We start from the raw sequence: 51,048 nt of genomic DNA, 5'->3' as shown, positions 1-51,048 counted from the left end.
AAGTATAAAAAAATTGGAAGTCATGTTGGGTAGGTGAGATTCCATCTCACTCCACCCCAACATTTGACATAGAACCGCTTTTTTCATGCATACATTAACACGTTCGGATTCAAATTTTTCGTTTCCTAACTTACAGACTTATCATTTCATTTTAGCAAATGTTAAATTCATTCCAGTTTATATGATATAACACATGTTTGTGTAAAGAGCTATCCTGCTTAATCTTTGGGTGGTTGAAGTCTCGCAAATAAATCATTCCAATTTTTTGCATGACGTTTTGTGAGGGGGTATTCACTTCGGCTGTAAAGCTATAAATATCAGAGAAGCCTAATTTTGTAAATCCATATTGCAAACAAGCTGCTGCTCCTTCTGTTGCAAATCCTTTACCCCAAGACTCTTTTTTTAATCGCCAGCCAATTTCGATACATGGCGTGAAATCTGCCTCAAATGTCGCTTTATGAAATCCTATAAACCCAATAAACTCTTTGGTTTCCTTTTCTTCCACCGCAAAGAGTCCATATCCATTCGCTTTGATCTTATCTATGATTAATGTGTAAAAAGCTTTTGTTTCTTCGGTTGATAATGTTTTAGGAAAATACCGCATCACATTTTCATCTGCATTTAGTGCAGAAAATGGAACTATATCTGTTTCACCCCAGTCACGCAATCTTAATCTGGACGTCTCTACATAAATCATCTTACACCACCTCATCTCTTTGAAAAATTTCTTTGACCTCATACAATTTTAATCCCCCCATGAATTGATACAAAAAACCAGTGGAAAAGTAAATCACTCTTCCACTGATCCTTCCTTTTTACAGCAAAACTTGCCATACCAAATTAATCATCCGTCATCGTCTTTTTAAAGCAAATATACATGAACAACGCTGCTGCCAAAACCCAACCAGCAATAATTCCTAGTGGCACCCAAGAGCTCTTCTCGTGCAATTCAATAGCTTGCATAATTGGAAACGTATCGGTAATTGTCATGATGATGCCATCCTCGTCTAACTGGAGAGAACCAAGGATAGGTGTAAACCCAAACAAAAGCATGACAGGCATAGTATAAGCAGACGTTGCAGAAATAGATTTAGAAAATAAGCCAATGCCAATACCTAAAAACAGAAAGAACAAAAACAATAAAATCAACGCAAGAATAGCTTTCCCATTCAATAATGGGTCACTTCCTATAATGGCTAAAGACACGGTTAAAGAGACAAAAGTTATGAGTCCGACTACGAGACTTTTACCGACAAGAATGTCTACCATGGAGGCAGGTGACTGAATCAGTCCGCGTAATGTTTTCTTTTCATTTTCTTCCGCCATCATGGTCATCATACAGGTTGACGTAACGGAAGAATACGCTATTCCTACATTTAGATACAAGAAATAGATTGGGAACTCTTCCCCATTACTCATCTGCTTATATAATAAGGCTAATACTATCGGGATAAGCGGCATCATCAATAGCATCATATTTTTCATAAAATCTTTTATATCTTTTTCAAAAATAGCGCTTATGCGTTGAATATTCATCATACCAGCTCCTCCCCTGTTACTTTCAAAAAGACTTGCCCTAATGTTGGCTTATCTGTCTGCATGGATTTTACCCGATTATATACAATCAATTCCTTAATTCGATCTGCATTGTCAGGTGTATTTTTAATCACGAGCCTCTCTCCTTCATATGTTTCGATATGAAAGTCGTGCGTGGAATGCTTATAGCGAAGTTCATCTGGATCATCCAATTCCACTATTTCCCCCTCGTGAAGAAAAGCAACACGATCGCATAAGGAATTCGCTTCTTCCATATTATGTGTCGTTAGAAAAATCGTCGTTCCTGCTTCATTCAATTTAAGTAATCCTCGATGAATATGCGCCATATTTCCAGGATCTAAAGCAGATGTTGGTTCATCTAAAAACACCAGTTTTGGTTTATGAATAAGTGCTTTGGCTAATAGCACCCGCTGTTTCATCCCCTTGGACAACTTAGAGACTGTTTTCATTCGTTCCTCATGCAAATTGACCTCACGTAATAGCACATCTATTTGCTGCAAAGGGGCACGATACAATTTACAAAATAGTTTCAAATTGTCGTAGATAGTTAGCCGTTCATATAGTGAACTGTTATCGGATAGTATCCCGACCTTCGACTTAAAATCAGCTGTTCCAATTTGGGATGAATCCATGCCAAGAACTGTTACTTTTCCTGCCGTTTTGCTCAGCTCTCCCGTTAAAATTTTTATGGTCGTTGTTTTTCCTGATCCACTTGGACCAAGCAACCCAAAAACTTCACCTTTTTTCACCTCGAAACTAACATCTTTAATCGCTATGTTTTTTCCAAATGATTTCTTTAATCCTGCTACTTCCATTATATTTTCCAATTGAAAGCCTCCCCTAACTAACTACTCCCATCATAGCGATCCTTACAGACGAGTGCAGTTAGTAGATGACGGAATGTACCTTCAAGAGGTCGAAATGTACTAATTTCCAGTTAAACGATATACGTATAGAAGCTATTTGTATCAGTTATTTGGTTGAACTGTACAATTTTTTATTAAAATCATATGAAAGCCAATTTTTTGAGTAATATCAAAAGAACGGAGACTATTTCAAGCTAAATTTTTCTTGAATGTCTTGTATTTTGGTTCGTGATAATGGAATTGTTGACTGAGCGTTGTTATCTATTCGAAGAGAATAGGCATTTTTAGACCAGGTTATAATTTCACGCACTTTTTGTAAATTAACAATATACGAACGGTGACAACGATAAAAGCCGTACACTTCCAATTTTTTCTCCATTTCACCCAGTGTTGAATCCAACATATAGGATGAATCGTTAACCATGATCATGGCTTTTCCATCTTGACTTTCAATGTAATCAATTTCTAGGGGGTCAAATAATATCACCTTATCATCTACTTTTGCTGGAATCTTGAAAAAATGAGTAGTAGTAACTGCACGGGGTGTTGTAGATTCTTCCACACTACTGTCTTCCTCGTCGACTACTAATGACTGGATGCCATTGCCCCCTAACTTGTATGCTATATCTCCAAGCAACAAGGCATGTTCCATATTTGACACCAAAATTAGCACGGGTATTTGGCTGTTTTTTAATTTTTGCAGCATATGTAGGAAGGTGTTTATTGTTCTAATATCAGCACCATGAACTGGTTCATGAAAAATCAACGGGCGCACACCGCTCATAAAGTATTTAGCGTAGTAGATGCGACGAACTTCAGATTCCGTACACTTATGTAAAGGCTTTTTAGCACAGTTTTGTAATTCAAACAATACAAGAATTTCAGGCAATGGCGTTTCACAGTGGAACCATTTATGGAAAAAAGCAATATTCGCTGCCACGGATATCCGTTGGTACAACCCTTCCTGTTGATCAAAAACGGTGAATCTGCCGTTGTTGCGGAGGACTTTCACGAGCTCATCCTGCATCTCCGTATCACTGTAAACTGCCGTAGTGTCACCATCCTCTATAAGTAGTGTAAAGGGAGGTAACGAATCGTTGCTATTCATGATCTCTTCATTAATCGTAAAATGTGTCATAAAGCAAACTCCTGTTCAAACTTATGATTAAACTATTACCATGATTTAGTATACCATGAAGCACCTAGTAAATTGTAAATGTTCCTTGCAAAAAAGGATATCGACGACAATACTATTGAATATTACTTTATATATTGAATTACCATTCACATTTGAAAGAACAACTTCTGTTTTAATATGGTAACATGGAATAGTGACATCACTTTTGCTACCTATATTACTAATTATCTTCAAACCTGCGCAACCTAAGTTTTTGTGGTTGATCGTAAAAACTTTTGGTTTAGCATTACATCTCATAAGCCCCCAAATGAATTTGGACACTAAGAGTATAGTTTAATATAATACAAAGAGTCAGGGAGGCTATCCACATGTAGTGGGATGGTGTCAAACTTGAGCTTGAATGTCCAGTACTTGAACTGATTGTTCCTTGACTGACATCCTCAAAATACAGTTCCAGAATCTTACGATAATTAATCACACAAAAACCTCCTGTATAATAGAGTCATGCTCGTTGGCATGCAGGCTCAATTATACAGGAGGTTTTTTCCATTGCTAGCTCTCTAGTCCGCTTCAAGTGGCTCTTTCTTCCGCAATCAATGGCTCAAAACTCCGCACTCGTGGCTCAATTCATCTGCAATAATCATTTTTTTCATGGAAATCTTTCATAAAGCAATCAGCTTCCAGATAGTTTAATAGATTTTTTTACTTAGCATGGACAGCTCTATGAAAATTTATACTAAACACTAAATAACGAGGAAGCAAATAAGATATTCGCAGAAACCTTTAACGCATCGATACATATGGGTAGGAAATCCCAAGGCAGGTTTAAATCACCACTTGAAACAGGATAAAGCTTGATCAAAAATACAAAATATATAGCAATCGCGACCACCACTAAAGCTCCAATGATCATTTCAATGCCGACACCAAGGACCCGCTCGCGCCATCAGTTGTTGTACAAACGTCCCCCAACCAACTGGTGAATTATCGCAATGCCAAAACACTATAAAGGTTACAACAGCTTTTCAAAGTTGTTCCGTTTTTCGTGTTCGTCACCCGCGGATATCTATACCTAATTTTTTTTGCTTCCTCGCTATTTAGTATGGGAGCAGAACGTAGTTTAGGAGGGTTTACGTGGAGTGGCGGGCATGATAGCGTTTTTGGCGTGAGCCAATATTCCTTTCATGTTGGGGTCTTGGCTCGTCAATCATGCCCGCCGAGGCTCCATGTCAAACCGACTACAATTCTATCTTTTGGCTATAATACCAATATTAAGTAGCGAGGAGCAATTTTTTATCGTTTCGTTATCATTGCGTTTGAGAAAGAGGGAGATCCTTTCACCTAGTATGAATTTCACCCCACTCATTTCATTCTAAGCCCCAGCTATCATATCATGAACTTTAGCAACTTCTTCATTAGGGACTTGATAGTAATAAACCCCCTCAATCTTCGTGCCACTTCCTTGCATCATATAGCTATTGACATTTTTCCGTACATCCGCGTATCCAAACAGCAAGTCTTGCATATCATCAAAGTCCATATTTGTTGCCATATTATTTCCGAGCACATCAATCACGCCATTAATTTTATTGACAGAGCCAACTCTAACTCCTTTATCAATAATCCCTTCAATGACTTTACGTTGACGTTCGGTACGGCCAAAATCTCCAGCAGGATCTTGCTTACGCATACGGACAAAGTGCATCATTTTATCACCGTCTAATTCTACTGATCCTTTCGTAAATTGATATTTACCATCATCCCATTCTACTTCATTATCAACTTGAATGGTACCCAGCTGGTTGACAAGTTCCTCTAAACCATCCGTATTCATACTGACATAATAATCTAAATCAATATCGAGGAAGTTCTCTACCGTAGCAACGGACATCTCAGTACCTCCATAAGCATAGGCATGATTAATTTTATCCTCTATCCCTTTTCCAACGATCGTCGTCCGTGTATCACGAGGAATGCTGATTAGTTGCATGGTATCTTCGTTAGGTTTTAAAGATAGCAATACTAATGCATCAGAACGCCCCCGATCCCCCTCCCTTTCGTCGATACCAAGAAGTAAAATATTTAATGGCTCTGTCGCCTTTACTTTCTGCTTAGCTACTTTTGTATCAATTGTATCTATAGGCTTATTTATTTTGTCATTTGCTGTGGACTTTGCGTTATTATATATGGAAAATGCGTAACCACCAGCGCCAAGTATAAGTACTAAAATGATGGCAAGTGGAATTTTCAGCCAAAGCTTACGTGATTTTTTCCTTTTACTGCGTTTCATCAGATTCACCAGTCCATTTCTTTTCTTTATTTTCAGTTATTTGACAATTTCCCGTAGAAGATATTTCTACTTTAAAAAGTATATCATAATTTGTCAAAAACAAATGCCCTAATGGCAACTTGAAAGCTACATTAGGGCATCTCATCAACCATACACGGGTTGATGATTAATCTCTGCTAAACAAATCTCTGGTATATACTTTATCAGCAATATCACGAATATTGTCATCAAGGCGATTAGCAACAATGACATCCGCTTCTGCTTTAAATGATTTAAGATCATTGACAACACGTGAATTATAGAAGGTTTCTTCTTGTAATACTGGTTCATAGACGATTACTTCAATGCCTTTCGCCTTAATCCGTTTCATAACCCCTTGAATCGCAGAATGACGAAAATTGTCTGAATCTGTCTTCATGGTTAAACGGTAAATCCCAACCACTTTCGGTTTACGATCCAAAACCATCTTGGCAACATGATCTTTTCTTGTCCGATTCGCTTCCACAATAGCCTGAATAATATTGTTTGGCACATTTTCATAGTTTGCCAATAATTGTTTCGTATCTTTCGGCAAGCAGTAACCACCATAACCGAATGATGGGTTATTATAATGCCCGCCTATGCGGGGGTCTAGCGATACCCCTTCAATAATTTGTTTGGGGTCCAAACCTCGGACCTCTGCATAGGAATCTAGCTCATTAAAAAACGATACGCGCATAGCTAAATATGTATTGGCAAATAATTTAATTGCTTCTGCCTCTGTTGAACTTGTGAATAAAACAGGGATATCCTCTTTCTCTGCTCCCTGAACTAATAAATCAGCAAATACTTTTGCCCGCTCGGACTGTTCGCCGACAATAATTCGAGATGGATTCAAGTTGTCATATAATGCTTTACCTTCCCGTAAAAACTCTGGTGAAAAAATAATATTACTTGTCGCAAATTTAATGCTAATCTCTTTTGTATAACCAACTGGCACAGTAGACTTAATAATGATTATGGCATTAGGGTTTGTATCTAATACATTACGAATAACAGCTTCTACGGTGGATGTATCAAAATAGTTCTTATCGGGATCATAATTCGTTGGCGTGGAAATAACTACATACTCTGCATCTTTATACGCTTCTTCTATATCAGTCGTAGCACGTAATTTCAATTCCTTATTTTTAAGGAAACGATCAATTTCTGCATCGACAATAGGAGATTGTCTACTATTGATCATATCTACTTTCTCTTGCAGAATATCAAGTGCTACCACTTCATTATATTGTGCTAATAATACAGCATTTGCTAACCCAACGTATCCTGTTCCTGCAACTGCGATTTTCATGAGAAGTTCCTCCAGTTTTGATTAGGTTATTTGAGTTTACTATATAATAACTTATAAACTCCAATAACTGTAGCCTTGTTTTTCACACTCTTTTTGTTTGAAAATACTCTTAATATCAATAAGCACTTTTTTGTCTGTCTTAAACATTTTATCAAGCACGTCTAATGTATAATTTTCTTTAAACGTTTCATGTGGTACAGCTAAAACTATACAGTCTAGGTTATTTAGATCTTCTTTCTCAGCCAGTGTAATGCCAAATTCGTCGTAAACGTCAGTTGCTTCAGCTACTGGATCATGAACGAGGACGTCAATACCATACTCTTTCAATTCGTTAATAATATCAATGGCTTTGGTATTACGCACGTCAGCGACATTTTCTTTAAATGAGATACCCAAGATTGCAATTTTTGCATGATTGACTTCTTGTTTTGCTCTAATCATCTTTTTAATGATATTGTTAGCAATAAATTTGCCCATGTCGTCATTAATTTTTCGACCAGATAGTATGATTTGTGAATGGTAGCCTAGCTGTTCAGCTTTGTATGTAAAGTAGTAAGGGTCTACCCCAATACAATGTCCGCCAACTAACCCAGGTGTAAACTTCAAGAAGTTCCATTTTGTTCCTGCTGCTTTTAATACAGCATTGGTGTTTATATCCATCTTATCAAATACCATAGCAAGTTCGTTCATAAAAGCAATATTAATATCTCGTTGTGAGTTTTCAATTACTTTTGCAGCTTCAGCAACTTTAATGGACTCTGCCTCATGAATGCCTGCCTCAATAATAGAACCGTATACAGCTGCAATTTCCTTTAAGGAATCGTCATCACAACCAGATACAATTTTTGTGATTTTTGTTAATGTGTTCACTTTGTCACCAGGATTAATACGTTCTGGAGAATATCCAACTTTAAAATCTATTCCAAACTTTAATCCCGATTCTTCTTCAAGAATTGGAATGCAAATTTCTTCTGTTGTCCCAGGGTATACAGTAGATTCATAAACGACGATAGAACCTTTCGTTAATTGCTTACCTACAGTTCTACTAGCTCCAATAACTGGATTAAGATCTGGGGTCTTATCTGTATTAATTGGTGTAGGAACTGCTACCACATGAAATTTGCATGATGCAATATCCCCTTCCTTACTTGTAAATGACATGGTTGTACGTTTCACCATGTTATCACCTACTTCATTTGTAACATCTACACCAGAGAGATATTTATCTAGCTTTTTTTCATTTAAATCAAAACCGACAACATCAAATTTCTTTGCAAATTCAATAGCTAACGGTAGGCCGACATAACCTAAACCAATGACAGAAATCTTTTCTTCTTTGTTTAAAATTTTTTCATATAAACTCATTGTTCCATACCTTCTTTCTATAATTGACTTATCACTAGATAAAATATTCTATAAATTTACTAGTTTTACATTAACCTATAATAATCTACATACCAGTCAGCAAATTTTTGTAATCCTTCTTCAATAGATGTCTTAGGCTGGAATCCAACTGCTTGTTGCAACTGTTCTGTTGAAGCGTATGTAGCAGGTACATCGCCTGGTTTAATTGGTTCAAATATTTTTTCAAAAGCTATTTCTTTATTGAGTGCGTTACTTAAACATTTTTCCAAAGTTTCAATAAAGACCATCAATTTTTCTGGGTTATTATTTCCAATGTTAAATACTTTATGTTCCACTTCTCCTTTAGGAGGATTGCTTAATAAACGTTCAATACCTTCAACAATATCATCAATATATGTAAAATCACGATAAAGATCGTTTTCAAAATCGGCATTATTAAAAATCTTGATTGGCTCTCCATTAAAGTACTTGTTGGCAAAACCAAAGTAAGCCATATCTGGTCTTCCCATCGGTCCATAAACTGTGAAGAAACGTAATCCTGTAGCAGGTATTTTATATAAATGACTATAGGTATGAGCTATCAACTCATTTGATTTTTTCGTTGCAGCATATAACGACACAGGATTATCTACGAAATCTGTTTCTTCAAACGGAACTTTTTTATTAGCACCGTAAACGGAACTAGATGAAGCATAGACTAAATGATCTACTGGATGATGTCTACAGGCTTCTAAGATATTATAAAACCCAATAATATTACTTTCTATGTAGACATCTGGATTTTCAATAGAGTATCTAACTCCAGCTTGTGCAGCTAGATTTACTACAATATTTGGCTTGTATTCAGCAAAAGTGCTCATCATTAGTTCTTTATCTGAAATATCACCTTGAATGAAAGTGAAATTCTCATAAGGCTTTAGCTGCTCTAAGCGGGCTTCTTTCAGTTTCACATCATAATAATCATTCATATTGTCTAGACCAATAACAGTGCAACCTTGGTCTAGTAGTTTTTTAGATAAATAGAAACCGATGAAACCAGCTGCTCCTGTTATTAGATAACTCTCATCAATATGTATATTGTACATTCCTACAATTTCTCCTTTGTTTCAAAATATCAAATCTAATTGATGCTTTAATTTTTTTCACTATTATTAGTATAGGCGTAATACATTATTACAATAAAATACAAAAAATATATAATTGAAAATGATATGGAAATAATCAACAGAAATTGATTTACATTTAAATAACTAATCTTAGTAAAGATATAACCACCCGTAGAAGCAAATATAAATAGAAATTGTAGAATTAATTCTAAATGTTGTTTTTTCACTATCTGCAAGCCATATGCGACTGTATTAACAATAAATCTTACTCCAAACATTGGCGCGAGTATTTGTACATAAACACCAGCTTCCTTCCACTTTTCACCGAACACTAATTCAAAAACTTTGGGAGAAAAAAAGAACAAAACTACTACCATTGGAATGGATATAAACAATAGAAAAACAGATATTTTATTAAAACTTCTATAAAACCTTCCAGTTAGGTTAAACTCACTTGATGCTTCTTGAAAAAAAACCTTTGCTACATTATTACTAATTACAGTTAAAGGTAGCCCTAAAGCTTTATAAGATATAGAATAAAAACCTAAAACTGCCAAACCAAATAAAGATTCAATAAAAACTAAAATAGATGTATAAGAAAATTTGTTAGCAAAGTTTGCAGGGGCTGAATATAGCGGCTGCCTGAAATGATCTCTTAGCACCTCTTTCATCTCATTATTTTTTACACTTCTAATTTTATTAATATGAAGGGAAATTGTTTTAGCTTGTTTCTTTAAGCCCCCCAATAATCCTATGGTATGTGAGAACAGCAGTCCTAATACACTAAGTTTTAGAAGTCCAAGAGCGACTGATCCTACGTTTTGAATTAGTGTTTTAATTATGTAAACTGTAGTTATAACTTTATACTCTTTTTTTCGATTATTATAAGCCTCTAGTATTCTATTTAACCCATTAAATAAAAGCATAAAAAATATAAATACTATGGCATACCAATAGCTGCTGTACTCCTCATTAAAAATAAAATAGTAAGATCCGTAACTAATTGATATAATCAAGCTTAGAAAAAATGTAATAAGGGAACTAGATTTAATTAAAGCAAAAACTTTATTTTCATCTTGCTCATAAACAATTGAAACATCATACCTTCCGCAAATAATACCTGCGAAAAGACCCTCTGCAGTTAAAACTAGGGTGTATACTCCTAATTCTTGAGGTGAAAAAATTCTAGTTAGCAACGGCGATGCAAGTATAGTTAAGGTTTGTGCAAAAAAAGACCCTGATGTCAGGGATATAACGGCTTTAATAAATGACTTGTCTTCAAATATTTTTTTTATTTTTCTCATGTCCCCTCCCCTTTATAAAATAGAATATATATTTTCAAGGTAGTTTTGGGATGCTCGGTTATCTGTTAGAAGTTCCACAGTTTTTTTAGCATTTTTGCGCACTTCATTTAGTTCATAGTTATTTAATGCTAATATTTTTTTAACAGCATTATAAATTGAATCAATATTTTCTGCTTCAGCAAGAAAACCATTTACTCCATTGATAATAATCCCATCAATCCCCTGCCCTTTAGACCCTATTACAATATTACCAGCTGCCATAGCTTCTAAGTACACTAGCCCTAAAGTCTCTTTTTTGCTAACCATTATAAAAATATCTGCTTTTTTCATTTCTTCAAAAGTACCGTCTCTTGTCATTTTTCCAGTAAAATTAATATTACTTATATTACCACATTTTTCTGCTTCTTTTACCAATTTCTCTTTTTCAGAACCTTCTCCAACAACTGTAAAAGTATAATTATCTTTTGAGAGTTTACTAAGTGCTTTAATACTATTAATAACATTCTTATTAGCGTCTAAACGCCCAGCATATAAAAAGCGTAATTCCTGTTTATTCCAATCTTTTTCTTTTAAATGTAAATTTGCATACTTTTCAGGGATACCAGATAGGCACATAAATGTAGGAACAGAAAGTGTAAGTATTTTTTCAAAATCCCGCTTTATTACATATGAACGAAACCCAATAGCATTAAATTCATCAAAAAAATCTCTCCAATACTCAAAACTATACCTATTTTTTATGTTTTTTATATCAAATGAATGTATTATAGCAATTTTCTTAGTGATCATTCTATCTCTTTTTAAAAAATCCATATAGTATGTAGGAAAATGAACTATTCCTATCTGAGGATCGTAGTTTTGCATGTAACAAAAATTACTGAATACCATCGAATATCTTGAACTAAAATACTTTAACGTCCTAATTTTTTTTGGTAACAAAAGGAGGTATTGAAAAAACAATAAGCTATTACCGTAATTATCTTTATACAAATACTTTTTATAATCACTTTTAATAGGAAGTATATCAAATAAATATCTCCAAGCTTTTTTAAACCCATGCATGTACATATGCAAAATTAAAATATTATTATACTTTGAAAGTTCACTTATTAAGTAATAAACTGCTTTTGTGTCCTCGTAAATATCATTTCTATGGTTTATAGGGTAAAATGGTGTAATAATTACTATATTATTTTCTTTTGCTCTCATTTTTTAGCATCTAGCCTTTTTATAATTTTTGCAGGATTTCCTGCAATCACATAATTACCTTCTTTAAAACTTTTAGTTACAATAGATCCAGCCCCTACTATTGTATTATCACCTAAAGTGACTCCTGGCAATATAATAGAATTCATCCCTACCCAACATTTTGTGCCTAAAATAATATCTTTTGGCTTTTCATGTGTGTCTAAATCATTTATTTTATGATTTTGAGTAATTAAACCAACATTTGGAGCAATGTATGTACCTTTACCAATAAATATTTTACCTTCAAAGTTTTGAAAATAACACCCGAAATTTTGAAAATTGTTCATATCATCCAAGTCAAAAATTAAATTTTCAACTTTATTTATATTATTTCGATGAGATACTGGAAATGGAATTTTTCTATTATAGCCTATAATTTTTTGCATGAATATACATTTCCAACACCACCTCCATCCCTTAGCAGAATTGCTAAACCATCTTCCTTGTAAATAATCTTTTTTGTAAAAAAAAGGCATAACTATCCTTGATAACAATATGAATAATTTTATAAAGTACTTTCTCACCAGTCTTAACCTCCTTTACATAAATAGAAATACCAAGTTAGAATTTATATAAGTTTTCGTTCAATCTATAATTCTTATAAATATATATAAGAATTATCAGAAGTAATACTACGTCCAATCTGTTACGAATTATAGCAGATAAATCTGAATTATTTACAATATTAATAACAGAAAAAGAAATTCTATAAAGGACTATCTTTATAGCAAAATAATCATTAAAAAAAAGAAAGATATTGTCAATATATTTTAACAATCTACCGCTAATAAAAGATACTAATATTAAAGATAAATAGCCAAATTGATAGTAATGTACAGTTAGAAAATCTACAGGGACTCCTCCTGAAGGGTTAACTCCTAAAAGATAACCATATGCAGCTGTATTTACACTTGTTAAAGATACAATTAGTTCTTTATTAAAACCAAAAATACTTAATATACCACTAGGTATCATTGTAAACGGCCATATAATATAATCATAAAAATTGCGAAAACCGTTAGTTTCTATTAAATAATTTCGTATTGAAAAGTTCGTAAAAGGATAACTAAACTCACTTAAAAAATCTGTAATGAGATTGCTTTCTTTGTGGTAAAATTCACCATAAGAGATATAATTAAAAAGCCCATCCAAATAGCTTAGTAGGATTAATCCTGTTACAAAGAGTACGATTAAGCCAGTGAAATTCTGCTTTTTCTTTCCATTATTTCTCAACAAAAAAAGAAACGGCAAAAAGAAAATTACAAGTGGCGCTCTACCTTGGTTATATAATAAAAACAAAATGGCAAAAAACATCGCAAAAATAAACTTTATAAAAGCTATTCTTTTCTTTTTAAGTCTGTAAATGTATAAATATAAATAAGGAGGAATAAGTATTACTGTTGAAAGTGTTACAAACTGCAACGAACTAGAACTTATATAATCCGTTGTTGACTTATTTATTCCTCTTGTCACACTACCTAAAGATAAATATGCACTTAGTGAACCAACGTCCAGAATTACAATCATAATACTACTTACACCAATAATAAAAATGATATCAGTTAAACTATGTATTTTTTTGTATAGCTTATTAGGTACTTCTAAACTATTAGGTGTTTTTTTCTTTTCATTATTTTTTCCTTTAAAATTTAAATGATAAGATACTACAATTAAAGCTAGGCAGGCAAAGCTTATTAGCAAATTTAAAAAAAGCTCTTCATCTCCTAATTGATTTAACACTCTAGTAAAAATTGAAGTCTCATCTCTATACAATTTAAAGAAAGTTTGAATAAAGGGTACTAAAAAGTAAAACAGAGTATAGGTAAGAACGAACATACTAATAATGTTAAACCCTTTTTCTGAAATCATTTTCTTTACATATACATATATTATTAAAAATATAATTAAATAAACAATTAGTGAAAGAAAAGAAAAAATATTATTAATTTCCATACTATACTCCCTAAACTTAAGCTATTTTATCCAAGTTGAAGCCACAACTTTTTTTAAATATTTTCCTATAAAATAAGTGGTTAAAATAACTAAATGCATTTTGAATATCTACTTTCTTTGTTTTTATCATTTTATAAGAACCAATTATGTCTCTTTGCGAAATTAACTTGTAACGAAAAAGCTGTAAATTTATCATCTTGTAAAAAACTTTTTTTTCTTGCTCACTTAACTCTTCTATATGTGCTTTAAAAGTACTAACATAATGTTTGGTTATTTTGTCCATATCGAATTGCCGTTTATAAGAGTGGTGCCTATAATATACTAATCCCATTACATCTACATATGCTATTTTATATTTTTTTAGTAACCTAACTGTAAACTCGATATCTTGATTTCGTTCAAAAGTTTCATTGAACCCTTTCAGCTCTTTAAAGACATTCCTTCTAATCATTAAATTTGATCCAGCTTGAATAAATAGATTTCTACAAAGTTCTTCATAAAACAAACTGCCTTCCCTAGTCTCTGCACTAACAGTGTCTAGTTTACCATTTCTTAAGCGTTTATATTTAGTGTAGCAGGCTCCCCAAGCTTCATCTTTGCTCTCCAAACAATTATATTGAGCCTCTGCTTTACAAGGGAGAAATTCATCATCATCATCCAAAAGCATTATATATTTCCCCACAGAATTTTTAAAGCCGGTATTTCTTGCAGCGGAACCGTTCATATTATATTTATGCTTTATATACTTTACTTGAACATTATCGTAATATTCATTCATCACTTTTTCAGTTTCTTTTCTTGCTTGAGTGTTTGGATTATTATCATCAACTACAATAACTTCTATATCTTTAAAGGTTTGATTTAAAACGGAATTAATTGCTCTTTTTAGTTTATGTGGTCTATTATAAGTTGGAATAATGACACTTATTTTAATGTGCATATAAATCTCCTCCCCCAAACATTAATATATTTCTTCTAAGTATTTATGGACTACAATTTGTCTGTCAAATTTTTTTTCCACTATTCTCCGGCTTTGTAACCCCATTTGTAGCTTAGTCTTATTATCTAGTTGGATAAATTTTTCTATTTTCCTAAGTAAATCTGAAGTATTACATGGGTCTATAATCAATCCATTTCGACCATGATCAACAATTTCTTTACATCCACTGCGATTAGTTGTAATTATTGGTCTGCCACAGGCAGAAGCTTCTAATAAAACATTCGACATTCCTTCTGGATAAAAAGTTGGGTGAATTATACAATGGGCTTTTTTATAAAAGGGTTTAACATCTTTTTGCATTCCATGATAATTAATAATACCTTTTTTATGCATATCTTCAAGTCTATCTTTATAGGCTTCCTCACAATATCCAAGTATATGAAACTCTGTGAAATCATACTTGGATTTTATATGCTTAGCAGCATTTAAATACTCTTCAATACCTTTTTCCTTCATTATGCGTGCAACAAATAAAAAATGGACTTTTTCATTTGTTGGATATTCCATATAAGGATAATCATCTAAATTCACACCAGATCCAGGTATAATTTTAAACCGATTACTAACTACATTTTTTTTAACAAACAGATCCTTATTCTCATTATTTTGAAAGAATACGCATTTTGCCTTTTTTAAAGAGATTCTGTATAAAAATAAAGTTATTTTTTGCAACCACCCATTATTTTCTACCGCTGAACCTAAACCTGTTATATTAGCTACATATGAAACTCCATTAATCCTGCTAGCTATTCCACCATAAATATTCGGCTTTATAGTGTAGGTTAAAATTATATCAGGCTTACATTTCTTTACTAATTTTATGTATGTAATTAATAGCTTTAAATCAGTTAATGGATTCGTTCCTCTTCTATTAATCGTGGTGTCTATATACTTACACCCCATTTTTTTCAGTTCAGGAACTAAGTCTCCATATGGGAGCGATATATATACATCATTATTTATTACTAGTTCTTTAATTAATTCTTTCCTAAATTTGTATAAGCCTACATCATTATTAGCTAATATTAGAATTTTAGCCATTTTTTAATCTCCTAACTGGAACACCTACATATGTGCCTGACTTCTTTATATCTTTTACTACTGTTCCACCAGCACCAATTAGTGTATTAGCAATAATACTAATATTATTATTCACTATACTTCCTATACCTAACCATGACTCTGATCCAATTTGAACGTTTCCTGCTAAATGTGCCCCAGGAGAAACATGAACATAATCATTAATGATGTTATCATGATCTACAGTAGCGGCAGTGTTTATTATACAGCCGTTTCCAATTTTAGTACCGCTGTTAATGACTGCATTCGCCATTATTACCGTTCCTATGCCTATTACTACTTCTTCCCCAATACAAGCACTAGGATGTATTAATGTAGCAATTTCCCCATTTTCACAATTAATTTCCTCTTGAATATGCTTTCTTATTTCATTATTTCCGATACCTACAATAAAACTATATCTATGTACATGTTCAAATGCTTCATTGATAGTTCCAATTACTTCCAAGTCCAAAACTTCTTTTTTACTTGTATCATCATCTAAAAAAGCTATACTTTTCCATTGATTCATTTTCTTAGCAATATCAGCTAATACTTTACCGTGCCCACTAGCACCAATAATAAGTAGTTTATTTTTCATAAACTTGTTCTTCCCTCTCATTTCCATTAAAAGGTTCCATTGTAGCTGCAGTCTCTGAATTAATTCCTTCACGTACTATGGCTTTCTTTATAGTTATAAATATAATTTTCCAATCCCCTATAAAACTTACGTTATCAACATATTCTACATCATAATTAAATCTATCTTCCCAGCTAATAGCGTTTCTACCATTTACCTGAGCTAGTCCTGATAATCCTGGTCTTACTTCATGACGTCTTTTTTGATGTTCATTATACAGGGAGAGATACTGCATCAATAATGGTCTCGGACCAACAATGGACATATCACCTTTTAAAATATTAAAAAGCTCTGGTAATTCATCCAATGATGTAGATCTTAAAAGCTTACCAAATTTGGTCAGTCTTACGTCATCTGGCAAAAGCTCTCCATTTCTATCTTTTTCATCGGTCATTGTTCTAAACTTATACATAGTGAATATCTTTTCATTCATACCTGGTCTTTTTTGTTTAAAAAGAACTGGACTTCCAAGTTTAATTCTTACAAGAATTGTAATAAGAATAAAAACAGGGCTAAGTATTATAATAGCAATTAAAGACAGTATGAAATCCATAGGTCTTTTTAAAAACCTTTTATAAATACCACCCTTTTGTTTTTTCATTTTTATAACCACAACCCTCTAATTATCTTCACTACTCTTTCCAAGTCCGCATCTGTCATTTTTGTATCAGATGGTAAACATACACCATTAGCAAATAATTTTTCTGCAACATCATTACCAATAAAATCATATACTTTAAAAAATGGTTGCATATGCATTGGCTTCCAAATTGGTCTAGACTCGATATTTTCTTTTTCCAAAGCTCCCATAATATCGATTGGTCTTACTTTACCATTCAGAGTAATACAACTTAACCAACGATTTGGTGCATCAAAAGAATTTGTTGGCATAAATTCAATGCCTTCTAGATTTTCTAGCTCTTTCTTATAGTAATTAAAGATATAATTCTTCTTAGCGACACGACCATCTAACACTTTTAACTGTCCACGGCCAATGCCTGCCACTACATTACTCATGCGATAATTAAAGCCTAGTTCACTATGTTGATAGTGACGTGCTTTATCTCTAGCTTGGGTAGCCCAAAAACGTGCTTTTGCAATTTTTTCTTCATTATTAGAAATAAGCATTCCGCCACCTGAAGTAGTAATAATTTTATTACCATTAAAGGAGAAAATTCCGTAGTCTCCAAATGTACCGGTTTGCTTGCCCTTATAGTATGTACCTAATGATTCTGCTGCGTCTTCTATTAAAGCAACATCATGCTTATTGCATATATCTATTATTCTATCCATATCTGCAGAAAGACCATATAAATGAACGACAATAACCGCTTTTGAATTAGGATATTTTTTAAATGCTTCTTCTAGTGCTTCTGGATCCATATTCCACGTCTTTTCATCGCTATCTATAAAAACAGGTGTGGCAGATTGATAGATGATCGGATTAGCTGATGCAGAAAACGTAAGTGACGGGCAAAATACGACATCTCCTTCACCAACACCTGCTGCTTTTAAAGCCAAGTGAATAGCAGCAGTCCCAGAAGATAGTGCTGCTGCTGATTTTATTCCAACCTTATCTGCCAATTCGTTTTCAAATTGGTTCACATTCTCACCTAGTGGAGCTATCCAATTCGTGTCAAACGCTTCATGGACATATTGTAATTCATAACCTTCTTCACTCATATGAGGTGATGCTAAAAATATCCGCTCATCCATGTTAAAGACTACCCTTCTATTTAAACTGATGCTTTTTCTTCCTGCACTTTCTCCACTAAATACTTCAATAAGTCGTCACGAATTTCTTCGTTTTCTAATGCTAAATCAATTGTTGTTTTCACAAAGCCGAGCTTTTCCCCAACATCATAGCGTTTCCCTTCAAAGTCATAGGCGTAGACGTTTTGCACTTCATTTAGCTTTTGAATCGCATCGGTTAATTGAATTTCTCCGCCAGCGCCAATCTCTTGCTTATCAAGGAAGGTAAAGATTTCCGGTGTTAACACGTAACGGCCCATGATCGCCAAGTTGGATGGTGCGGTACCTTGTTTTGGTTTTTCGACAAAGTGATCCACCTGATAACGACGACCTTCAATCGTATTCGGGTCGACTATTCCATAGCGATGCGTTTCACTATCTGGTACTTGCTGTACACCAACAACGGGAGACTGTGTTTCTTCAAATTGGTCAATCAACTGGCGAAGTCCAGGTGTAGCAGCTTGAACGATATCGTCCCCAAGTAAAACGGCGAATGGTTCATTGCCAATAAATTTGCGAGCACACCAAACGGCGTGACCTAATCCTTTAGGTTCTTTTTGGCGAATATAATGAATATCGACCTTGGAAGGATGCTTTACCTTTTCAAGTAAATCAAACTTCTCCTTTTTAATCAAGTTGTCTTCCAGTTCAAAATTGTTATCAAAATGATCCTCGATGGCGCGTTTTCCTTTTCCTGTTACAATAATAATATCTTCAATTCCTGATTCCACTGCCTCTTCAACAATATATTGAATCGTTGGCTTATCTACAATCGGTAGCATTTCTTTCGGCATCGCTTTTGTTGCAGGCAGGAATCTCGTCCCTAATCCCGCCGCTGGAATAATGGCTTTTTTAATCGTACGCATAAATGAATCCCCCTTCATCGTTTACGAACCTTTCACTGTGACGTAACTATGTTCCATATAAACTATCTGCATAAGTGCGTCTTTCAAGTCTTTGCGTGTATAATTTTCAAAGCTATGAATAATTTCGTTTATTACGTCCTGATCGACTGCAGACGTTTTGCCAACATAAATCTTTTCGTATACTGCTTCCGAATGTACTTCATCTTCTCCAAGCAGCTCCTCGTACATCTTTTCACCCGGCCGGATGCCTGTAAATTCAATAGGTATTTCTTCTTCTGTATAGCCAGATAGCTTAATCAAATTTTTCGCAAGGTCAACGATTTTTACCGGTTCTCCCATATCAAGAACAAAAATTTCGCCGCCTCTCGCCAAAGTTCCAGCTTGAATAACAAGGCGGGAAGCTTCTGGAATGGTCATGAAGTAACGCGTCATTTCTGGATCGGTTACCGTAACTGGACCACCTGCCGCGATCTGTTTCTTAAATAGTGGGATGACGCTCCCTCTACTACCTAATACGTTACCAAAACGGACTGCAGTAAATTTCGTTTTACTACGCACTGCTAAGTCTTGGATCACCATTTCCGCAATGCGTTTTGTCGCTCCCATCACATTTGTCGGGTTGACGGCCTTATCCGTTGAAACTAATACGAATGTATGTATACCGAATGTAGCCGCAGCCTCCGCGGCATTTTTCGTACCAATAATATTATTTTTTACCGCTTCGTGCGGATTTTGCTCCATTAATGGGACGTGCTTGTGCGCTGCTGCATGATACACAATGCGCGGTTTGTACGTTTCCATAATTTCAAACATCCGATCACGGTCTTGTACATCACCGATAACAGGTACGATTTCAATGCCTGTGTCGCGATATTTCTCCCGTAATTCCATATCAATCGTATAAATGCTGAATTCGCCATGACCTACTAAAATGATTTTCCTCGGAGAAAATTTCATCACTTGCCGGCATATTTCGGAACCAATTGACCCACCTGCTCCAGTTATCATAACCGTTTTTTGCGTGACATATCTGGAAATCGCATGAATATCAAGTTCCACAGGTTCACGTCCCAATAAGTCCTCGACTTCGACATTTTTCAAGCTACTGGCAGTAATCTTTCCCGTCATTAAATCTTCAATTTTCGGGATCATTTGAACCTTTGCTTTCGTCTGACTACAAAATTCTACAATTTTTTTCAATTGACCATTACGAAGCGACGGGATCGCGATAACAATATGTTCAATCTCCATATCATCAACGATTTTTGGAATATCCCGCACCCTTCCTTTTACAGGGATATTATATAATTGCATTTTCTGTTTCGTTAAATCATCATCGACAAACGCAACTGGACACAACTCTGCTTCTTGGCTCTGATCACGTAATTGGCGCGCAATCATCGCACCAGCTGCTCCAGCGCCGACAATAAGCGTTCTTTTATGTACACGGTTATCTTTGATATATCTGTCACGTACTACACGCCAAAAAAATCTAGAACCACCAATAAATATAATATGTAACATCCATGTTACAAGCAGGGCTCGCTTGTAAATACTAAAGTTATTTGCAAGAAATTGTACAACTGTTGCGCCAAGTACAGAAAACGTTACGGCCTGAACGATGGCAATTAACTCACCAACACTGGCGTAGGCCCATACTTTGTTATACAGCTTAAAAATGTACGCAAATATATGATGAAAAATTAAAAGTGCAACTGCGCTAATAACGATTGCGTCGATGCTGACAACAGAGGTATAAGGGTATACGACCCACGAGGCAATAAAAATAGCAGTCGTAACAATTACCGAGTCTAGCAAAATTAACAGACCTAGCCTAGATTTGTACCCCATATGAATGCTCCTTCCTGTCTGATTACATTGTTGTGATTAAGACTTTGGAGATGAGTTTTTCAGGCGTTTTTTGTAGATTATTGTATAGCTATATTGTTAACTCTCATCCCTTAACAACTTTAGCTGTTTGTCTAGCAATGTTTTTATATCGACATTTTTAAAATATTGTTAAACTCTAAACATGCCAAGTTAAATAAAAGATACGAGTCATGTATATCCTACGTATACAAACTAAACATTATCTAAAAACAGCAAGCATAGCAAAACGTGTTTGAAAACAGCACGGTTCCATGCTGTTTGGATTGGATTCACGTTTCTTCGATGTACATGCGTATAATAACGAACAATTTATATGTAATAAACTCTACTGTTTTCTATATTTCTATGTTTATTCGATAGCAAGAGTGTGCGCTAACGCACATTTTCATCATACTATATACCTAGTCATAATTTTAGTTACTTCTAGAAATAAAAGTCATAACAGAAGTAATGGTAATAGATGTAAAGATTTTCAAATCAATAGGAAGTCTCGAAAACACTTCATCGATTATGTGACTGGCTTTTTTTCTAGCAACTCTTTAAAATAGGTCATTAATTGCTTGCGATTATTCATTTGAAACGTTTGATAAATACTGCTAATATAATTCTTTACCGTCCCTTCACTTAAGTAAAGGCGCTGTGCAATATCTTTATTGGAAAGGCCTTCCGCCAACAAGTACGCAATATCAAGTTCTCGTTTAGAAAGATGGATTCCCAAATGCTTAAACGCTTCATCAAGCACTTCTCGTTTATCAAGCTTGCGCTCTAAAATGCGTTTAGCCAAAATTCGCGCAACTTCACCAGCAAAGACTACTTCACCACGCATAACCGAGTGCATGCAAGCAATCAGATGGTCCCCGTGTAAGTTTTTCAGTACAAATCCATCTGCCCCCGCATAAATAGCAGCTACAATCAAATCTTCATCTGTAAAGGAGGTGAGTACGAGAATTTTCACGTCTGGTTGCGACTCTTTCATGTGCAATATGAGTTTGATTGCGTCTGTATGAGGCATATGGATATCTATTAAAACCAAATTCGGTCGACACTCTTTGAAGTAAAGAATACTTGTCTTTCCATTCGTTGCCGTTGACACGACTTGCATATCTTGCTCCTGCATGAGCAATGCTTCCATTCCGTCTATAAACAACTGTTGGTCATCCACGATCATGACGCGTATCAATGCGCTCCCCCCTACCTTATTAAATGAACCATCTTGATCTTGGCACAACTGACAAGTACCTTAGTTCATATCGCTAGCGCAAACGTATTCCCAAGAAATGATTACAAATGCCATTGCTTAGTGCCTGCAGCTATGGCATTTGTAATCTGGATGAAGCTTCTAAACAAACCTTTAAAGGTGCGTCAATTCATAACAACAAAACAACACTATTTTTATCATTACGGGACGGGACTATAACCTATTAATCCATAAAAGATTCGAAACGTAGGTTCATTATCTCAGCGCTGAGACTGTATCTCCGCTAAATGAAGGCCCTATATCCATATACGAAAGATGAAACACTAAAAAGTTAATTTAATGTTCATATCTATGTCTTATATACTAATAACACAGGTTAACAATTTATCCCAGCTCAAAGCATCACATTTAAGAATAAGAAATGGTAATTGCCTAACTATATAGCATCTTTACAAGCTGTTTCAGACCACATTTGCATTCTAATTTAGGTCGCTTGATTTAATGTATCGTATAAGAACACACGCTTAAAATAACCCAAGAAATTTCTTCTTCTTTTTAATCCGTAATGGCTCTAAACGGTTGACGTAGTCATTGTCAACTAGTAGATTGCTATTTTCTAAAAACATGTAGAAATAGTCACCGCCAAAACTTTTCTTTATATCTTCATAGGCTTCCTGCAAATAAAAGGCTCTTGAAGTAGTATTATGTGCATCGGAAGCAATAAAATGTGTCAAGTTTGCTCCAATGATTTGTATCGTGAATTTTTGAATATCTTTTCCAAATTTCCCACCCACACTGCCTGCTGTTACTTGTGTAAGAGCTCCCTTAGACACCAATTCATATAATAGATTCGGATGCTCCAAGAGTGCCCTGTTCCTTTCTGGATGCACAATAATCGGCGTATAACCTTCCACTTGAATATCGAATAACAGCTGTGTAGTATACCGTGGAACAGAATCAGAAGGGAATTCCACAAATACATACTTGCTATAATTCAGTGGGAGAAGTTCATTTTGCCTTATACCTTCTACCATTTCGCCATAAATACGTGTTTCCTGACCAGGCAAAACCGTAAGCGGAACACCTTCTCGTTTAAGGAAATCGTTTAAAATCTCCACACTATTTTCAATTTCCCAACGAAAATTATTAAACGCACCATTTTGATGATGCGGTGTCGCAATGATTGTATGTATTCCTTGTTCTATAGCTGCTTTCGCCATTTTTAGACTTTGTTCTTCATTTTTCGCACCGTCATCAATACCAGGTAATATATGACTATGAATATCTATCATTGCATTCACATCCTATTTTTCTTACCCATTCTCTCTTATAAACTTAGGTAAATTATAACAAACAATCATTTGACGTGCACTTTGTATGATGAAATCCTTAAAATTTTTTTAACATATTCGGGTGACTTTTAGCCGAAAAAATAAACCTACACCTCGTATTTAGGAAACTCCTTATCCCAAAGAATAAGGAGTGTCGCTTATTTCGCTCCGTAATAGTAATAATAATTGGACTGTTTCTTTTCCCGATCGTTTAACACTGTCCCTAGTAATTTTGCTCTAGCTGGCTTCAATGATTCGACAGCTTTTTGCGCCCCTTCGACCTCTGTTTGCTTGCTCCTGACTACAAGTATCGAACCGTCTACAATATTGGCCAAAATCTGCGCATCGGTCACAGCTAGCACTGGCGGCGTATCAAAAATAATGATATCGTAAGTAGCTTTTAATGTCTCCAGCAGTTGTTTCATTTTTTGGGAAGCTAGTAATTCCGATGGGTTAGGTGGAATTGGACCGCAAGACATAACTTCTAAATAATCGACGTCACTGTGTTGCACAACCTGTTCCAATGAACTTTCGCCAACCAAAAGGTTACTAAGCCCCCGTAAATTATCAAGGCGAAACGTATAGTGTACTGTCGGTTTACGTAAATCAGCATCTATAAGTAACACTTTTTTTCCTTGTTGCGCATACACAACTGCTAAGTTAGCAGCCGTCATAGATTTACCTTCACCTGGCCCAGAAGAAGTAACGAGTAGCGTGTGAATTTCTTCATCCACAGATGCAAAATCAATGTTCGTACGAATGGTACGATACTGTTCAGAAATAGGGGATTTGGGATTCAATTTCGCAATTAAATGACGCATTTTCGTTCCTGGTCTAGACGGATTTTTTCTGCGTAACATGGTGACGCCCCCTTTCCTGATTGCTTGGCTGTGGTCGGAATTGCTGGTCGCTAATATCCTTTTCCTCGATGGAAGAGATCGCGCCAAGCACTGGCGTGCCAAGTTGTTTTTCTACATCTTCTTCACTCGTAATCGTATTATCCAAGTATTCCAGTAGAAATGCGATACCAACACCGATCATCGCACCAAGCACGATAGCAATGGCTATATTTAACATGGAATTTGGCGAAACTGGGGACGGGTTTGGTCCAAGTTCAGCTTCGGATAAAATGTTTACATTATCGACATTCATTAATTCAGGAATTTCGTTTTGAAACGTAGTAACAGTTGTGTTCGCCATCTCAACAGCAAGTTTAGGGCTTGAATCGGTGGCTGTCACCGTTACAACCTGTGATTGCTCCTCACTGGAAACCTGAATTTTTTGTGCCAGCTCATCACTCGTCATATCTAAGTTAAGTTCATCTACAACCTGATTTAGGATGCGCGCACTTTTAATAATGACATTATATGTATTAATGAGTTCCACATTCGTTCGTATTTCTTCGACATTGTACTGCATTTGAGAATCTTGCTGACTTTGGTTAACGATAAAGGAAGAATTGGCTTCATATGTTGGCGTTAACACAAAATAGCTAACGATCGCAGCAATCACCGCAGCACCAAATATACATGCCAAAATAAGCATTATACGCTTTTTTAAGACAGCAAATATCTCCTTTAAGGAAATCGTCTCTTCCATAAAGTTACCTCCATTTTCTATTTAACTAGCATTGTTAGCTGATAACCTAGTATTGAATTATAACATAAAACGACAACGATTTGATGGTAAATTTATGAAATTAATGAGTGGAAATAGGTAAAAAGTGCACCCACTAAACGTAAACATTATTATATTACATTCTAATTACAAATAACTTGTCAATTATTTGCAAATTAACACAGAATATCAAATTAATTATTAGCAAATAATTTCCAGTATAACCCTCTATTTGTTAGAAAAGATGAAGAAATAGCGAATTTTCATATGAAAATTTAGGTGAATGTTAGGTAACCAATTTTAAAAAACAGCTAAAAATAATTTTCAGGCGCTAATCTTAACAATAATCTCTATTTTGAAGACATTTTGAAGAATATTGGCTTTGTTTAGTATATGTTGACTGTCAGTTTGTAATATATGTATATTCTTAATAATCATGTAGTATCTAATTAATTTCAGCCATTTGAAAAAATCAATCTATTAAAGTAAAAATTCCATTAGGGTCACTTCCATGCTTGACCCTAATGGCAAGCACGGGAGCGCAGGTTTTTAAAAGAAGACTATTCATGAGGCTACTACCGTATTTCTTGGTTGTCCTGACGCAATTCTTTATAACTGTCAACCTTCTATATTCATCTGAATGAATATGGACTTCTTTATTTGCTTTCCATCACTGGATTTAGCGTTTTGAATGTGGGATAAAAACTATTTAGTTAAAAAGAACGCCTTGAAAAATCTAATGGTGATGTAATTTTAAGCTCAATTAAAACACGGTAAGACTTATTGTTTTTATAGTTATTTTACTCTCCCACGGCTAAACAGACTAAAGACCTGATAATTTTTCGCTGTTTTTTTGAATTAAAACTTCAAATTTCGGGATAAAGGCCCGATATTAGATTAAATCGGAACTTTACGACTAGTTCTTTAGTTTGCCCAAGATGAGTTAGTCTGGATGAGAAAAACAATAGAGAACAATACAAAACTACCACTTCCGTCATAGTGCCTACATGCCATAAACTATAAAAATCACCAGGTCAAAGAGGTTAAGTCGGCAGCTTTACTTAGTTTGAAACAAAAACATATTCACTCAGCCAGTCGTTTTTAAAGCTAGTTTGTAGTCTTTTAACACTAGTGCCATTGAACTGTTTTTATAGGTTAGCACCCAAAAAAACTATTTCTTTAACTAATACTATATGCGTTACTACACGGGATGCTAAATAGTAGTTTACTTACTTTTTTTAAGGGAATTTTGTATATCATAATTACCCTCTCCACCACGTGGGCAAAAAAGAGTAAAAAGGATCGAGGTGACCCAATACCTCACCGCGTCCTTGAAAAAGAAAAACACTTTTTCTGTGTACGATGTATTGCTATCTTAGTTTTTCTTGCCCTATTACTACGCCGACTCTAGCATGTCCTGTTTCTCCTAAGTGCAAGTCAGCGAAGATTCGTAGCGCTCTTGTACAGGATGTACTGACTCTTACGTCTGCCATAAGACTTTTAGGCAGTTTTGCAGGAGACTCATGCAATACAGATACATGAGCATTAGTATAGGTATTATTATAGTTCATGCGCACGGAGGAAAATAAGTATCTTTTTCAGGGAATGAAGGACAAGGCAACTAGGAACAATCGATACTTCAATTTTTAGGTTATTTTAACAACCCCTTAAAGCTTAATCTATCGTTCTCTATTCTAAGACTAGTTGAACAGGCCAACAAAGAACTCAAAGTCATTGTGAGCCAAATTTTGACAAGCATCTAAAGATCAGTCGAAAAATATTTCAAAATAAACAAGGAGGATTATTTAATGACTAACAAAAAAGTCTTAATGTCCGTAACAGCAGGAGCAGCAATTGCGTCAGCACTTTTCGCCGCTGAAGAGGCAGAAGCCGCATCGTATAAAGTAAAAAGTGGTGACTCATTGTGGACAATTGCCCAGAAATATAACACAAGTGTATCGAAACTGAAGTCCATTAATAATTTGTCCAGCGACTTAATCTTCCCGAGCCAAATCATTCAAACAACCAAAAATGGAAATTCATCTGGATCTAACAACTCCAATTCTAATTCCGGCAGTTCCAATAGCGGAGCCAACAGCAATGCTAATACATACACTGTAAAACGAGGAGATACATTAAGCGGAATCGCCTTTAAACACAATATTTCCATTCGTGATCTGATGAAATGGAATAACCTTAATTCCACTTTAATCTATCCTGGAAATGTTTTTGTTGTAAATAAAAATGGATCCACTGGCAATTCTGGTTCAAGTAATTCTGGTTCTGGTAGTAGCTCAAGTAGTTCAAATGGATCGGGTAGCTCATCAAAGACATATGTCGTAAAATCTGGTGATACACTCTCTGAAATTGCAGCAAAATACAAAGTTTCGGTTTCTAATTTAAAGCGATGGAACAACCTACGTTCCGATTTAATTGTGGTTGGACAAAAACTTAGCATCGGAAAGAACGCAAGCAGTGGCGGCTCCAATAGTTCAGGCGGTGGAAGCAGTTCGACCGGTAATAGCGGAGGCGGTTCTACTGGAAATGCTAACGTTGACTTTAACGTGAACAAAGTGGTTAGTACTGCAAAAGGCTTCCAAGGCGTTCCTTATGTCTGGGGCGGTTCTTCACCATCTGGCTTTGATTGTAGTGGCTTTATTCATTACGTATACAATAAAGGCGGCAAAAGCATGGGGCGAACATCAAGTACCGGTTACTACAACCGTTCTTATCATATCAATAATCCAAAAGTAGGCGACCTTGTCTTCTTCGCAGGTACTTACCGTCCAGGAATTTCACATCTAGGCGTGTACCTAGGTAACGGCAACTTTATTCACGCTGGATCTAACGGCGTCGAAATTAGCAATCTAAGTAACTCTTACTGGAAGAAACATTTCGATAGTTTTAAACGGTTTTATTAAAGTAGAACATGCTCTTATTAAGAGCATGTTTTTTCTTTCATTAAAGCAGATAGACATACGATGTCATTTACAAAAAACTGTACTACATAAAACAGACCTTCTCTGCTGGTCGGTTTTTCACCTTAGGAAGTTCTTTTGGCTCCAGATGACTTCCTTTCAACAGGGATAAATTTGCTTGATCGCTTCAGAGGAATTATAGAATTTAAACAAACTGTCCCTGAGTAATTGCTGGTTAATTTTATCGACTTTTCCATGATCGCTTACCTTGTATCGAAGTAAAGCAAGAAAAGTTCGAAAACAAGTTTAATTTTATATAATGTGTATTACTTCACATAAAACTTATAAAAACAGACAAAATCCAAAAACAAAATATAGGTTTAAAACCTTTTGTTTATACAATTTTGTCTGTATCCTTAAGTTAATTTATTTAAAAGCGGAGTTAACCTCCAATTTCGAACATCTTTAAGCAAACTGGAGATGGAATTACATACTCCGTACCTATATATTTGGGAGTGCCATTTTCTTCTATTTCCATTACAACGACATTATCCGAATGCTCATTAGCTATAAACATATGTCTATCATTAGGACAAATTACAAAGTTTCGTGGCCATGTTCCTTTAGTAGACACATTACTGACATAAGATAGATCCCCAGATTTTTGCACTAAAAAAACCGAAATACTGTTATGACCTCTGTTTGATACATATAAAAATGGCTTTTGTGCAGCTAAGTGAATATCAGCCCCATAATTAGTTATTGCGTGACTTTCTTGGGGAACTAAAGCACATTTATGGGATAGAGGGTTCCTTTTTTCTAGCTGGTGATTTTCAAAAGGCAATGTACTGATTTCTTGTACAGTTTCCAAATGAGTAATCGATTCATTATAACAAAGGGCAGTTACAGTGGACTGAAATTCATTGGCCACGTAGACTCTGCGGTAATTTGGTGAAATAGCAATGTGTCTAGGACCAGTTTGTGAAGACAATACCAGATTATATTGTAGATGCAATTTCCCCTCAGAAAGCAAGTATAAATAAACGCAGCTTAGTCCGAGGTCCGTTACAATAAACTTAGATGTTTGTGGAATTTGAGTAATAGCATGTGGATGAGAGCCAGTTTTGTGTACAATATGGTCAGATAATGCTCCAATTGTATTATCTGAAAGCAATGTATATACGGACAACGAGCCGTCTCCATAGTTAACAGTAAATAAATGTGAATTTGATTCATCAACCAAAACATAGCATGGTCCATTTCCACATAATTGATCACTAGTCTGATTTATAATTACTCTTTTACCTTCAAACACTGGCTCCTCCGGAAACCTCTCTTTCTGCTCTAGATCTAGTTTCTCGCAGGGATTTACTGCCTGTTCTTGGCTTGATCCTCTTCTTTGTTTACTGTAGCGTATCTCCTGTAGCGAATCTTCTACCTGCGGACCGTTCCCCTCATTTAATGGATCACCATGTTTATCACAGTCTAACTTTAAGAAAGAATGGTTTTGATTATAATGTGACTGAAATTGATTATCCATATGAGAGCAATTCCCTTGTTGTTTGTCTGGCTTCTTAATCCAGCTATTCCCTTTTTGTAAATTAAATGACATCACCTTCCCTTGCTCTACTTCGCTTATAGCATAGAGTGCATTTTGGCGCTGGTTAAGTGTTAAATAGGAAGGGTTTTTTACACCGTTAATAGAATCTAACAGCTTGAGAGAAGCAGACTTTGGTTCCCACTGTACCAACTGTATTGTATTGTCAGTCTCATTGCCATAAGTTCCGATAAACATCAACATGTCGCACATTGTATCCATGTATACGCAGCATCCTTTCTAAATCGGAAGGACGTGAAAAAATACATTTGGGGAAGCCATCCGATAATAGTAGCTGGACCACCCTAAACCGCTTGAATGTGTTATATCATGATAATAAAGTCGTTCTTCCTCTAATTCCTCAATTCGGTCAATTTGTCCATCTATATAATCATTAATGCGATAAATTGCAGTATCTATCCTATTTTTTAATCCGCCATAACGTATGTCTATTACTTCCCAACCAAAAGGTTTGTGCATCCTAAGCCATTGGTTTCGATGCGCTGCTCGCAATGCTTCCACCTTGTTTAAAATCTCTGGTAAAACTTCACTAGCTATCCGCTTTAGCTCTTCTTCTTCTCCAGTATCATAGGCTGCTTTCAATTGAACACCAACCGTTGCTTTTAAAGCTAATACAGCTGCTAGTTTTTCGGGCACGTCAAAAATATAATCCAAAGCAAGTTTGGGGTTTCTTACTGCGTTTAATTGCTTCTCTAAACTTGCATAATAACTTGTAAGCTCCAAACCTTCCACATGTTTATCAAATAGGCCGATTAAAACATCTTGCCATAATAAAAATTTGGATGGATTAGTTTGTTCTGTATTTCCATCTTCAACCCCAACAGGAGTATCTAATTTACCTAACAACAGATAGTTTTTTGCTTCAATACCTGTACAGAATTGAACCCTCTCTCTAAGCTTCTCATGATCTAATTCTTTGGAATAAGCGTGTTCTGCATACATTTGCAACCCAAGAAGTGCGGTATAATAATTATTCTCGTAACCGTCATCTCCCCATAATGTAACAAACACATCTTGGACTCCTTCATCTTTGCATGCTTGGAGAGCAGCTTGACCTGCTTGCAGAGATAAACCATAATTTGGGGCAAACGTATTCCAAACCCAAACCCCACCTGCAAAAGCTGGTTTATTACCAAAGGCTTTATGCTTTCTTATCAATGATACATAATCATCTTTATTTGTATGTGCATAGTCCCAATACATCATCGTCACGTTTTCTGGTGTTATATCAATCATTTCCTGGGGAATTTCTGTTGACATATCATAATGTGCTTCTCCTGTTTTTGATGCAAGCTTAAGAAACATATCGCTCCACATCATCGGCTCTAGACCGTATTGTTCAGTAATTTTCAATACTCTTGACAGATGCTTGATCATAAGTTGTAGACGATCTTTATATCCGTATTTATTCAAGTAAACTCCTCTGCCTAGTTCTTCCGCTTCGTCCATCCCAATATGAATACGTTTACTCCGAAAAGATTTCCGGAGCGTTTTAATCATTTCATCAATCAATTCGTACGTTACTTCGTTTTCGACGAGTAATACTCCGCGTGTATCTTTTAGATGAGCTGCTGCACTCCATTTTAAAAATTCTTCTAAATGAGCTAAAGTTTGAATACAAGGAATTAATTCAATTCCAAACCGGTGTGCATATTGATCCAATTCTATTAATTCGTCTTGCGAATAACGTCCACGCATATAACCAAAGTACGGCTGACTTTTGAGTTCATACACATCTTCCATATACAACATCGTAGCATTAAATCCCATTAGAGCCAACGTTTGGAACATTTCTTTAAATGTTTCTACTTTCATAACAGCATTGCGGGATAAATCAAACATTGGACCAATGGTCGAAAATTGCATTTTTTCCTGAATATGAAATACATCCTTATTTTTTACATGTTCTACAAATAACCCAAATCCTCTAAAAAAAGTTACTCGTTCATTATAGATAATCTCGCCTTTACCAGCGGATAGAGAAACAGTTAAACCATGCTGTTTATCATCAATACGTTTTACTTTAATAGGGAGACCTTCACCCGTTAATTCAATCTGTAACTTATCCTGTAACAAGTGAACGCCTTCTAAGACTCCTTCCAGATCACCATATAATGCTAGTTTCATATTCATTCTCCTTGTAAAATAGTCATATAAGCTATCAATTATTTCTCAGCTAAGGAACAAAGGCGCCCGGTTAGCAACGTAGCGACTGGAGCGAATCAACGAAAGTTTTAGGAATCATGCTCCTGCAACAGGAGTATGCCGACGTCGGGTGGCAAGCCCGTTTTTAGTCGGCCTTCCTCTTAACCACGAACCGATGATGACTTATCGTGGGACGATTTCGTGAAGTCGCATCGTTGCTGGCGATAGAGCCGAACGTAGCTATTTGGTTATTTCGTTATCTCCAGGCACCAAATTTTATACTTTTTTACCTTCTAAAAAACCCCAGACCTTCCAAGCTTTTCATTATGCAGTTATTGCTTCATTTACTTTTCCTGCTCCTTGTTTACAGGGAAAATAAAATAGTCCATTTCCTTTCGTATTCATTGATCTCCTATAATAAAAAGGCGTTGTCGAACGATACTTGAACGAACTGGGAGTTTTTTGTATTTCCCTTCTCAATTAGACTTTTTGATAATGTTAAAGATGGTTAAATAACTATTTTCAATTAAAAAAAGGATAAGTCCGTGCAAGGGGGCAATACAGTTAGACGGACTTATATGATTGGGTATCCACCCTTTTTCCTCTTTTACCAATCTATCAACTTATTACATCCGTTAGCTATTGAAATTAAAATATCCTAACGATGAGCCTAAAGAACGCAGCTTATTTCCTTGCTCGCCAGAGGCTATATTTCTAACAAAATGCCAGACGTCTGCTTCTCCAGGGATTTCGTTTTGTGTCCACCATTTTGCCTCATAGATGGCTCCGTTGTACGTAACAGAATCTCCACCTAAATATACCTTATTCGCATCCCAAGCAGCAGGCTGCTCTGGATTTGGTTCTTCTGGCTCACCTGGGTTTCCTGGCTCTACATAATCGCCATCAAAATCCACATCAATTACGTTATAAAACGCATTTGCTGTATCGGCTACTTCCCAATAGGCAAGAATAACATGATAGCCAGTACGATCTGGAATAACACAATCATGGTTAACTGTAAAAGGTGGACGTGCGCCATTATCGTTAACTGTGCAGAATTTCTCAAAGTCGGATCGTTTCAGCGGCTCGTTGGGGTTCCAGCCTTCTTTTGTTATATAGTAATCCCATTTGGCTGTAGCATGTGCAGCTGTTAAGGTCCATTCAAATGTGAAAGGACCACTAGCTATCGGAACTTTTGCCCAACGATCACTCGCTTGTTCGTCCAATTCGTGAAAAATATTAGCACTAGCAATTTTTCCATCTGGAGGACCTTCTTCAGGAAAATTGCCTGGAGCTTCCAAACTCTGTGGTTCATAAATAATGGAACCGCAATCATTATTAGCACCCTCTGCACATAATAAAGCTCTGCTTTTCGGCTCATTAACATATCCATGGGCGGAAATCGAGCTAGAAAAAACAAACAGACTAGCCAATATAATAAACGTACCTAATGAAAATTTAATGGTATTTGATAAAAAACGCATACAAAACCTCCCTCATAAATTTGAAATACTTTTTTCACTAACGAGCTATGGATTTCTCAAAATAGCTTAAACGACCACTTGCTAAAGCAGGTGGATTTATACATAAATGTCGACAACTAAAATCATTTTTTAGGTTAAAGACCTTAAAGATCTTAGGCTGAAGCTAAACTCACTCTTTTAGCTTGAATATTTGTATAGGTTACACACTTAACTAGACAAAAAGATAAGGCTAAAAGCGGATTTCGTCTAAAGAAAGTGGCGTTAGACCACGCATTTGCAATTAAAATTCATTGACTGATAAGTGGCTTCTAGAAGTATACTCTTGAAGTGAACCGCTAAAGAGTGACTAGTTGTTTCAATAGAAAAGTAAATGGTTTGTTTAATTGAATAAAACCATCACTATAGAGCCTCTCCATTATCTTGGCTACAATCCCATATCCCTCCTTCCATAGATAAGCTAATATATGATCACCCCCTTTAAAAAATAATAGTTCGTTTTCACGAATGTTTGATCTAGCTCTTTGTTAGTGAATTCTTTGAAGTACGAACGCTAAAACGTAATATATTTGGACAAACATTAATCCGATTAGAGTTTTTATCGATTAAAATTGTTCAAATTTACTAATTCAAATTGTTTTTAGTAGTTTTTTCACAGGACTTTAATAGATTTTACTTTTCTATTTATACATCGAAATTAACAACGTATTTGTGCACAGCCGTATTATAAAATGCAACGGAATACTCAAATAATTGGTCATTAATGTCATAAGAGTATCTGATTCTTTGTAAAAGTGGCCTTAGCTCTATTTGTAATTTGTTAGCAATTGTTGTCTCTGGCACCTCTACTGCAAATTCATCTTTAAACCGATGAAATTTAATTCCTTGTTGAAATAAGATTTCATATAATGAATTTAATAACTGCTCAGGTTCATCAGGTAAAATTACAGACAGCGGAATATAATGATTGAAGTGAATATATGGTTGCCCATCCAAGGTGTAAAGTCGTTCGAGACAGTAACATTGCTTACCAAAATTCTTTTCCAAAATAGATCCATTTATCGTCTCTATCTTCATAAGAGAAGCAAATTCTTTTTTTAGATTATTTCCCTCACTAATTAAATATTCAGAAAACCGTTGCCCTTTAGATAATTTGGAAACAGCATGATTATCTAATACGATGGTTCCAATGCCACTTTTCTTTTCTACATACCCTTGGTTAGAAAGTTGTTCTACTGCCCTTCGAACCGTTATTAAGCTGACCTCAAATTCGTCTTTTAACTCCAGCTCGGAGGGGATTAATTCTCCTTTTGGATATATGCCATTAATAATACGTTCCTTCAAAATATCTTGCACTTGTAAGTATAACGGACCTTTTTTCATTGTTAATTTCATATGCTTTCTACCTTTCTATTTGTACATCTTTTTGATTAACCAAAAACAGTATTTCTTCTTCGGAACAAATAGGAGAATCTCCGTACGTCGTATGTGCAAGCACACAAGCAGAAGTTGCAAATTCAACTATGGCATCCCTTGCTGATTCATTTATTACCCCATGAATGATACCACTAGAAAAGGCGTCTCCTGAGCCAATTCGATCCATCGCCCGGTAATCATATTTCCGAGAGAAACATATTGAATCATCTTGATATATAAAGCCGCTTATTTGCTGATCAGCTTCTTCCCTTAGACTTCCAGCAATAATAGTAATATCGTATTTTTTAGCTATTTCAGGAATCAATTGTTCAATTCTTCGTTGGCGGTTCTTTTCAATTGATTCCATATTTAAAATATACAGTGCATCTCTATCTGTCATAAAGCAAATATCAACATAGGGGAGTACTTGTTCGTAGCATTTTTGCGCTTCTGTATAATCTCCGTTCCATAGCTTCGGACGATAATTAAAGTCAAATGCAACGGTTATTCCTAATTGCTTAGCTTTTTTAGCGAAATATAATGCATTGTAACGCATTTGCTTGGAAATGGAGAGCATAATACCACATAAATGTAACATGGATGTATCCTTTAATATCTGTTCTACATTATAGTCAGTAATTTTAGATGTACAAAAACTACTTTCCTTACGATTGGAATAAGTTACGGTCGTATTTCGTACATGGAAGCCCTGTTCTAAAAAATACATACCTAAATAATTACCACCTATAGCTATGTCTGATGTTTCAATACCTAATGAACGAATATATGATTTTGCAGCATCGCCTAAGGTGTTTTCCGGTAACTTTGTAATGAAGGATGTTCGGTGTCCAAATCTGCTCAGTGCACTCAAAATATTTACACCAGTTCCAGAATACAAGATTCGCAATTCCTGAGCTTGCGCCAATTTTAAATAGTTCGGGACTTCCAATCGCATCATTACTTCTCCAAAAGCTTTAATATAATGTTCTTCTTTTTTCATATTAATCATCCTATTTTTAGTCATGTTCATCTTCACTCGCCAACTCTTTCAGACTAAGAGAAAGTAAGTTTTCAATCTAATGTCTCCTTCACTAAATGTTAAATGAAATTTTTGGGCATTTAGTAGCTAATTGGCTTTTCGATTTTTCCTGCTAATCGGAAAAACCATTCTCTTCGTTACACTTTGGATAAACATGCAAACATCTAATCCATGAAGTTGAGGTGAGACCAGTTGGTCAACTTTTATTTCTACCGTCAGTGAGATTTTATTTTACATCTATTCGTGCCCCTCGATTTAGAATTCTAGGAAAAAAGATAGTAAGTAATTTATGGCAATTCCTTTGTCATAAATCTGGCCAACTTAAATATTTTTTCTTCTTATATGCGATTACTAAGTTTGCTCGTTTACTATGACAGAAGCTGCTTGAATTTATCTATAATAACTGGAACATCTTCTTCTGCTAACGGTCTTGGATCTATTTCGAAATAGCCATTATTCACTTGGTAATCACGAGTATAGATTGCAAATTCCCCTTTCCTCAACGCTTGTGCAAGATAAGATGCTGAATGAGTAACTAACTGCTCATCTACATAAATTCGTGCCCGATAGATTTCTCTTCCAGCCTCATCCTGCTTTATAGCTACAGTGATCCCACGTAGTTCATTTAAACATTGTAAGCCTTCTAAAATCGCCATTTGATTTTTTCGAGTTAACTCTACGTTGATTTCCTTATACTCTATCAATGCTTGTAGTAAGCCAAATATAGATTCCTTCCCAATTTTCATTGCTCTACCAATTCCGCGAAGATGTTTTATCGCATACGAAACATATAGTTCTTTTCCAGCTAAGATACCTGAGGTTGGTCCTGCGATTGCTTTTGAACCACTTACAATAAAGAGATCAGCATGTTTTGCATAACGTGAAAACGATTCTTCTGCAGCTGCATCTACAATGAATGGCACCTGAAATCGTTTGGCTATATTACTGACATCTTCCATCAAAGGTGTATTCTTCTGCACACAATGATGAGACTGAACAAAAAATATCCCACAAGTTCTTTCAGTAACTGCTGATTCAATTTGAGCTAATGAGCAACCATTTGCATAGCCGACTACTTTAAGCTTCCCGCCTCCTAATTGAATCATCGTTTGAATTGGCGCTCCGTAATCAACCAAATGCCCCATCATGATAACGATTTCATTTGCTACATACTCATCTTTTTCTAAACGATGTTCTACTTGATATGGGTTGTTTTTCGTTATAAGCCCTGCTACTGCTAATACGATTGCCGAGGAGGCAGAATTAGTCACCATTGCTGCTTCTGTCTCCATATAGTTAGCTATCCATTTACCGGCTTCCTGCTCTAGTTCTGCCATTTCATAATAATGTTGTGCACCTTCTTTCATTGCATTAACAACCGTGTCTGATAAAGTAGATACACCTAAAACACTCATTCTGCCACTAGCATTAATAACTTGTTTCAATTTCATCTCAGCTGCACACAATATATTCCCCTCCCAGCATAACAGCGTATGGTTTAATTTGATTTACAGTTGTGACTGTTTCTCCGTAAGCATCTTCTAATACAAGCTGTTCCTTTTCGACTGTAAAAAAAGTTAAATCTGCTACTGTTCCTTTATCTAATGTTCCGAACTCCGGTTTATGAAGGATCGCCGCAGGTATTTCTGTGACTTTTTTGATCACATCTACCAAACTATAACCTAATGCTAAGAACTTATTTAATGTTGTAGCCATATCATACACAGGACCATTTAGACGATTTTTTTCATAAATATCAGTACTAATCGAATGAAATGGAAGCTGATGATTCTTCGCTTGCTTGGCAATTTGAAATGAAAAACTAGAAGTTCCATGACCAACATCTAGATAAACACCTCTCCTTAGCGCATGATAAACAGATGGATGAATCTTTTGTTGATGATTAAAGATAGTATTTCCTTCCTTTGCATGAAAGCAATGTGTGATCACATCTCCTTTCTCCAGTAAATCTAGTATATCCGTTATTTTTGGGGGAGCACTGCCGATATGTACCATCAAGGGCTTCTGTAATAAATCTCCGTATTTCCTTGCCAATTTTAATGGTTCTAATCCATTTTCACCGACAACACTTTTACTCATTCTCACTTTTAAGCCTACAAGTAACTCGGGATAAGCTTGGAAGGAGTACTTTATTTTCTCCCATGAAATATTTGTTAAATCTACTAGCTCATCACTTACCTTCAAGCCTGTTTGAGCAATATTTAAAAAAGAAAATACTCTTGTTTTACTACCTTTTGCTACCGCATACAGATGTTCAATATTGTCTGCCCCACATGTACCAGCATCTATTACTGTCGTAACTCCTGTTTTATAGCCAATTTTATCTGGATGGGAACAGTATGGTTCCAAGCAAGGGTAAGCATGTGTATGTAAATCAATCCAACCAGGAGAAACATAAACTCCTTCAGGAACTGAAATAACCTCTCCTTTGCGGAAACTTCGTTCTGTCACAGATTGAATATATCCATCCATAATTTGTATATTACATTTTCTATTGTTTAATAAAGAAACTCCATTGATGTTTAACATTTTTTTACTCCTAATAACAGGCTGCGCAAACAGGGAAAACTGTTGACACAGTCATAATTTTAATATGTTCAGTTTTGCAAAAAATCCATATATCTGTTTTCAGCTTTTCCTTCTTCCTATTATCCGGCATTCTTTTCTTTTAATGATGAGACTTTATTTCGCTCTAGTTTTACGCTTTTACAGTTTCATATTTAGCAAATGATTGTGAAGCAGCCCACATGACAAATAAAGCCGTCAAACTACCACCAAAGAAAAACAAAAGTGCAGGTATAGTTATCCAAACGAAATAATGGACAACAGAGAGAACCCCAAAAAGAAAAATGGTTAAAATCGGATGACAAATCCCAATTATAAACGGCCACTTTAAGTAATCTAGCCATTTCAAATTAAAATGCACAAATACAGGAAAAAAATAAAGTAAAACGACAGCATACAACAGTAATGTTCCTAGTACAGAATAGCTAACGATATAATAAATAAAACTTTCTTGTGCCCGTAAGATATTAAATTCGATTACGAGAAAGTAACCTATAAATATAAATACAAAGCCTATACTATTCGTTTTAACAAAATTCTCTCGATACGCCGTCCAAAATAGCCGAAAAATTGGCATGTCTTCTTCTCCTTGCATCCATTTACGCACAATCATAAACATCGCACTTGTAGCTGGCATGAGTCCAAAAACCCCCATTCCTAAAATGGTAAAGAACATCCAACAAAAGTTTAAATATGCTAGCCTTACTGTCCAAACAGAAAATCGATAATACCCATTTACAAAAGTGTGCATCATGGACTCTCCTTTTTCATCTAAATATGTAATTCCTACTGTTCATTGCAATTATCATAGATACGTTAGTAATGTGACAGGTCATAATCAATTACATTCTAGCATTTCGTAATATGACATTATGAAGCTATGTTGTTAACAAATCTATACATTTAAAGCATGTTGTTAGCCCATGGTATACATCTATTTCAGGTAACCCACCATCATCTACTAAGCTACTATTCTTTCACCGAACCGATCAGTACTCCTTTTACAAAAAACCGTTGTAAAAATGGATAAACAATTAATAACGGCAAAGATGAAACAATAATGACAGCATATTTTACTAAAGAGGCTGTTTTAACCTGATCAGCAAATGATTGCGCTGCTCCCGCTGCTGTAGCTGCGCTATCTGCGCTCGTCTCATTAAGAATTAATATTTGTCTTAATATCAGTTGTAATGGAAACAATTGCTCATCAGATAAGTAAATTAATGCGTTAAAATATTGATTCCATAAAGCGACCCCGTGAAATAAACCCATCACTGCTATCATAGGTAAGGATAGAGGTAATACAACTTTAAAAAATAAATAAATATCACTTGCTCCATCTATTTTAGAAGCTTCTACGAGCTGATCAGGGATGGTTTGCTGAAAAAACGTTCGGGCAACCAATATTGACCATGCTCCGATAACACCAGGAATAACAATCGCCCACATCGTATTTACCATGCCAAGGTTCTTCACTACTAAATAAGTCGGAATGAGTCCGCCGTTAAATAGCATAGTAAACAGAATGATCCATAAAAAGGTTTTCTTTGCCATCAACTCCTTACGCGATAATGCATAAGCTGCAGGTAATAAAATAGTCAAATGAATGGATACACCAATCACAGTGTACATAATCGTATTGCGATATCCAACCCAAATCGCTTCATTTTGAAATACGCGAATAAACCCATCAACCGTTATTTCTACGGGCCACAACCACATCCTGCCTGTGTTTACAGCATGCGGGTCACTAATAGAAGCACTAATGACGAAGATAAGCGGATAAATAATAATCAAAGTTATCATTAAAACAAGGAAAAAATTCAAACGATCAAACGCTTTATCAGATAAACTAAATTTTGACATATATGTTATACCTCCTTACCATAAACTATTACTGCTAACCTTTCTTGCAATATGGTTAACGGTTATTAATAGTACGATATTAATAGCTGATTCAAATAATCCTATTGCAGCTGCAAAGCTATATTGTCCTTCTAACAAACCCGTTTCATATACAAATGTCTGAATAATATCAGATGTCTCGGAGTTAAGGTTGTTCTGCATCAGCAATACTTTTTCAAAACCAATTTGCATGAAATTGCCGATATTTAAAATAAACAGGATGATGATGGTTGGTAATATGCTTGGTATATTAATATGTAAAATTCGTTGAAATCTAGAGGCACCATCTACTTTAGCAGCTTCGTGTAATTCAGGATTCACACCCGCTAAAGCGGCTAAATAAATAATCGTCCCCCACCCTAATGATTGCCATTGCCCAGACCAAACGTATATATGCCGGAACCATTCAGGACTTGTTAAAAACGAAACTGGTTCTATTCCAAATGAACGAAGTACATGATTAATTATGCCTGTATTTGGGTCTAAGAATGCGACTAGCATTCCTACAACGACTACAACCGAAATAAAATGTGGTGCATATGTTAGCGTTTGCGTCCATTTTTTAAAAGTCCCGTTCCGCAATTCATTTAACATTAAAGCAAATATGATTGGTAAAGGGAATAACAATAAATTATAGGCATTTAAAATAATCGTGTTTTTTAATAAACGCCAAAAGTAATATGATTCAAAAAACCGCACAAAATGCTCGAACCCTACCCAAGGGCTTCCAAACATCCCTAAATTTGCAAAATAATCTTTGAAGGCAATTTGCACACCATACATGGGAATATAATGGAAAACAAAAAAATATGTTAAAACGGGTAATAGAAATAAATATAATTGCCAATTACTTCTAAAATTAGTTGTAATTTGGTACCTTTTTTTCATCTGGTCCATTGTTTTATCTCAACCTCCTTTTCGAATAGATAACCAGTTAATAGATCAATTTGCTGACAATTCAAAATATAGGCTGTTTCTTTTGAGGGAATTGGGTTTTCTGATAAGTCTGTATAGTAAAAGCTATCGTTTTTCCTACACGATAAAGCCTACTTCATGCTTCTCTATATTGAAAGTAAAGCAAAGGGAGTAGTTGTTTTATATTCATAAGCTTGATCTGTTTTTCTTTACTCCCATGCTTTTATCAGGTATGGATTTCTCCGTAGCTACCGTGATCTACCATCTTCCCTTTAGACTAAGCCTTAGGTCAAGTCCAGTATCAATTTTCAGCTGTTAGCTAGCGGAAAGATCAGTTAAGCGCTTACAGATAATTGCTTTAACTCTCCTGATATCGCTCAAATGCACTCTGATAAACTTCTATAACATCTTGCAATCCCATTCTTTCAATGGTTTCCACATATTCATCCCATTGAGAAAGATCTGCATCTCCGGAAATAAACTTATCTCGCATCTCCTCCACATATTTTCCAATATCTTCACCAACTGATTGAAGAACCTTGTTTTCAGCTTCCGTAAACGTAAATCTAGGCCAAATCTCCTCAGGGACATAAGGTTCAATCTTTTCCGCGGCTTCCATGGATTGTGGTGCCGACTCGCCACCTTGGAAATAATCCGCCTTAATAATTCCGTTAATAGAGCCTAGCCATGTTAACTGCTTGGAAATTGCTTGTTCAAACGTCATATCGCCTTCAGGATTTAATATGTGATCCATATAGGTGATTGCTCCATCTTTCTCTTCAAATGTTTCACCTTCCACTCCCATGTAATATAATTGCGCTCCTTCATCACTATAAAAATAGTCCATCCACCTTACCGTTGCTTCTGGATTTGGATTTTCACTCGTAATAACTAAATTGGATGTATCCCAAACCGATGAAGAAAGTTTATTATATTTTTGATACCCATCTGGTCCTTCTAAAGCAGCCACACTATTGTATTGAGAGCCTATCTCTTCCCCGAATAGTTCGATTGGATCGTAAAAAATCATACTCCCATATAAATTATCTGAGGCATTAGCCAAAAACTGTCCCCATTCAATTGAAAAGATGCTTTGATCGATCAACTTTTCTTCATATAGTTTGTTAATATATGTCAACATTTCCTTATATCCATCTGTAATAGCGTAAAATCTAACACTACTTTGATCATCCGGATTTAAATCAATATTCGCATTTGACGGGCCGTGGTTCATAACGCCAAAAGATCCTGATAACCATTGTACAAGCTCTTGTATCGTAGTTCCTCCGTACGGTATTGTCTTCCCGCCGCCAGCAGGATCTAACTCTTTGACACCTGCTAGGTAATCATAGAATTCGTCTGTTGTTTCGGGTATATCCATATTTAGCTCACTCAACCAATCTTCGTTTATCCAAGGTCTTGCGCTAAGTCGTAACGACAAGAAATCTTCTTCAATTAATGCTGGCATTGAATAAATGTTTCCATCTGGAAAAGTAATCGCTTTTCGAATACTTGGGTCATTTTGCATTAACTTTGTTAAATTGGGCGCATATTGTTCAATTAGATCGTTTAACGGTAAAAATACTTTTTGCCCTCCGTAGCGTAACAAATCTGTATTCGGTAATTGAGATAGGAAAAATGCGTCTGGTAATTCACCTCCACCTAAAGCAAGGTTCCGCTTTTCTTCTAACGCTTCTGGATTGATTTGATCCCATTTCACATTAATATTTGTCATATTTTTATAATGATTCCAAATAAGTATGTCATTCCAATCATTGTCTTCATTTTGTGCTGGTTTATTAGCAAAGAATTCTAATTCTAACTCTTCGTCGACAATTGGCATTCCTGATTCATTTACATCGTTTGCGCTCTTATTTTTATCTTTAGAAGACTTTGCTTCTTCCTTATTACATGCTGTCAAAAAAAGTACCATTACTAATAAAAAACTTCCCCATAAAAACATCCCTCTTCTAATCTTCACGAAAATCCCTCCCTATTCATCTGTATTTTCCCAGTTAATAACTACCAGTTCTAAATTTTCAGTTTTTTAACTATATATCACCCTCTTCTATAAAAATAACTTGTTATAAAAGTTATTTTTGAAATAATATCATTTTTTAAACAATAAGTCAATATAACATTATATTGTTTAATACTTTTAATAAGTTAGTTTTGTTACAACTGATTAACCTGGAAAATAATTATGGCAGCATGTAAAATATACTCAATAATTTTATTTAAAAGAACAGGCTCTTCCCAAGAAGGGTTCACAAATTTGATTATAATTAAAAATTTTTTGCAATCATTACGTTAGGTATTATATTTGTTATAATTTCCCGAAATATGTTATAACATTATTTAACTAAAGGTAAGTTACTTTGTCCTTCATGAAAAATACCCTTCTACGATGAGAAATAATGTTTGGAAAACAACCTTATCATAGCATGAAGCTTCATAAACAGAGGATGTGACCTTAATCAACAGAAACAGGCGGGTAAGACCAGTCTGTTTGTTCGAATGAAAGGAGATACACACGAAGTTAAGTATTACCTAATCAATTAGGGAGGCTGGCGCAGGGCGAGAAAGCAGGGGCGGTTAGACAAAGTGATTGGCGAATTAATCAAGTAAAAGGTGATATTATTTGGTTTTGGCATGGTTAACTGGAGTAGCCAACTTGTTTCTGCTCGTGCGAGCATGTCGTGCTGTTTTTCGCTTTGCTTCCCCTCCTTTACGAATATGTCGTGTCACCTTTCTTATCGCTCCCTCTCTTGTTCTGGATCTGTATCAAATCCACTGCGATTCTTTCTTTTAATACCCTTCCAACACTAAATAAGAGGAGCCCTTGTTATATTCAGAGCTCCTCAAAGTGAAAATCTTACACCACCTTACATTCGGAAAAAAACTTTTCTAATTCTTTTAAATTTCTCAGCTCCTCTAAGACCATTTTAATTAGCGAATGTTCTTGTGGTAAATTTGCTATCTTTTTTAAAGTTCTTTCATATCCTAGTTCCAATACCATCTTTTGCAGTTGTATTGTTTCATCATCATCTGCATTTTTATAAGTAAGAGCAGCTGCGATAGTTTTAGCCAAATATTTTGGCGGTTTGCCGACGGCTTCCATATATAAAATCGATGGGCGTACTAATCTATCATTTCGACTTAATTTGCGAATTGGAGATCGCCCTACTCTATTTACTTCATCAGAAATATACTTATTATTAAATCTTTTTATAATATTGCGAATATATTTTTCGTGAGCTTGCCTATTGAATTGGTACTTTCTTATTAACGCTTCCCCAGATTCACGTAAAGCGCCTAAGATAGTTTCTTGTACTAGTGAATCCTTCATTGCCTCTTCAATAGTGTTATAGCCAAGGAACTGGCCAAGGTAAGCAGGAACTACATGCCCAGTATTTACTGTGAACAGTTTCCTTTCAATATACGGCTTTAAATCATTTACATAAATAATATTCCATATTGGAGGCTGTTTACCTACTACCATTGTTTTATCTATAATCCATTCATAATATTCTTCTACTACTACATCTAAAAGTGCTGGATTTGTTTGATTTGGAACAATACGATCTACAGCTGCATCTGGAAAACCATAAATACGTTTAAATAATTCCATTTTTTCAGCAGGTATATAACGCAAAATGTTCTCCTTTAACTGTGTACTTCCTCCTATAGCATTTTCACAGGCAATTATATTTAATGGCTTATGATTTTGCGTCATGCGCTTTATTAATCCTTTAGCAATCAACTCTCCTAGCTGAGGTATTACATTGATGCCAACTGCAGTAGTAATAATATCTGCATCTATAATTTTACTAATAACTCGATCAGGTTCTTTTATACTATTTATTCCACTTACATTCTTAACTTGAACACATTCCTTTTCGTCAGCTGCCAAAATAACTTTATACTGTCTTTCTTTATTTAACTCTTTTATTATTTCCTCGTTAATATCAACAAAAACCGTATAAAAACCTGCTTGATACAGCAAAGAACCTATAAATCCTCTTCCTATATTTCCAGCTCCAAAATGTACTGCTAACATTTTAATTCACCTCGCTAAATAGCTTTCTTACTTTTTCCTTTGACGTTTCTTTTAACAGTCTGTTTACGTTATCTGTATCAGAAAGAATAATAGCTATCTTGGACAATGTTGCCAGATGCCCCTCACCTTTTCCAGCTATTCCAATCAATATTTTAACTATATTACCATTTCCATAGTCTAATCCTTTAGGCACAGTTACGACAGAAATGCCCGTGCACAGAATATCTTCGCTCGCATCCTCTGTTCCATGAGGAATAGCTACATAATTCCCCATATACGTAGAGGTAATGTTTTCTCTGCGTAACATTTTCTCTAGATATGAATGTTTGACATATCCATTTTTAACCAGAATATTGCCTACATATCGAATACCTTCTTCTTTATTAGCTAAAGATACATTTAAGTCAATATTTCTTGTAGATAAAACCTCTTTTGTCATCACATGATACTCTCCTTAGATGTTATTCTTTTCTAACAATAACGTTTGGAATTGTTGGATTAAATACAGCCTTATTTCATCTTTTGTTCCAGATTCAAATACTCTAATACTTTCTTTGCCATATAAAATTATAAGACTGCTTAAGTAACTTAATATTTCTAACACCTCTTGATTAGTTGCTTTAGGGGCTAACATAAATAGAATTCTAGTCACTTCAATTTCTTTTCCATCCATACCTTTTAATAAAACGGGATATGATAGTTGCTGAATAAAGAAAGCCTCTTTATTCACTTTATTTGACCTTGTGTGAAACAAAGCCAAGGACGTATCTGGAATTCCTAACCCGCTTAATTGGGATCGTTCCATCAATTCAGTGTATATCATATCTTTATCTGTAATAATTCCTTCTAGCTCTATCCTATAACAAACAGACTTTAGTATTTCCGTTAGTGTTTTTTTACCTCGACTCTTTTTTAAATGAAAGGATTGTAATACATTTAAAACAACTTCTGAATACATAGCTTTCGAGTGCAGTTCCATAACAAAATCTAGTTCTTCTGGTTCAACACGATTATCATTTATTTCCTTCTCAACCTTATCTATAGTTACTTTTCTATGTCTAAGTCTTTTCTTAATACGATCCACCTCAACCTGCATTAACAAAGGTGAAGTAAGAACATAGTCTATATCACTTCTATTAAGAGGAATAGTAGAAACAATAATGTCGTAAGATTGTAAATGAAGATTCGATATTTCAAAAATTGATTTATGATCTATACTTTTTATTTCCGGAACCTTTTGCATGAGGTTTGTCGCTAACATTTTCGCTGTCCCTATTCCACTTGAACATATAACTAAAGCTGTAAAATTATTCTTTAATTTTCCATACAGTAAAACAGAAGCAAAGTGCAGAACAAGGTAACCGATTTCATCCTCTGGAAAATCTAGCTTTGGAAATAGTTTTTTCACCCCCTCTTTTAGTATCATAAAAAGATTTTGATACTCTTTTTTAATTTTTGGCAACAGGGGGTTCCTTATCTGCATATTCTGCTTAATGCGATGAATTGCCGGGCGTAAGTGCGTCATTAAATCATTTAATAAGGAACTACATTTCAATAAATCCTCCTCTATATGTTTGCCAACATAAGAAATTAACTTTTTCGTCTTTAACTGTAAGTTATAATTGTCCTCTTCCAATACATACAGTTCTTTAGAACGTAACTTTGCACCTAGTAAGTGCATCGTGATATAGTATACTTCTTCATAAGGTATGGCTATTTCAAGCGTTTTCTCCATCTGCTTTAAGATATCCTTTGAAATAGAGAATTCTTTCGTTTCTTCTAAATCTCGATAATTATTTATTTGGTTAAAAGATACATTCTCCCCTTGTTGTAAACGCTCAATAGCTAAGGCTAGATGTACAATTAATCCAACGTAAGCGCTATCTGCTAATCTATATGGCAAACACTTTCTCGCTTCGTGAACGCACTTTTTTATTAGGTTTATCTTTTGTGAATCAATAAAATCTAACAACTTATCAGAAATAATATTTTGTGATTGAACTGGAAATATATCATCTCTAATTAATGAAACATATTTAAATAAGTTTACATTTTGTTGAATTAAGTAGCTAATTGCAGCTCGTTTATCTACTTCTTCACCAACAATCTCTATACCATACCCTCGCTTACGAATTAGCTTAAGATTATATGAGCTTAATTCTTCCTCGATAATATTTAGGTCAAAACTTATCGTTGCCATTGTTACGTGCAACTCGTGCGAAAAGGTATATAACTTCATTGGATCACTCGCTTTTAATAGACTTGCAAAAATGATTGCTCGCCTTTCTTCGGGTGTGTAATGTAACATTTGATCTTGATACAATTGATCAAAATGTTTCAAATCTGCATGATCTCCTATTAATTGAATACCTTGTCCTATTTTCCTTCTTATATGCAAATTAAATTTAGCTAAGGTACTATCCAAGTCTTTCAGATCGCGGTATACGGTGCGCTCACTTACACGAAGCTTTTTAGCAATTTCTTCAGTAGTAATCGCATGATCTACTTCCCTTAATAGCTCGATTATTTTTCTTTCTCTTGCATTAAGATACAACCCGACCACCTTACAGCCCCCCTAAAAGACTTCTATGAAAATAGATATTACCATTTTGTTTATTTTAGCTTTCTTCCATAAAACGGTTTACTAATTCGTCGTACTTTGGACTATTCAAAAAGTTATCTACGGATATATGTTCGGCTTCCGGCCTTTTTATGTTTGCTCTCTCCGTTAAATCTTTATGCGTGATAATGATATTTGCATCGCTAGGAATGTTATTAATAGCAGTATTTTTTACATCGATATCAATAGAAGCATCTGAAAATTTCTTTTTGAGTAAGCTAGCCCCCATAGCGCTTGAACCCATTCCAGCATCACAAGCAAATACGATTTTATTTATTTCTTTGTTTGAATAATTATAAGCTCCTTTTTGTGCCAGTATAGTGGAAGATGGCTTACCTTTTATATTGCCCATTTTCTCACGTGCTTTTTCCAAACCTAGAGGATCGTTTTTATCCATTTTTATGATGAATGATGAAATTATAAATGAAACAAGTGTCGCCATTATTACCCCCAATATTACTCCTAAATGACTTCCTGGAGCTGTCATAGCAAAAATAGCGAAAATACTACCTGGCGACGCAGCAGCAATAAGACCTGAATCAAATAAGTTAAAGAAGAAAACTCCACTTACCCCCCCAGAAATCACAGCAATAATTAATAAAGGCTTCATTAGTACATATGGAAAATAAATTTCGTGTATTCCACCTAAAAACTGAATAATGACTGCTCCTGGTGCAGAACTTCTTGAAGTTCCTTTTCCAAAAATAGAAAACGCTAACAGAATGCCTAAACCCGGACCTGGGTTTGTCTCTAGTAAGAATAAAATGGATTTTCCCGTTTCCGCTGCTTGTTCCACACCTATTGGACTAAGAATGCCGTGATTAATGGCGTTATTTAAAAACAGAATTTTTGCTGGTTCTATAATCATATTAGTAAGTGGTAACATTCCAGCGTTGATAATTACTTCTACACCATTAGCTAATAGTCTATTTAAATATTGTACGATGGGGCCAATTCCCATATTAGCTGCTGATGCTAAAATAGCAGCTAATATGCCCGCAGAGAAGTTATTATATAGCATTTCAAAACCTGAGCGGATCTTTCCCTCGAACATTCTATCTATCAACTTCATTAAATAGCCTGCAAAAGGTCCCATTATCATCGCACCGAGAAACATAGGTATATCTGCACCGACAATGACGCCCATGGTGGCTGTTGCACCAACAACTCCCCCGCGTAATTCATATACCATACGCCCACCTGTAAAACCGATTAATAGTGGCAACAGATAATTTATCATAGGCTCCACTAATGTAGCTAAATTTTCATTCGGTATCCAACCGTCAGGAATAAATAGAGCTGTAATGATTCCCCAAGCAATAAATGCACCAATATTCGGCATTATCATACCACTAAGATAACTTCCAAATCTCTGCAAGCTTAAACGAAAGCTTGTCATCTTCTGCTCTCTCCCTTATATTTGTAATCGTATTTTTTAATCTATATGGCGCCATTACGGAATTAATCCCTTAACTAAAGTATAAATAGCTCCTAGATAATACTCAATCTAATCCAAATACTATTTTGTCAATAAAATTACTGACATTATTAAATGAATGGTGAACATTTCACTTATAAAAAGGGCTATACTTTATATGATGTTGCTTTAAAAAAATGTTAAAATGATACATTTTGTCACTTCACCAATCTAGTTGTATCCTGTTTTTATGTGTATTATGTAGAGACGTGATATGTTTTTGACATTTTTAAAGAAAAGACTTTGATGGTATAAATTCAAGAGGAAACTAATTCAGGATGGAATTAAAAGTAACCCGAACTATGATTCGAAATTCTTCAGTTAGAATACGAATAAATTCGGGTTTTTTCCTTTATCAAATTCGATCTATTTAACCATTCTCTTGTTTAAAACTAAACTTGATGTAATCGCTTGTGATGAATAGTTTTGTTATCAAAAAACATGATAATCCAGGTATTTAAGTGTCTATACGAAATATAAAAATACCATGAATGTTGTTTATAGAATACGGCTGCACATTTAAGTATTGTTGTTCAATGCTACTATCTAATACTTCAAGCTTGTTCATAGTACATGGCAAGCGTTTATTTTTGTGAACTTTATAATCTAAGCCAACGAAAGTTTCCTGTTATCATCAGAGAGAAAAAAGTTCTTAACGTTATTTAGCACGAAGAATCCGTTCTTTATTTTATCCGTTAAGGCAATAGAACACCTAAGAACCATTCCCAGCTCACCAGATCAAAAGAGCAAAGGAATTTGCGCATATAGATGCTAAGAGACATGGGAGGTCTCCACGATAAAAAATCGAAAATGGAAGGTTCAATTATAAACATATCCATTTTACGAAGATTATGAACTAAACCATAAAAACTATTTCTCATATCTAATCTATAAATATCCTAATTTAGATAAATTTAACTTTAATTTCTATCGTAAAATATAACTGTTCGGGCAATCTGGAGTAGTACGACGAAATGCCTAAGATATCTTAATGTATAGAGAAGCGAAGACACAGCCGGAGGGTCTGACTAACCAGAAGTACCAAAAAATGTTCCTACTAAGTCGAGTGAATCAAGTAATGGTGAAGAAATGCTCCCAAGTGCACCCACATACACTTCAATTTGGTAACTATCGATTTCATTTTATTAGTGTTGGAGCTATCAGCTTTCATGCTTAAGAGAAAATATTCCATTTAATCATTCTTTAAACTTAGAAGGTATTTTTAAAAATAATTATTACTAAAGACGCCGAGGTTATTACCTCAGAGGCTTTTTATTTGGGACTGTCAATAATTTTGTGTAAATAACCGAATACCTTTTCTCGTAGTTCTTGTTACTTGTTAAACATATCTGTTA

39 protein-coding genes are annotated in these 51,048 nt (G+C 35.1%); 1 reads left to right on the top strand and 38 read right to left on the bottom strand.

Going from position 1 to position 51,048, the window contains the following annotated elements:
- Positions 1 to 151: 151 nt before the first annotated feature.
- From D1839_RS15370 to D1839_RS15260, 23 genes are all read right to left on the bottom strand, one after another.
- Positions 152 to 697, bottom strand: coding sequence for a GNAT family N-acetyltransferase (locus D1839_RS15370; protein WP_120380781.1), 546 nt, complete (start codon positions 695 to 697; stop codon positions 152 to 154).
- Between the two features lie 143 nt (positions 698 to 840).
- Positions 841 to 1,539, bottom strand: a complete 699-nt coding sequence (locus D1839_RS15365; RefSeq protein ID WP_199690242.1) for an ABC transporter permease — start codon at positions 1,537 to 1,539, stop codon at positions 841 to 843.
- Positions 1,536 to 2,384 (bottom strand): ABC transporter ATP-binding protein, encoded by an 849-nt coding sequence (locus tag D1839_RS15360; RefSeq protein WP_120380780.1) that lies wholly within the window; start codon positions 2,382 to 2,384, stop codon positions 1,536 to 1,538. The genes D1839_RS15365 and D1839_RS15360 overlap by 4 nt, the downstream gene beginning before the upstream one ends.
- Before the next feature lie 223 nt (positions 2,385 to 2,607).
- Positions 2,608 to 3,561: a LytTR family DNA-binding domain-containing protein gene (locus D1839_RS15355; RefSeq protein WP_120380779.1), complete on the bottom strand. Its 954-nt coding sequence runs from the start codon at positions 3,559 to 3,561 to the stop codon at positions 2,608 to 2,610.
- Between the two features lie 1,372 nt (positions 3,562 to 4,933).
- On the bottom strand, positions 4,934 to 5,851 hold the full coding sequence (locus tag D1839_RS15350) for an LCP family glycopolymer transferase (protein ID WP_120380776.1): 918 nt from the start codon (positions 5,849 to 5,851) through the stop codon (positions 4,934 to 4,936).
- A 166-nt stretch (positions 5,852 to 6,017) separates the two neighbouring features.
- Positions 6,018 to 7,184, bottom strand: coding sequence for a nucleotide sugar dehydrogenase (locus D1839_RS15345; protein WP_120380775.1), 1,167 nt, complete (start codon positions 7,182 to 7,184; stop codon positions 6,018 to 6,020).
- A 51-nt stretch (positions 7,185 to 7,235) separates the two neighbouring features.
- Positions 7,236 to 8,549 (bottom strand): nucleotide sugar dehydrogenase, encoded by a 1,314-nt coding sequence (locus D1839_RS15340; protein ID WP_120380774.1) that lies wholly within the window; start codon positions 8,547 to 8,549, stop codon positions 7,236 to 7,238.
- A 65-nt stretch (positions 8,550 to 8,614) separates the two neighbouring features.
- Positions 8,615 to 9,634: a GDP-mannose 4,6-dehydratase gene (locus tag D1839_RS15335; RefSeq protein WP_120380773.1), complete on the bottom strand. Its 1,020-nt coding sequence runs from the start codon at positions 9,632 to 9,634 to the stop codon at positions 8,615 to 8,617.
- A gap of 47 nt (positions 9,635 to 9,681) precedes the next feature.
- Positions 9,682 to 10,959, bottom strand: coding sequence for a lipopolysaccharide biosynthesis protein (locus D1839_RS15330; protein WP_120380772.1), 1,278 nt, complete (start codon positions 10,957 to 10,959; stop codon positions 9,682 to 9,684).
- A 12-nt stretch (positions 10,960 to 10,971) separates the two neighbouring features.
- Positions 10,972 to 12,168 (bottom strand): glycosyltransferase, encoded by a 1,197-nt coding sequence (locus D1839_RS15325; RefSeq protein ID WP_120380771.1) that lies wholly within the window; start codon positions 12,166 to 12,168, stop codon positions 10,972 to 10,974.
- Entirely contained in the window at positions 12,165 to 12,731 is a 567-nt protein-coding gene (locus tag D1839_RS21130) for an acyltransferase (protein WP_286164829.1), read from the bottom strand. The genes D1839_RS15325 and D1839_RS21130 overlap by 4 nt, the downstream gene beginning before the upstream one ends.
- A gap of 37 nt (positions 12,732 to 12,768) precedes the next feature.
- Positions 12,769 to 14,160, bottom strand: coding sequence for an O-antigen polymerase (locus D1839_RS15315; protein WP_120380770.1), 1,392 nt, complete (start codon positions 14,158 to 14,160; stop codon positions 12,769 to 12,771).
- A 16-nt stretch (positions 14,161 to 14,176) separates the two neighbouring features.
- Complete coding sequence (locus D1839_RS15310; protein ID WP_120380769.1) at positions 14,177 to 15,100, bottom strand: glycosyltransferase family 2 protein; 924 nt, start codon at positions 15,098 to 15,100, stop codon at positions 14,177 to 14,179.
- 21 nt (positions 15,101 to 15,121) lie between these two features.
- Complete coding sequence (locus tag D1839_RS15305) at positions 15,122 to 16,201, bottom strand: glycosyltransferase family 4 protein (protein ID WP_120380768.1); 1,080 nt, start codon at positions 16,199 to 16,201, stop codon at positions 15,122 to 15,124.
- Complete coding sequence (locus D1839_RS15300) at positions 16,194 to 16,820, bottom strand: acetyltransferase (RefSeq protein WP_120380767.1); 627 nt, start codon at positions 16,818 to 16,820, stop codon at positions 16,194 to 16,196. Before D1839_RS15300 ends, D1839_RS15305 begins: the two co-directional genes overlap by 8 nt.
- Positions 16,810 to 17,460, bottom strand: coding sequence for a sugar transferase (locus D1839_RS15295; RefSeq protein WP_207710063.1), 651 nt, complete (start codon positions 17,458 to 17,460; stop codon positions 16,810 to 16,812). The genes D1839_RS15300 and D1839_RS15295 overlap by 11 nt, the downstream gene beginning before the upstream one ends.
- 2 nt (positions 17,461 to 17,462) lie before the next feature.
- Positions 17,463 to 18,575, bottom strand: coding sequence for a DegT/DnrJ/EryC1/StrS family aminotransferase (locus D1839_RS15290; RefSeq protein WP_120380766.1), 1,113 nt, complete (start codon positions 18,573 to 18,575; stop codon positions 17,463 to 17,465).
- Between the two features lie 20 nt (positions 18,576 to 18,595).
- The gene (gene galU / locus D1839_RS15285; RefSeq protein WP_120380765.1) at positions 18,596 to 19,477 is read right to left on the bottom strand and encodes a UTP--glucose-1-phosphate uridylyltransferase GalU; all 882 of its coding nucleotides are present in this window, start codon (positions 19,475 to 19,477) and stop codon (positions 18,596 to 18,598) included.
- 21 nt (positions 19,478 to 19,498) lie between these two features.
- A complete protein-coding gene (locus D1839_RS15280; protein WP_120380764.1) occupies positions 19,499 to 21,328 on the bottom strand; it encodes a polysaccharide biosynthesis protein in 1,830 nt (609 codons plus the stop codon).
- A 547-nt stretch (positions 21,329 to 21,875) separates the two neighbouring features.
- A complete protein-coding gene (locus tag D1839_RS15275) occupies positions 21,876 to 22,547 on the bottom strand; it encodes a response regulator transcription factor (protein WP_120380763.1) in 672 nt (223 codons plus the stop codon).
- A 542-nt stretch (positions 22,548 to 23,089) separates the two neighbouring features.
- Entirely contained in the window at positions 23,090 to 23,857 is a 768-nt protein-coding gene (locus D1839_RS15270) for a tyrosine-protein phosphatase (protein WP_120380762.1), read from the bottom strand.
- Between the two features lie 197 nt (positions 23,858 to 24,054).
- Positions 24,055 to 24,756: a CpsD/CapB family tyrosine-protein kinase gene (locus D1839_RS15265; protein WP_120380761.1), complete on the bottom strand. Its 702-nt coding sequence runs from the start codon at positions 24,754 to 24,756 to the stop codon at positions 24,055 to 24,057.
- Positions 24,731 to 25,495, bottom strand: coding sequence for a YveK family protein (locus tag D1839_RS15260; RefSeq protein WP_120380760.1), 765 nt, complete (start codon positions 25,493 to 25,495; stop codon positions 24,731 to 24,733). Before D1839_RS15260 ends, D1839_RS15265 begins: the two co-directional genes overlap by 26 nt.
- Positions 25,496 to 27,321: 1,826 nt before the next feature.
- On the opposite strand from D1839_RS15260, the gene D1839_RS15255 reads away from it, so the two are divergent.
- Positions 27,322 to 28,434, top strand: a complete 1,113-nt coding sequence (locus tag D1839_RS15255) for a C40 family peptidase (protein WP_120380759.1) — start codon at positions 27,322 to 27,324, stop codon at positions 28,432 to 28,434.
- Between the two features lie 439 nt (positions 28,435 to 28,873).
- Here the strand turns inward: D1839_RS15255 and D1839_RS15250 are convergent, their stop codons facing one another.
- The 15 genes from D1839_RS15250 to D1839_RS15180 all read right to left on the bottom strand — a co-directional run bounded on the left by D1839_RS15250 (position 28,874) and on the right by D1839_RS15180 (position 49,615).
- Positions 28,874 to 30,250, bottom strand: coding sequence for a lactonase family protein (locus D1839_RS15250; protein ID WP_120380758.1), 1,377 nt, complete (start codon positions 30,248 to 30,250; stop codon positions 28,874 to 28,876).
- Between the two features lie 18 nt (positions 30,251 to 30,268).
- Entirely contained in the window at positions 30,269 to 32,176 is a 1,908-nt protein-coding gene (locus D1839_RS15245; RefSeq protein WP_120380757.1) for a beta-N-acetylhexosaminidase, read from the bottom strand.
- 653 nt (positions 32,177 to 32,829) lie between these two features.
- The gene (locus D1839_RS15240; protein WP_120380756.1) at positions 32,830 to 33,678 is read right to left on the bottom strand and encodes a lytic polysaccharide monooxygenase; all 849 of its coding nucleotides are present in this window, start codon (positions 33,676 to 33,678) and stop codon (positions 32,830 to 32,832) included.
- A 681-nt stretch (positions 33,679 to 34,359) separates the two neighbouring features.
- Entirely contained in the window at positions 34,360 to 35,070 is a 711-nt protein-coding gene (locus D1839_RS15235; protein ID WP_120380755.1) for a GntR family transcriptional regulator, read from the bottom strand.
- Between the two features lie 7 nt (positions 35,071 to 35,077).
- Positions 35,078 to 36,091 carry a sugar kinase gene (locus D1839_RS15230; RefSeq protein ID WP_120380754.1) on the bottom strand — a complete coding sequence of 338 codons (1,014 nt, stop codon included), beginning with the start codon at positions 36,089 to 36,091 and terminating at the stop codon, positions 35,078 to 35,080.
- 407 nt (positions 36,092 to 36,498) lie between these two features.
- Positions 36,499 to 37,596 (bottom strand): DgaE family pyridoxal phosphate-dependent ammonia lyase, encoded by a 1,098-nt coding sequence (locus D1839_RS15225; RefSeq protein ID WP_199690240.1) that lies wholly within the window; start codon positions 37,594 to 37,596, stop codon positions 36,499 to 36,501.
- On the bottom strand, positions 37,583 to 38,680 hold the full coding sequence (locus D1839_RS15220) for an amidohydrolase/deacetylase family metallohydrolase (protein ID WP_120380753.1): 1,098 nt from the start codon (positions 38,678 to 38,680) through the stop codon (positions 37,583 to 37,585). The genes D1839_RS15225 and D1839_RS15220 overlap by 14 nt, the downstream gene beginning before the upstream one ends.
- A gap of 169 nt (positions 38,681 to 38,849) precedes the next feature.
- Positions 38,850 to 39,467, bottom strand: coding sequence for a YesL family protein (locus tag D1839_RS15215; RefSeq protein WP_120380752.1), 618 nt, complete (start codon positions 39,465 to 39,467; stop codon positions 38,850 to 38,852).
- Between the two features lie 218 nt (positions 39,468 to 39,685).
- Positions 39,686 to 40,582 (bottom strand): carbohydrate ABC transporter permease, encoded by an 897-nt coding sequence (locus D1839_RS15210; RefSeq protein ID WP_120380751.1) that lies wholly within the window; start codon positions 40,580 to 40,582, stop codon positions 39,686 to 39,688.
- A 15-nt stretch (positions 40,583 to 40,597) separates the two neighbouring features.
- Positions 40,598 to 41,518 (bottom strand): ABC transporter permease, encoded by a 921-nt coding sequence (locus D1839_RS15205; RefSeq protein ID WP_120380750.1) that lies wholly within the window; start codon positions 41,516 to 41,518, stop codon positions 40,598 to 40,600.
- Between the two features lie 376 nt (positions 41,519 to 41,894).
- Positions 41,895 to 43,517, bottom strand: coding sequence for an extracellular solute-binding protein (locus tag D1839_RS15200; RefSeq protein WP_120380749.1), 1,623 nt, complete (start codon positions 43,515 to 43,517; stop codon positions 41,895 to 41,897).
- Between the two features lie 894 nt (positions 43,518 to 44,411).
- Positions 44,412 to 45,596 carry a mannitol-1-phosphate 5-dehydrogenase gene (locus D1839_RS15195; RefSeq protein ID WP_120380748.1) on the bottom strand — a complete coding sequence of 395 codons (1,185 nt, stop codon included), beginning with the start codon at positions 45,594 to 45,596 and terminating at the stop codon, positions 44,412 to 44,414.
- A gap of 1 nt (position 45,597) precedes the next feature.
- Positions 45,598 to 46,035 carry a PTS sugar transporter subunit IIA gene (locus tag D1839_RS15190; protein WP_120380747.1) on the bottom strand — a complete coding sequence of 146 codons (438 nt, stop codon included), beginning with the start codon at positions 46,033 to 46,035 and terminating at the stop codon, positions 45,598 to 45,600.
- A 15-nt stretch (positions 46,036 to 46,050) separates the two neighbouring features.
- Positions 46,051 to 48,159 (bottom strand): BglG family transcription antiterminator, encoded by a 2,109-nt coding sequence (locus D1839_RS15185; protein WP_120380746.1) that lies wholly within the window; start codon positions 48,157 to 48,159, stop codon positions 46,051 to 46,053.
- A gap of 55 nt (positions 48,160 to 48,214) precedes the next feature.
- The gene (locus D1839_RS15180) at positions 48,215 to 49,615 is read right to left on the bottom strand and encodes a PTS mannitol transporter subunit IICB (RefSeq protein ID WP_120380745.1); all 1,401 of its coding nucleotides are present in this window, start codon (positions 49,613 to 49,615) and stop codon (positions 48,215 to 48,217) included.
- Positions 49,616 to 51,048: the final 1,433 nt, after the last annotated feature.

The sequence above is a fragment of the Roseburia sp. 1XD42-34 genome (assembly GCF_009917385.1).
Classification (GTDB): domain Bacteria; phylum Bacillota; class Bacilli; order Bacillales; family Amphibacillaceae; genus Virgibacillus.
This window is presented reverse-complemented; position numbering and strand designations above follow the sequence as displayed.

Coding starts and splice junctions, on each gene's coding strand:
- D1839_RS15370 (WP_120380781.1), bottom strand. CDS start 697: ATGATTTATGTAGAGACGTCCAGATTAAGATTGCGTGACTGGGGTGAA.
- D1839_RS15365 (WP_199690242.1), bottom strand. CDS start 1,539: ATGATGAATATTCAACGCATAAGCGCTATTTTTGAAAAAGATATAAAA.
- D1839_RS15355 (WP_120380779.1), bottom strand. CDS start 3,561: ATGACACATTTTACGATTAATGAAGAGATCATGAATAGCAACGATTCG.
- D1839_RS15350 (WP_120380776.1), bottom strand. CDS start 5,851: ATGAAACGCAGTAAAAGGAAAAAATCACGTAAGCTTTGGCTGAAAATT.
- D1839_RS15345 (WP_120380775.1), bottom strand. CDS start 7,184: ATGAAAATCGCAGTTGCAGGAACAGGATACGTTGGGTTAGCAAATGCT.
- D1839_RS15340 (WP_120380774.1), bottom strand. CDS start 8,549: ATGAGTTTATATGAAAAAATTTTAAACAAAGAAGAAAAGATTTCTGTC.
- D1839_RS15335 (WP_120380773.1), bottom strand. CDS start 9,634: ATGTACAATATACATATTGATGAGAGTTATCTAATAACAGGAGCAGCT.
- D1839_RS15330 (WP_120380772.1), bottom strand. CDS start 10,959: ATGAGAAAAATAAAAAAAATATTTGAAGACAAGTCATTTATTAAAGCC.
- D1839_RS15325 (WP_120380771.1), bottom strand. CDS start 12,168: ATGAGAGCAAAAGAAAATAATATAGTAATTATTACACCATTTTACCCT.
- D1839_RS15315 (WP_120380770.1), bottom strand. CDS start 14,160: ATGGAAATTAATAATATTTTTTCTTTTCTTTCACTAATTGTTTATTTA.
- D1839_RS15310 (WP_120380769.1), bottom strand. CDS start 15,100: ATGCACATTAAAATAAGTGTCATTATTCCAACTTATAATAGACCACAT.
- D1839_RS15305 (WP_120380768.1), bottom strand. CDS start 16,201: ATGGCTAAAATTCTAATATTAGCTAATAATGATGTAGGCTTATACAAA.
- D1839_RS15300 (WP_120380767.1), bottom strand. CDS start 16,820: ATGAAAAATAAACTACTTATTATTGGTGCTAGTGGGCACGGTAAAGTA.
- D1839_RS15295 (WP_207710063.1), bottom strand. CDS start 17,460: ATGAAAAAACAAAAGGGTGGTATTTATAAAAGGTTTTTAAAAAGACCT.
- D1839_RS15290 (WP_120380766.1), bottom strand. CDS start 18,575: ATGGATGAGCGGATATTTTTAGCATCACCTCATATGAGTGAAGAAGGT.
- galU (WP_120380765.1), bottom strand. CDS start 19,477: ATGCGTACGATTAAAAAAGCCATTATTCCAGCGGCGGGATTAGGGACG.
- D1839_RS15280 (WP_120380764.1), bottom strand. CDS start 21,328: ATGGGGTACAAATCTAGGCTAGGTCTGTTAATTTTGCTAGACTCGGTA.
- D1839_RS15270 (WP_120380762.1), bottom strand. CDS start 23,857: ATGATAGATATTCATAGTCATATATTACCTGGTATTGATGACGGTGCG.
- D1839_RS15265 (WP_120380761.1), bottom strand. CDS start 24,756: ATGTTACGCAGAAAAAATCCGTCTAGACCAGGAACGAAAATGCGTCAT.
- D1839_RS15260 (WP_120380760.1), bottom strand. CDS start 25,495: ATGGAAGAGACGATTTCCTTAAAGGAGATATTTGCTGTCTTAAAAAAG.
- D1839_RS15255 (WP_120380759.1), top strand. CDS start 27,322: ATGACTAACAAAAAAGTCTTAATGTCCGTAACAGCAGGAGCAGCAATT.
- D1839_RS15250 (WP_120380758.1), bottom strand. CDS start 30,250: ATGGATACAATGTGCGACATGTTGATGTTTATCGGAACTTATGGCAAT.
- D1839_RS15245 (WP_120380757.1), bottom strand. CDS start 32,176: ATGAAACTAGCATTATATGGTGATCTGGAAGGAGTCTTAGAAGGCGTT.
- D1839_RS15240 (WP_120380756.1), bottom strand. CDS start 33,678: ATGCGTTTTTTATCAAATACCATTAAATTTTCATTAGGTACGTTTATT.
- D1839_RS15235 (WP_120380755.1), bottom strand. CDS start 35,070: ATGAAATTAACAATGAAAAAAGGTCCGTTATACTTACAAGTGCAAGAT.
- D1839_RS15230 (WP_120380754.1), bottom strand. CDS start 36,091: ATGAAAAAAGAAGAACATTATATTAAAGCTTTTGGAGAAGTAATGATG.
- D1839_RS15220 (WP_120380753.1), bottom strand. CDS start 38,680: ATGTTAAACATCAATGGAGTTTCTTTATTAAACAATAGAAAATGTAAT.
- D1839_RS15215 (WP_120380752.1), bottom strand. CDS start 39,467: ATGCACACTTTTGTAAATGGGTATTATCGATTTTCTGTTTGGACAGTA.
- D1839_RS15210 (WP_120380751.1), bottom strand. CDS start 40,582: ATGTCAAAATTTAGTTTATCTGATAAAGCGTTTGATCGTTTGAATTTT.
- D1839_RS15205 (WP_120380750.1), bottom strand. CDS start 41,518: ATGGACCAGATGAAAAAAAGGTACCAAATTACAACTAATTTTAGAAGT.
- D1839_RS15195 (WP_120380748.1), bottom strand. CDS start 45,596: ATGTTAGCAGTACATTTTGGAGCTGGAAATATAGGAAGAGGATTTATA.
- D1839_RS15190 (WP_120380747.1), bottom strand. CDS start 46,035: ATGACAAAAGAGGTTTTATCTACAAGAAATATTGACTTAAATGTATCT.
- D1839_RS15180 (WP_120380745.1), bottom strand. CDS start 49,615: ATGACAAGCTTTCGTTTAAGCTTGCAGAGATTTGGAAGTTATCTTAGT.